This window comes from Kitasatospora sp. NPDC057542 (genome assembly GCF_042801945.1).
Classification (GTDB): domain Bacteria; phylum Actinomycetota; class Actinomycetes; order Streptomycetales; family Streptomycetaceae; genus Kitasatospora.
On record NZ_JBHVFE010000011.1, the window covers coordinates 1 to 50,836 of the forward strand.

Genomic DNA, 50,836 nt, shown 5'->3' on the forward strand with positions numbered 1-50,836 from the left:
GCGAGCCCAGCCGCGGCCCGTCCGCGTGGGCCTCAGGTCCGGATCCGGGCCGGTGGGGCGATGGAGGGCGGGGAGCAGCGCGAGGTGGTGGCGCAGACGGTGAGCGGTCTCGGGTTCGGGCCGTCGAGGATCTGGACGGACCAGAGCAGCGGGTAGCTGCCGCCGCAGATGCCGCAGCTCGGGCGGGGCGGCGCGGCGGGCATCGGGGGCGCGACGGGCGGCGGGGGCGCGACGGGCGGCGGCGGGGTCGGCGGGGCGAGCGGGGGCGGCGGGGTGCCGGCCCAGACGGGTTGGTCCCCGGCGAGGGCCTCGAAGTCGTGGCCGCACTCGGAGCAGGTGTCCAGGACGGACTCGGTGCGCATGTCGCCGCAGCGTGGGCAGAAGGTCACCGGCTGCTCGTCGGCGACGGTGCTCTCGCAGCGTGCGCAGACGAAGTCGGGGTCGATCTTGGACTGCTGGAAGATCGACCCGAAGATCAGGAAGGGGTTGGGTTCGCCGTCGTTCTCGTACGTCGTCTGCACGACGGAGGCGATCGTCCTGAGGCGGTTCTTGCGCTGCCGCAGCCGTTTGAGGTCCAGGTTCACCACCTTGGTCTGGCGGCAGTCCCGGCAGGTGCAGAGGGTCCGGACGGGCAGCCGCGAGCGGATGCCGAACTGGCGGTGCAGGAACTCGAAGGCCGGGCGGTCCTCCTCGGCGACCGCCACCTCCACGGATCCGAGGCCGCCCGCGCCGAGGCGGCCTTCCACCACCGCCGCCAACCGTGCGATGTCGGAGGCCAGTTGGGACGGTACGCCGTCCGGACGGCTGCCGATCATCACCGGGATCGCCAGCAGGGTGCGGGCGGTGACCATGTCCATCGCGAGGAAGCCGGCCGGGGAGCGGAAGACGATGCGGTCGATGCCCTCCCACAAGGACGGGCCGGTGGAGCGGCGCCCGCCGGAGAGCCGCTCGTTGACGCGGGCGGCGACGCCGCCGATCAGCCGCTGGCCGGTCTCGTGGTGCCGGGCCAGGTTGTCGGCCCGGGGTGCGCGGGCCCACCACCGGGGCTGGGGGAAGCCGGCCGCTCCGGCCGCCGGGTCGAGGCCGGTGAGTGCGCGGTCGAGGGCGAGCAGCGCCGTCTGGAAGGCTGCCACATAGGGGTCCTGCACGCCCAGCGCGATCACCGAGACCGCCCGGTCCGTCAGGTGCAGGGAGACCGAGGTGCGGTCGCCGTCGGCGGGCACGAGGTGGAGGCGGGCTGCCAGCGGCACCTGGTCGGGCAGGAGCATCGCCGAGCGGACGGCGGAGCCGCGCCGGGCCTCCACCACGGTGGCCATCTCCGAGGTGATCTGGAAGCCGAGCGAGCGCAGCACGTCCACGGCGGCGACCCGGACGCGTCCGGTGTCGGCGTGGACGCGGCGCTCGGCGTCGAGCGTGATCGAGGCCAAGGTTCCTCCGGAGGAACGACATTGGGGAGCGGGAACGGAAGCGGGACGGTCTCAGCGCGCAACCGTAGCGAATGCGACTCACCGCCGTGGCCGGAACGGACCGCCGAACACGTCGGGCCACGGGTGCTCCGACCGCGCTCGTTCGCCGGGGTGCACGGTTCTCGACCTCCTACGGCCCTCTGCCTGCGACAGAGCAGGGCGCCCCCGGCCGGGCCTCGCGCCTGCCGCCGGCACCGGGCCCGCCCTCGCCCCATCGGCTCGACGGGCGTCGGCACCGACCCGGTGAGGATTCCCGGTCACCCCACCAGTTCGGCGGCGGCGTCGGCGCAGCCCCAGCTGAGGGTGACCCCGGCGCCGCCGTGACCGTAGTTGTGGACGATCCGGACGGCCGGGTCCGCTTCGAGGCGGGGGCCGCCGTGGCGGGCGGGGCGCAGGCCGACGGCGTGGCCGATGACGCGGGCACCGCGGAGTTCGGGTATGCGGGCCGTGCAGCGGGCGAGGATGGCCTCGGCGACGGCAGGGTCGGGTGTGGTGTTCCAGTCGTCCGGTTCGAAGGTGCCGCCGAGGACGACGTCGGCGCTGCGGGGGTGGATGTAGGTGTAGCCGGCCGGGTCGTCCTGGATGCGGGTCGAGCTGGGCAGTCCGGGGTTGCGGACCAGGACGAGCTGGCCGCGCACCGGGTGCACGGCCGGGTCGTCGCAGAGCTGCCGGGCGGCGAGTCCGGTGGCGTTGACCACCACGGGCGCCCAGGCCAGGGCCTGGTCGAGGGCGTCGAGGCGACGGTGGACGATCTCGCCGCCGTTGTCGATGAACCGGCCGAGCAGCCAGGGCAGGTAGAGCGGCATCTCGACGGCGGGGGCCGTGAAGGACCAGCCGTCCGCGCAGTCCGGTCCGCGTTCGGCGGCCGTCAGCCGGCGCAGGTCGGGGACAGCGTCGCCCCACCAGGGCAGGCCCGCCGACTGCTGCTGGTGTTCCAGCATGCGGGTGCTGCGCATCGAGACGCCGGGTACGCCCTGCGCGGCCTGGCGGGCGAACTCGGCGAAGGCGGTCGCGGACCAGTCCGCCACCCGGCCGCTCGTGCCCGTGGCGACGGGGAACCAGACGGCCGCGGCCACGGCGGAGGTCGTCGACAGCAGGCCGTCAGCCGTCACCACGACGACTCGAAGTCCCTTCTCCTGCAGGCGGATCGCCGTGGTGAGCCCGATGATCCCGCTTCCGACCACGACGACGTCCGTCGCCCCACCCACTGCATCACCCATCGCGAACTCCTCCTCCCGAGGGCCGCCCACCGGGTGTCGGCGGCCGTCTCCAGGAAATCCGGCCGCACCGACGGCCGTCCAAGACCAGTTCTGTCCCGCAGCGATAAGCCGCGCTTATCATCGCCGGATGGATCTGCGTCGGATGCGTTACTTCTCGGTGCTGGCCGAGGAGTTGAACTTCACCCGCGCCGCGCGCCGACTGCACGTGGCGCAGCCTGCGCTCAGCCAGCAGGTCAAGGCGCTGGAGCGGCAGCTGGGCGCACAGCTGGTCGAGCGGACCAGCAAGGGCTGCGCGTTGACCCCGGTCGGGCGTGCGGTCGCGGAGGAGGCCCGGCGGGTGTTGCGGGAGGTGGCGGAGGCCGAGGAGCGGGTCGCGGCGGTGGTCCAGGGGCGGGAGGGCCGACTGCGGGTGGCGTACACCCGCTCCGCCCGGGGCGGGGCCTGCGATGTCCTGGTGACGGAGTTCCGCAACCGCTACCCCCGGCTGGACGTCGCCCTGCAGACCGGTTGGACCTCGCACAACGTCGCCGAGCTGCTCGCCGGGCGGCTGGACGCGGCGTTCGTCCGGCCGCCACTGGACGTCCCCGGGCTCGCCTGCCGGATCATCGCCGAGGAGGAGCTGCTGCTGGCCGTGCCGGCCGGCCATCCGCTCGCCCGCGCCCGGGCCCGGATCGGCCGGCACCGGATCACGGACGAGCCGGTGGTGCTGTGGCCGCGGGAGAACGGGCCGGGGATGCACGCGCTGATCACCGGGCAGCTGTGGCCGGGCCGGTCGCCGCGGATCGTGCGGGAGGAGCCGGACGACGAACAGCTCCTGCTGGCCGTGGCGGCGGGCTACGGCATAGCGCCGATACCCGAGGGCCGGGCCCGGGTGTTCCGGATCCCCGGCGTCCGCCTGCGCCGGTTCACCTCCCCGGTGCCGACCGTCACGCTGGGGCTCGCCCACGATCCGCGGACCGCTCCCCCGGCCGTCCAGCTACTGCTCGCGATGGCCCCGCCACTCGTGGAGGCGCAAGCCCCGCCCGGACACGGTCGGCCGTGATCCCGACCTCCGGCCCGCGGCCCGCCCCCGCCGACCGGGCGGGGGCGGACACGGTCGTCAGGGGCGGGCTCAGCCGATGGTGGAGCCGGCGATCGGGGCGGAGAGCTCGACGGTCTTGCCGTTCAGGGCGGTCTTGACGAACTGCCAGGTCAGCCCGGTGATGACGCCCTTGTCCAGCGGGGCGAGCCTGGCGAAGGCGGGCTGGCTGAGGTCGATGTGGGTGGAGTCGCAGGAGGGACACTGGTCCTTCACCGGGACGGTGATGGTTTTGCCCTGGTAGGTGACCTTGACCGAAATGCCCTTGCAGACCGGGTCGTTGTTCGGGTTGGCGGTGGTCCACCAGGTGTGCGAGACGGCGACCAGCATCTGGGTGGCGGCATTGATCTGGGTGCCGCAGGCGCCGTAGCCGGCGTCGTTGTAGTAGGTGGCCTTGCCGGCCATGGGCTGGTTGATCGGTATCGCGGCGCTGGCGGAGCCGGCCGTGAGGGCGATGAGGGCGGCTGCGGCGAGCGGGGCGCCCGCGAGGATCCTGAGGTTCTTGCCGATGGCGCGCATGGTTCGTTCCCTCCCGTTGCGGTGAAGGTCATGAGCATGACAGGCGGAACTCGACACATTCGCACGACAGTTCGCCAACCGAATGTCCGCCCTTGTGGAGAAAACGTATGCGCCCGCCGCAAGGTGGTCCAGACCTCCGCGATGTTGGCATGAACACAGGGCAGGGATCTTTACCCATGCGGCCGAAGGGGCGAAGATGCGTGACAGACCCGCCACGGAGGGTGCTGACCGGCCGTCACCCGAGTCCCGCCGGAGCCCCCGGCCGGGTTACCCTCGACCCGCGCGGCGACCACCCGCGCGGCCGACCGAGGGGGGAACGGATGATCGGGGACCTGCTGCCGGACGTCGTGGTGACCGAGGTGGCCTACGACGACCCGCCGGAGGCCCGGCTGGAGCCCGAGGAGGAGCCGGCCGTCGCCCGGGCCGTCGACAAGCGGCGCCGCGAGTTCACCACCGTCCGGCACTGCGCCCGGGCCGCCCTCGCCCGGCTCGGCGTCCCGTACCGCCCGCTCGTCCCGGGTCTGCGCGGAGCGCCGAGCTGGCCGGACGGCGTGGTCGGCAGCCTCACCCACTGCGACGGCTTCCGCGCGGCGGCCGTGGCCCGGGCCGGCACCCTCGCCTCCGTGGGCATCGACGCCGAGCCCGCGCTGCCGCTGCCGGAGGGCGTCCAGGAGGCCGTCGCACTGCCGGTGGAGCAGCAGCGGCTCGCCAAGCTGACGGCCGAGCACCCGGACGTCCCGTGGGACCGCATCCTGTTCAGCGCCAAGGAGTCGGTGTACAAGGCCTGGTTCCCGCTGACCCTGCTCTTCCTGGACTTCGACGAGGCCGAGCTGGACCTCTCCCCCGACGGCACCTTCACCGCCCGGCTGCTGGTCCCGGGCCCGGTGGTCAACGGCCGCCGGATCGACGGCTTCGACGGCCGCTGGGTGGTACGGGACGGGCTGCTCGCCACCGCGATCGCCGTCTCCCCCTGAACCGTCCGCCCCGGCCGGTTCACCCCGGCCTGTCCACCGCGGGCCGGCCGTCCGGACCGGTTCACCGCCGCGGCATATCCTCGACCCCGTGACGGTGACCTATGTGATCGACGGCAACGAGATCAGGACCCTGGAGGACTTCTGGGACGTGGTCGGGCGGGCCGTCGGGGTGGACGGCTACTTCGGCCGCAACCTCGACGCCTTCGCCGACTGCCTTCGGGGCGGCTACGGCACGCCCGAGGACGGGGACTGGGTCATCGAGTGGCGCCATCACGAGGTCTCCCGCCGCAACCTCGGCCACCCGGAGACGGTCCGTCAGCTGGAACTGCGGCTGGCCCGCGCCCACCCCGCCAACCGCGCGCGCATCACCGCCGAGCTGGACGCCGCCCGGGCGGGTCGGGGGCCTACGGTCTTCGACTGGCTGGTCCGGGTCGTCGAGGAGGAGCACCCGGGCGGCCTGCGCCTGGTCTGAGCCGCCCGGCCACCCGGGCTTCCGCCTGTACCCGAACGGGCCTCAGCGGGCGGCACTGGCACGAGCGTTCGGGTGCGCTCGGGTGGTCTTCAACGACGCCCTTCGGGCTCGTGAGACCGCCCGCGCGGACGGGCTGCCGTTCCCGAGGATCGGCGACCTGTCGAAGCTGCTGATCACCGAAGCGAAGAAGACCCCCGCGCGTGCATGGCTCGGGGAGGTGTCGGCGGTCGTTCAAACGCCGCCGTCGACATCGCCAAGGCCGCCGGGCTGGCGGTGACAGCCTGTCGAGCGCAGGTAGGACCGGGACCTGTCCCGGCACAGCGTGAAGAAGCAGGAACCCACCGAGACGGTCGGACGACCGTGGCAGGAATCCCCCGGCCTCAAGCCGGGGGAGCGGAAGTCAAAGCACGTCCGAGAGCCGGACGAAGCGCCGCCCCGCCGCCAGCAGACCCGGCACCGCCGCCGCCACCCCGGGGGCGGTGCCGCCACCCGGGTGGTTCAGGTGGCCGATCACGATCGCGCCGGGCGGGGCGGAGGCGACCTCCCGCCGCACCTCGGCGGCCGGGAGCGTCGCCCCGCCGTCCCCGTTCACGGTGAAGCCGGCCACCAGCTGGCCCAGGTCGGCGACCACCCGGGTGGCGACGTCGTCGTAGTGCGCGGTGCCGGAGCGGAAGAACCGGGGCGGGTGCCCGAGCAGCTCGGCGAGCTTGTGGGCGTTGCCCACCACCTCGTCGTACACCTCGCCGACGTCGCGCGTGCCGGCGATGCCGTAGGCGGAGCGGCCGGAGACCGAGAGCGGACGGTGGACGGTGCCGTGGTTGCCGATCTCGAACAGCGGGTCGACGGCGAGCCGCTCGAACTCCTCCGGGTTGGCGTCGATCCAACGGGCGTTCAGGAAGAGCGTGGCCGGCACGTCCTGCGCCCGCAGGAAGTCGATCAGGTCGGCGTCGTAGCCGTTGCCTCCGGCGCCGCCGCAGGCGTCGAAGGTGAGCGCCATGGCGCCCTCGCCCTCCGGCAGCGCGGTGATCACCCCCTCGACCTCCAGCCCCCACTGGCTCGGAGCCAGTGCGCCGTACCGCTCGACCACCTCGGCCCGGGTCGGCTCGTGCGGCGGCTGCTCACCGCCGCCCGGCGTCGGCTCCGGCGCGGGCGTCGACGCGGCGGCGGCCTCGGTGGGCGCTCCGGACGGCATCGCGAACGGTGTGTCGGACGGCGCCGCGGACGATGTCACCGAATCCGCCGAGGCAGCGCCCACCGCCGAGGCCGAGCCGGTGCCCGCCGCTCTCGTCCGGCACCCCGCCAGTGCTCCCCCGGCCACCGCCATGAGCAGCGTCCGCCGACTCACCGACACACCCGCCTCCATCCGCGCCATTTCGCATATGAACCGATTCCATGACTATGAACCGACCATTCGTCACTCCCCGCAAATCGACCCCGGCCCCGCCCGCCCCCTCTTCACCGGCCCGCCCCACCGCCGTGGGCCCCGCCTCACCCCCGGTTCACTCGCCCGGGTAGGCACGCGAGCGACCCGCCCTCCCCGATCCGGAGACCTCGATGCCGACCGAGCCCAGCTCCCCACGCTCCGACCAGCCGACCGACCAGCCGGCTCCGCAGCCGGCCGCCCGGCCCGCCCGCCGGGACCTGCTCCGCACCGGCCTCGCCACCGGCGCCACCACCCTCGGCCTCGCCGCCCCCACCGGCCAGGCGACCGCCGCCCCCACCGCCGCCCCCGGCGCCACTCCCGCCGACCGCACCCTCACCCTCACCGGCCACCTGCCCACCGGCGCCCCCGACTTCCTCCACCTCCCGGTGGAAGTGCCCGAGGGCGTCCGCGAGATAGCCGTCTCCTACGGCTACGACAGGCCGCCGGTCCCGGCCGGCACCCCCGGCAACTCCTGTGACATCGGCATCTTCGACGAGCGCGGCACCGACCTCGGCGGCCCCGGCTTCCGCGGCTGGTCCGGCGGCTTCCGCACCGAGTTCAGCCTCTCCCGCGGCGCCGCGACCCCCGGCTACCTCCCCGGCCCGATCAACCCCGGCACCTGGCACGTGGTCCTCGGCCCCTACCAGATCGCCCCGCAGGGCCTGGAGTACCACGTCGAGGTCACCCTCCGGTTCGGTGCGCCCGGGCCGCAGTTCACGCCACACTACCCCGCGGAGCGGGCCCGCGGCCGCGGCCGGGCCTGGTACCGGGGCGACTGCCACCTGCACACCGTCCACTCCGACGGGCGGCGCAGGCCCGAGGAGGTGGCGGCCGGGGCGCGCGCCGCCGGCCTGGACTTCATCGTCTCCACCGACCACAACACCAGCTCCTCGCACGCCGCCTGGGGCCCGCTGGCCGGCCCCGACCTGCTGATCCTGCCGGGCGAGGAGATCACCACCCGCAACGGCCACTGGCTGGCCCTCGGCCTGAAGCCCGGCCAGTTCGTCGACTGGCGCTACCGCTCGCGCGACGAGGAGTACCCGCGCTTCGCCCGCCAGGTCCACCGCTCCGGCGGCCTGGTGGTGCCCGCGCACCCGTACTGCCCGTACGTCGCCTGCCAGTGGAAGTTCGGCTACGAGCAGGCCGACGCCGTCGAGGTGTGGAACGGCCCCTGGACGTACGACGACGAGTCGGCGGTGGACACCTGGGACGGCCGGCTCGCCGTCGCCCTGCGCGAGGGCCGCTCCTGGCTGCCCGCCCTGGGCAACAGCGACGCGCACAGCGAGCCGCAGGTCATCGGTTCCCCGCACACCGTGGTGCTGGCCGAGGACCTCACCCGGGACGCGATCCTTGACGGGCTGCGCACCGGGCGCAGCTGGCTGGCCGAGTCCTCCGCCGTCACGCTGGACCTCACCGTCACCGGGCACGGGCGCCGGGCGGGCATCGGCGAGGAGCTGACCGTCCCGGCCGACGCCCCGCTGGACGTCCGGCTCACCGTCTCCGGGGTGCCCGGCGGGACGGTCCGCCTCCTCACCGACGAGGGGCAGATGCACCAGGAGTCGCTGCCCGCCGACGGCTCCGGCACCGTGATCTGGCGCACCACCGCCTCGCTCGCCGCCTACGTCCGGGCCGAGGTCCGCCACCCGAAGGCGGACGGCACCCCGGGCAGGGGCAACTCGATGGGCCCTGACCTGCCCTGGGGCCCGATGGCGGCGCTCACCAACCCGATCGTGCTGCGCACCGGCGACCGGTAGGGGCCGGCGGCGGCCCCCTGACGGGCCGCCGACCGGTCGCGGGTCTTCCCTCCGACCCGCCCAGGAACCGGGTGGGGGACGACTCGGACCACCCGTTTGGACTAGGTTGATCCCCGAAACGCATCAGTCGTAGGGACGAGGCGGTCGGTTGTCCGGATATGGGCCGACCAGCTCCTTCGCACTCCGACCGCCCCGCCCCGGCTACCCGACCGTCCCCGGCCCGCGAAGGGATCAGCAGCTGTGAACCGTACGACCGTAGGTGGGCCGGAGCTCGGGGGCGGCCGGGGCGCCGGGGGCGTCCTCGTCCTCGTCGACCCGGGCGGGGCCGGGAACAGCCCGGTCGCGGAGCTGCTCGCCCGGGAGCTGAACCCGAGCGTCCACCTGCGGACGGACGACTTCCTGCGGGTCATCCGCAGCGGCCGGCTCCCGCCCCACCTGCCCGAGGCCGGACACCAGAACGCCACCGCCCTGGCCGCCACCGCCCAGGCCGCCTTCGCCTACGCCACCCGCGGCTACCAGGTCGTGGTGGAGGCCCCCGCCGTCCCGGCCGCCCTCGACACCTTCCGCCGCGAGAGCCGCACCACCGGCGCCGCCCTCCACTACGTCGCCCTCCACCCCGGCCCGGCCCCCGACGACGCCACCCACACCCTCGACACCACCGCCCTCACCCCCGAGACCACCGTCGGCGCCGTCCTCACCGCCCTCACCCACCGCACCCACCTCCTCGGCTGGTAGGCCCGCCCGGGACGCCCGGGCCCCACCGCGCCGTCGACCGCCTCCTCACCCTCCTCACCCTCCTCACACCCTCACCCCGCCGGCACCCGGCCCACCCGGCTACGCCCCCACCGCGCCGTCGATCGCCTCCCGCAGGAAGTCCGCGTGCCCGTTGTGCCGGGCGTACTCGTGGATCAGGTGGAGCATCACCAGCCGCAGCGACACCTCGGCGTCCCACCGGGCCTGGTAGCCGGTGACGTCGAGGGAGTCCGCGGCGAGCTCGATGCGGCGGGAGTGCTCGACCTCGGTCCGCCAGGCGGTGAAGGCCTCGGCCCGGGTGGCGCCGGCGGGGTCGTACGCGGCCTGGTAGTCGCCGTCCTCGGACCACACCAGCGGCAGGTCCTCGCCGTTGATGACCCGGCGGAACCAGGTGCGCTCGACCTCCGCCAGGTGCCGGACCAGCCCGAGCAGGCTGAGCGTGGAGGGCGGGCTGGAGCGCCGGCGCAGCTGCTCGTCGGTCAGGCCCTCGCACTTCAGGGCGAGGGTCGCCCGGTGGAAGTCGAGGAAGCCGCGCAGCATCTCGCGCTCGCCGCCGGTCAGCGGCGGGGCGGGGCGGTCGTCGGGGACGTTCACGTGTCGTTCTCCTCGCAGTGGTCGGCAGTCCCCGCGGACTGTAGCGAACCGACCTGCCGGTCCGAAGGTCGTTTTCCCCGGCCGTCATGTCGGGCTGTCACATCCGGGCACCCTCCGGTGTCTTCATGTCCGGCAACCCGCCGAACCACCGAACCGGGAGGACACCATGGCACTGCGACTGCCGAAGGCCCAGCTGCCCGCCGAGCTGAGCGAGAACATGATCAAGGGATTCGGGACCACCCTCGAACCCGTCGAGGCGGTCTGGCACAACCCCGGCGTCGCCACCGCGAACCTGGACTTCTCCCGCCGGATCGCCGAGTGGGACGCGCTCGACGAGAGCCTCAAGTCCTTCGCGCACATGGCGGTGGCCGCACAGGTCGGCTGCAGCTGGTGCCTGGACATCGGCTACTTCCAGGCGCAGAACCAGGGCCTGGACCTGGCCAAGGCGAGCCAGGTGCCGAACTGGCGGGCGTCGGAGGTGTTCACGGCGCTGGAGCGGGAGGTGATGGAGTACGCCGAGGCCATGACCGCGACCCCGCCGGCCGTCACCGACGAGCTCTACGACCACCTGCTGGACGCACTCGGCCCGGCGGCCATGGTCGAACTCACCGCCTACGTCGCCTTCGTCAACATGGCCACCAGGAACAACACCGCGAACGGCGTCCGCTCCCAGGGCTTCTCCGACTCCTGCGAGATCCCGCTGGCCAGGCGCACCACCGCCGCCGACGCCCCGGCCGGAGCGTCGCCGGCATGACCGAGGACCCCTTCGTCACCCACCGCAGCCTGCTCTTCACCGTCGCCTACGAGCTGCTCGGCTCCGCCGCCGACGCCGAGGACGTGCTGCAGGAGTCCTGGCTGCGGTGGGCCGAGGTCGACCGCGGGCAGGTGCACGACCCGCGCTCGTACCTCATCCGGATCGTCACCCGCCAGGGCCTCAACCGGCTGCGGACGCTGTCCCGCCGGCGCGAGCAGTACGTCGGCGAGTGGCTGCCGGAGCCGCTGCTCACCAGCCCCGACGTCGCCGAGGACGTCGAGCTCGCGGAGAGCGTCTCGTTCGCGATGCTGACCGTGCTGGAGACGCTCGGGCCGACCGAGCGGGCGGTGTTCGTCCTGCGCGAGGTCTTCGAGCTGCCGTACGAGGAGATCGCCGAGGCCCTCGGCAAGACCTCGGCCGCCGTGCGGCAGGTCGCCCGGCGGGCCCGCGGGCACGTGGCGGCCCGCCGGCCCCGGGTGCGGGTGAGCCGCTCCGAACAGCAGCAGGTGGTGGAGCGGTTCCTGGAGACCCTGCGCACCGGACGGCTGCAGGACCTGATGGAAGTGCTGGCGCCGGACGTCGTCCTGATCGCCGACGGCGGTGGGATCGCGGCAGCCGTGCCCGCCCCGGTGCACGGGGCCGAGGCGGTGGCGGCGCTGCTCGCGCGTACCGGGCGCCTGCCGGTCGCGTTCGACACCACCACGGTGTGGCTCAACGGCGCACCGGCCGGCCGGATCGACATCGGCGGCGAGCCCTCGGTGGTGAGCCTCGCGGTGGCGGACGGCCGGATCACCCGGATCTACATCGTGCGTAACCCGCAGAAGCTGACCCGGCTCGACGCACCGGCCGACCTCGCCCGGTAGCCGCCCCCGATCGCGTGGTGGTGCTCCCGGCCCCCTCGGAGCACCACCACGCCCCCACTGCTCCCCGGACACTCCACCATCACGTACCGTGTTCGGACCACTACAGGTTTGGGTACGTACCTCGGCGCGCCCGGCGGCCGGGCGCCCACCGAGCAGGAGACCCAGCGGCCCATGGATCACAACCGCATCCCCCCGACCGTGCGCCGGACCTACGGCGCCGACGATCTGGCCAAGACTGCCAGCTTCGCAGGCGGATTCATCAATTTCGGTTACTGGCAGGACATCGATCTGACCGCTCCGACCCCCGAGGACCGGGTGCGCAGCCAGGAGCAGTTGTACCGGCGGGTGTTGCGGGAGCTTCCCGAATCGCGTGAGCGGTTGCGGTTGGCGGAGGTGGGCTGCGGGCGGGGGCTGGGTGCGGCGTTGGCGCTGCGGGAGTTCCGCTTCGCGGCGGTGACGGGGGTGGACATCCACCCCGATCAGATCGAGCGGGCCCGTGCCGTCAACGCGAGAGCCCTGGCGACGTACCCCGATCGGCTGGCGTACACCCTGGGCTCGGCGGACGAACTCCCGTTCTCCGACGGCTACCTGGACGGCGTCTTCTCCGTCGAGGCGGCCCAGCACTTCCGCGAACTGACCGGCTTCGCCCGCGAGAGCGCCCGTGTCCTGCGCGCCGGCGGCCGCCTCGTCGTGACGACCTTCTTCACGGCCCCCGGCTCCGACGCCGCCGAACGCCTCAAGATCCTGCTCGCCAGCTTCGCCGACGGCCTCGACGTCGCCCACCCCCTCGACGGATTCACCGCCGCCCTCGCCCGCTTCGGCTTCACCGACGTCACCACCGACTCCATCGGCGCCGAGGTCTGGCCCGGCTTCGACCGCTACCTCACCGACACCGTCCCCACGCCCCACTGGAGCCGCAACTTCCTCACCGCCTGGCGCGACGGCCTGGTCGACTACCACGTCGTCACCGCCACCCGCATCTGACCCGCACCACACACCCGAGCCTGCCCGCACCAGCGGCGGACAGGCATCCGACTTCGACCGTCCACCGCCGGTCCCCAACCGCCCTGCCGAATGTGATGCGTTATCACATCACGTGAACGTCAAGGGCTTTGAGCAGAATTGCTTGCGATCAGCAGTGCGGGGCGGCCAGACTGCCAGCAGGACTGTCTGTCCGTCTCGGAGGGGGCCGGGTGAAGCAACTGATGCCGACCGATCCGATCGCGGTCGGTCCGTACCGACCGATCGCGGAACTGGGCCGGGGTGGGATGGGCCGGGTGCTCCTGAGTACCGCTCCGGACGGACGGCTGGTCGCACTGAAGCAGGTGCACCAGCGGTTCTTGGAGGACGACGGCTTCCGGGCCCGCTTCCGTCGTGAGGTGGAGGCCGCCCGGAGCGTCACCGGCACCTACACCTCAACGGTCGTCGACGCCGACCCGGACGCACCCGAGCCCTGGCTGACCTCGGACTTCATCCCAGGGCTCTCCCTCCACGAAGCCGTGGAGACGGTCGGCGCCCTGCCCGCGCCATCCGTGCTGTCACTGGCCACCGGACTCGCCACGGCGCTGGCCGACGTCCACCACGCCGGACTGGTGCACCGGGACATCAAACCGTCGAACGTCCTGCTCGCCGAGGACGGTCCCAGGCTCATCGACTTCGGCATCGCCCGCGCGGCCGACAGTGAGGACGGGACCACCCTCACCCACACGGGGCTGCTCGTCGGTTCCCCGGCCTTCATGTCCCCCGAACAAGCCCAGGGGCTTCCGACCGGCCCGCCCAGCGACGTGTTCTCGCTGGGTGCCGTCCTGCTGATGGCCTACACCGGCGCGTGCCCGTTCATCGGGCCGTCCATTCCGCAGACGCTGTACAACATCGTCTACACCGACCCGGATCTCGGGAGGCTTCCCGAGGAGATCCAGCGCATCGCCGCTCCTTGCCTGGCCAAGGATCCCGGGCTACGGCCGAGCGCCGACAGCCTGCTGGACTCCCTCACCCGGCTCGCCGCTCCCGTCCACCGGCCCTGGCCGGTCGCGGTCCACGAGCTGATCGAACACCAGCGGACCGAGGTCGCCCGGTTGCGCGCGGAGGCGCGACGCACAGAGGCGGCGCGCACGGAGCCCAAGCGTCCGGCGCCTGGTGCGCCTGCTGTCCGGAAGCCCGTCCCCCGGAAGCGGTCGGGCACTGCCCGGTGGGAGTTCCTGGTGGCCGGCGCGATCACCGCCGCCCTGGCGGTCACCGCCGGCCTGCTCGTTCCGCAACTGCTGTCCGGCGGTGGCACCCGCGAGGCCGGCAAGCCGGTCCCGGTCGTCACCCAGCCCCCGCTGCAGCTGACGACGCCCAGCCCGACCGTGCCCCTGCCCAGCCCGACGGTGGTGACGCCCAAGTCCACGCCGCCGCCCGTGGTCGTTCCCTCCCCCACGGTGGTCCCCGAGCGCACCCCCACCCCGACGATGGACCCCGAACGCGCCACCAGGACGCCTGCCCCGCCACCCGACACGAAGCCGAGCACGCAGCCCGCCCTGATCGCCAGCTGTTACGAAGGGAACGTCGTCAAGCCGACGAAGCTGCTGCTCGCCTGCGGTGACGGCAAGCTCTCGCTGTTGGACCTGACCTGGTCCGGCTGGGGAACGCCCACCGCCACCGCTACCGGCACCAAGGAGGAGGTGCCGTGCGTCCCCAGCTGCGCCCAGGGCCGGCCGGTCCACGCCCCGGCCAAGGTCACCGTCACCGGTCTGGTGGGCGGCCGGTACACGCGGATGCAGATCGATTCCCCGCGTTCCCCGAACAGCTTCGCAACCTACCGGCTGGGACCGAACGGACCCGTGTCACTGGACTGACCGACGGGGCGGTCAGGCTCCCCAGGCCGTGAACCCGGCCCAGCGCCGCGGCGACGCGAACGGTTGCCCGTCGGCGGCCGGCGCTGCGTACCGGCGGGCCAGGTCGGCCAGCCCAGGGCGGCCCGCCGTGTACTGCGCGAGTCCCGCCCCGGTCAGGCCGCGCAGCCACGACCGCGCTTCGCGCAGCGCCCGCACCGGGTCCCGCCCGTCGGCACCGACACGTGGAAGCAACTCGTGGAAGCGCGTCATCAGCACCGCCGTCGCCAGGTCGTCGACCTGCCACAGGCTGGTCACCGCGCAGGCCGCCCCGGCCTGGAGGAACCCGGCCGGCAGCCCGACGAACTCGTCGGGCATCCGCACGATCTCGAAGTGACCGGACTGGCAGGCACTGGCCACCACGAGCCGGCAGCAGCGCAGTTGCCGGCGGGCCAGGACCTCCACGTCCAGCCGCCCGTCGGCCAGCGCCAGCGAGGCGCCCCGGCTGCCGAGGTCCGCGCTGCCGTGACAGCTCAGGTGCAGCACGGTCGCCTCCGCGACATGGTCGAGCAGCCACGCCACGGTGGCGTCGGCCCCCATCGCCCGGTGGACTTCCCCCAGGGGCTCGAAGACGCCGACGACCGCGTCGAGTTCGACCCGGCTGCCCGGCAGCGAGCCGTCCGGGTCCCCCACCGCCACCAGCAGCTGGGCCGCCTCCGGAGGGCGCGCGGCTCTGGCTCCGCAGGCCGCGTGGACCGCCGCCGACGGGGAGACGTACAGAGTGCCGACGTCGTCCAGCACACCGGCCGGGCCAGAGCCGACCGGCACCGCGTGCAGCGGGACCATACCGAGCAGCCCGGTCGGGATCACCACGGCTTCGTGCCTCGGGTCCTCCGCCAGGAGCCGGGCGACCGGGCGCAGCAGCGGTTCCAGCAGACCGAGGCGCTCCAGGGCGGCCGGCAGGTCCTTGCGCCGTCTGAGGGCTCCGGCGTGCTGGGTCAGGAGCACTCCGGGTGCGTGCTCGTCCTCCGGGTCGAGGATCAGGAGGCTGAGGACGGTGGCGCCGGAGACCTCGGGTACGACGGTGCCCAGCACCCGGGGCCGCGCTTCCACCTGCGGCAGCTTCCCGCCCGCACCCGGTCGGGGTGGGGTGCGGTCCTGCACCCGCGGGATCGTCAGGACGCAGCTGCCCCACGGCGCGTACACCAGGTAGGCCAGCGGCCTGCCGGCCGCGGCGCGGACGATGTCCTCCAGCCCGCTGGTGGACAGGAAGCGTTCCATGCCCGGAATCCGCCGGATCTCCGCGATGACCGTGCGCAGGCCGCGTTCCGCATCGGCCTGTTCGGCCGTTCCCGGGTCGAGCCCGTGCGGTGTCGCGGCGGCCGGTTCGGCAGCGGCGCGCCGGTAGCGGGACTGTGCCTGCCGGTATCGCCCGGCCAGCGCGGGATCGATCCGCTCCAGCGCCGCCAGCTCCACCGCGCCGCGCCCGGTCACGACCGACAGCTCGCGGGCCAGTCCGCGCTCGATCGCTTCGACGGCCTGCTCCGGACGGCCCGCCCGGGTCAGCAGGTATGCCGCGAAACGGGCGAGCAGTGGCCAGCGGGTGAGCACGTCCTGGCGGCCGGGGGCGGTGACCTGGGCGTCGTAGAGCGCGTCGAGCGCGGTGAGCAGGCCGGCCACCAGGTCGGCCGCCTCCGTCCACCGCCCGGCATCGGCGAGGACGGTGAGCACCTCGGTGCCGATGCCGAGGTGCAGGCTCGGCGAGACCGTCGGCGGCGCCGCGAGCAGGGCCTCCCGGCGCAGCCGGAGACCTTCCGCGCTGCCCGGTCCGTCGAGGCGGTCATGCCTGTCGAGCCGGTCATGGCAGCGCGCGAGCAGCCACTTGACGCGCGCGGAATCGACCGGGCCGGGTCGCGCGACCGCCAGGTCGAGTGCCGCGCTCACCGCCGCCCGGGCGCCGAGCGCGTCGGCGGGTTCCCGCGACAGCAGGAGGTCCGCGAGGTTGCACTGCAGCTGCGCCCACAGCCGCGGGTGGTGGTCGGGGGGCAGGTGGGCGAGTGCGCTCCGGTAGCGCTGCTCCGCCTGGAGCAGGTCCTCCGGCCGTCCGCGGCGGAAGAGCAGCATGCCGAGGTTGAGCATGGAGTAGGCCCAGTCGACCGCGTTGCGTTCCGGTGAGCGGGCTCGCAGGCCGAGCAGGAGGCGGTCGATTCCGAGGTCGAGGTCTTCCGGGCCGCCGCCGGGCCGCGAGGCGAGCAGCAAGCCGTAGTTGGTCTGGATCACCGCCCAGGTGTCCGGGTGCAGGTCGTGGTCCAGTTCGGCGGCGCGCGCCAGGAGGTCCCGGGCGGTGAGCCAGTTCTCCACGAGGTCGCCGTCCTGACGCCGATCGTGTCCGGAGGCGAGGTTGCTCGCCACCTGGGCCCAGGCCAGGCTGCCCTCGGGAAGGTGGCTGAGGGCGTGTTCCAGCAGGCCGATCGCCTCGGACGGGTCGGTGTCGAGCCCGTCGTGCACGACGTCCAGCAGCCGGGAGCCGAGCAGCGCGGCGAGTTCGGTCTCCAGTGCGGCATCGCCGGTCTGACGGGCGAGTTCCAGCGCCTCCCGCGCGGCCCTCACGCCCTCGGCCCCTCTGGTCTCCCGCGCCCTGCGGTCCAGCACCGCCAGCCGTTCCCGCAGTCCCTGGCCGAGGCGTTCCAGTTCCCCGAAGTATCGGCGGATCACCTCGTCCTGCGGCGGGTCGCTCCGGCACAGGCCGTCCAGCAGGCGCTGGCGCGCGCCGAGCAGGGTTTCCATGGGTGTACCGGCCGCCGCGCGCAGTTCCTCCCGTGCGGCGTAGCGGACCTGCGTGGAGGTGGTCAACTCGGGGTTGTTCCTGACGAGTTCGGCGAACGCGCCAGGAAGGGTCCCCATCACGGCGCGCAGCAGGTACCGCACCCGCGCCGCCTCGCGCTCCGCCCGGGCGAATTCGAGGAAGATCTCGTAGTTGGCGACCGTCGGCGGGCCCTCCCGGAGAAGTTCACGGCGTGCGGTCTCCGGGTCGTCGAGGTCCCGGTCGACATCGCGGGCCAGCACGACCGGCAGCGCCCTGCGCGGCAGGGGGATCGTCTGCCCGGTGATGGTTCCGCCGTCGAACGCCCCGGCCCGCCCGGCCTCCGCCAGGATGCGGGTGGCGCAGTCCCCGGCGCCGGCCTGGAGGTCCTCGACGGACGACGCGAACAGCACCTGGACGATCGCGTCGGGGCGCAGCACCAGAACCGGCGCGTCGATGTGCGCTCGCGCCCCGCAGCCCGGGCAGGCCACCCAGGACACGCCTGGACCGTCGGCCTCCAGCACGTCCGCCCGCTCGCGGGCGTCGATGATGTGCCAGACCGGCTCCTGACACCCCCGGGCGCACTCCGGGCAGTTCCACGCGTACGGGGCCCTCGTCGATACCGCCACAGCCGAACCTCCGTTTGCTGGCGGCTACTTGCCGCCGGTGATCTGGGACAGCAGCGCCGTCAGGACCTTCCCCAGGGTGGAATCCCGAAGCGCCCGCTTGCGGATGGTGAAGCTCCATCGGCCGCTCGGCTCGCGCTTGACGAGCACATCGGTCTGCAACAGCGTGAGGGCCAGCACGGCGGCCCCGAGCATGACGCCGTCGAAGCGCTCGGCCGGCTCCCGCGCGTACTCGACGGCCTCGCCGACCGTCCCGGCCAGCGCCTCGTCCCGATCCGCCGCGTACGCCAGCACGAGTCGCGCCAGTTCCCCGTCGGACGTGGGTGGCTCCTCCGGCCGCCCGTACACCGCCAGGTCCTCGGCCGCCAGGGCCTCCCGCAGTTCCTCACCGCGAGAGGGAAGCTCGCCGGCCGCGGTGAGAAGCCCGCGATCCTCCACCACAGCAGCCAGTGCCCTGACTGCTTCCTCCTCGGAGAGCAGCCGGATCTGCCATTGAAGGTCACGTTGAGTCGACATGTCCCAAGTCTTGCGCGCTCGCCAGACGTTCGCGGCACAAACAGCCGAAATCGGGTCGCCCGTCATCACGTCATTTCCCTGTCTCAAGGGCGGCAAGGATGGCCGCGGTCAGCGGTTCCACACACTCGTCGGCGCGCAGTTCGACCGCGTCAGCGAGGTCGATCCGGTGGCCGTCCAGGACGATCACAACAGCCTCGGCACCACGGACGACGGCACCTCACACCGGGCCCGTTTCCGAGCACCCTCCCCCTGGGACGAGGCAGCGGAACGGGGCAGCGTTGCTGTCAGTGCAGTTGCCGACCCCCGCCACCAGCCCGTTCGTCCTCGGCGACGGGTTCCACTCGGCGGGAGTGCGATGTCGTGTTTCCGCCAGCGCCGGTGGTCCCGTCGCGAGAAGGTCGGCGACGGCTCGTGTCCCTCACCGCGGGTCCGTCCGTTCGGAACTCTGCGAAAGGCGCAGCGCATGCACATCGTCCCCGGGCTCAAGGTCCTGTACTTCGGAACGCCGGTGGTGCTGATCAGCTCGCTCAACGAAGACGGCACGGCGAATCTCGCGCCGATCTCCTCGGCGTGGTGGCTGGGCCAGTCGTGCATGCTCGGTCTCGGCAACAACGCCCACACCACCGCGAACCTGCTGCGGGAGGGCGAGTGCGTGCTCAACCTGCCCTCGTCGGCGATGGTCGGTGCCGTTGACCGGATCGCGCTCACCACCGGGAAGCCGGCCGTGCCGGACTACAAGGTGGAGCAGGGCTACCGGTACGAGCCGGACAAGTTCTCGACCGCTCAGCTGACCGAGCAGGCATCGGATCTGGTCCGGGCCCCACGGGTCGCGGAATGTCCGGTCCAGCTGGAGTGCCGCGTCGTCTCGGCCCATCCGTTCGGCGGCCCCGCGTCACATGCCACCGCCTTCGAGGTCGAGGTTCTTCGCGCCCATGTCGAGGAGGGGCTGGTCATCCCGGGGACCCACTACGTGGACCCGATCGGCTGGGACCCACTGATCATGAAGTTCTGCGAGTTCTTCGGCGGTGGGCACAACGTTCACCCGTCGAGGCTCGCCGAGGGCTGGAACATGCCGCACCCGCGCCCCTCGGCGGCCGCCTGAGCGGTGTCCGCCCGTAGAATGCGAAGCTTGAACGGCCGTGGGCCCGGCCGGGCACACGCGGCCCGGCGATGATGTGAGGGAGCACCCGTGCCCAGCCAGCGGTCCATCAACGAGGCGGAAAGGCTCGTGCAGGCGAAGCTCGGCGGCATCCCCGTCCGCCGGGAGCGGATGGCCGCGGTGGCCAACATCTACCGGGCCGCCTCCGCCGTACGGCAGCACCTGGAGAACTCCGTACTGCGCGGCTCGGACCTGACCTGGACCGCCTTCGTGGTGCTGTGGGTGGTGTGGGTCTGGGGCGAGTCCGAGACGCGGCACGTCGCCGAGGAGGCGGGGATCTCCAAGGGCACGCTCACCGGGGTGTCCCGCACGCTGGAGTCACGCGGCCTGCTGCGGCGCGCCGATCACCCCACCGACGGGCGGCTGGTGCTGCTCGCACTCACGGAGGACGGCGAGGAATTCATGCGCCGGGTGTTCCCCGCGTTCAACGACGAGGAGTCCTTCGTCACCGCGCAGCTGAGCGACGCGGAGTGCGTCAGCCTCGCCGACGGGCTGCGGCGCGTGGTGCTCCAGGTCGAGGAGGCGGGCGAGGACCGGCGCCGGTCGCTCCTGAACGGCGAGGAGCCCGCCCCGCGCCGCAGCGGCCGGCGCGCCCGCCGCTGAGGCGGCGAGGTCGGGCCGGCCGGCCGGCGCGCGGTACGTCGGCTCAGACCGCGCCGCGGGCGGCCCGCACCAGTGCGTCGAAGAGGCGCTGGTGGGCCGGGTCCTCGTGGGCGGTGTCCTCCGGGTGCCACTGCACGGCCGCGAACCAGCCGTCGTGCCCGGTGAGTTCGACGGCCTCGACCGTCCCGTCGGCGGCCCGGGCGGTGACGGCCAGGCCCTCCCCCAGCCGGTCCACGTGCTGGTGGTGGTAGCAGGACGCCTGGACCTCCTCGGCACCGGTGATCCGGGCCAGGGGGGAGCCCGGCGTGAGCGAGACGAGGTGCCGGCGGTGGCGGTGCTCGTGTCCGGGGCCGCCCATGTCCTGGTGCAGGGTGCCGCCCAGGACGGTGTTGACCACCTGGAGTCCGCGGCAGACGGCCAGCAGCGGCACCCCGCCCGCGAGGGCCTGCCGGGCGAGTTCCAGGTCGAACGCGTCCTGCTCGTCGTCCACGTCGTAGACGGCCTCGTGGGCGTCGGACGCTCCGTAGCGGTGGGGCGCGAGGTCGCCGCCGCCGGGGAGCAGCAGCGCGTCGAACCGGGAGAGCCGGGCGGCGACCTCGGCGGGATCGGCGGCGCCGCCGGGAGCGTGCGGGTGCAGGGTGACGGGCTCGCCGCCGGCCCACCAGACGGCCTCGATGAGGGCCCGGGCGTTGACCTCCGCGGCGTAGCGCAGCGCGGAGGTGGTGGCGGCGAAGCGGGCGGGGATCGCGATGAGCGGCCGGCGGGTCACAGCTGGATCCAGGTGGTCTTCAGTTCGGTGTACTTCTCCAGGGCGTGGGCGGACTTGTCGCGTCCGTTGCCGGACTGCTTCATGCCGCCGAACGGCACGGTGAGGTCGCCCTCCTCGTAGCAGTTGACCCAGACCGTACCGGCCCTGAGGGCGCGGGAGACCTTGTGGGCGGTGGACAGGTCGGACGTCCACAGTCCGGCGGCGAGGCCGTACTCGGTGGCGTTGGCGAGGGCGACGGCCTGGTCGAGGTCGTCGAAGGTGAGGACGGCCAGCACCGGGCCGAAGACCTCCTCGCGGGCCAGCCGGCTGTCCGGGGCGACCTGGTCGAAGACGGTCGGTTCGAGGTAGGCGCCGCCGGTGCCGGTCAGCGTGCGCGCGCCGCCGGTGCGCAGGCGGGCGCCGTCGTCGAGGGCGGTGCGGACGTGGCCGAGGACCCGGTCGAGGTGGTTCTCGCCGACCAGGGCGCCCATCTCGGTGGCGGGGTCGAGGGGATCGCCCACGCGCAGGGCGCGGGCGCGCGCCACGACGGCCTCGGTGACCCGTTCGGCGACGGAGGTGTGGACCAGCAGCCGGGAGGGCGCGGTGCACATCTCGCCCTGGTTGAAGAAGATGCCCCAGGCGGCGGTGGCCGCGGCCTGCTCCAGGTCGGGGGCGTCGGGCAGGATGATGTTGGGCGACTTGCCGCCCAGTTCCAGCCAGACCCGCTTGAGGTTGGAGTCGGCGGAGTAGCGCAGGAAGTGGCGGCCGACGGCGGTGGAGCCGGTGAAGGCGAGGACGTCCACGTCGGGGTGGAGGCCGAGGGCCCGTCCGGCGACCGGTCCGTCGCCGGCCACGACGTTGAGCACGCCCGGCGGCAGTCCGGCCGCCAGACCGATCCGCCCGAGCAGCAGCGCCGACAGCGGTGAGTTCTCCGAGGGCTTGAGCACGACGGTGCAGCCGGCGGCCAGCGCCGGGGCGATCTTCCAGCCGGCCAGGGTGAGGGGGAAGTTCCAGGGGACGACCGCGCCGACGACACCGGCAGGCTCCCGGGTGACGAGGGCGAGGGCGTCGGGCGCGGTGTGCGGGGACTCGTCGGTGAGCTTGTCGGCGAGCCCGCCGTACCAGCGGAACGTCCCGATGACGGCCCGCAGTTCGATGTCGTGGGCGTCGGTGACGGGCTTGCCCGTCTCCAGGCTGACGGTGAGTGCCAGCTCCGCTCGCCGTTCCTCCAGGAGGTCGGCGAACCGCAGCAGGACGCGGCCTCGTTCGGCGGGGGACAGCCGCGGCCAGGGACCGCGGTCGAAGGCGCGGCGGGCGGCGGCGACGGCCGCGTCGACCTCGGCCGCGCCGGCGTCGGCGACCTCGGCCAGCACCCGGCCGTCGCGGGGCGACACCACGGGGAACGCACCACAGCCGGCTTCGTCGGCGCCGTCGATCAGGTGCGTGCGGGTCGGTTCCAGCGTCTCGGCCCGGCGGAGCCAGTCGTCGTGGGTGGCGAGGGTCATGGGGTCCTCCGGACCACGTGGGTGGGACATGGGTGGCGCGCGCGCCCGGCCTGCGGGCGCGCGCTATCGAAGACAGGCCCTGGAGTGGGTCAGCCGGTGCGTCGGCGCCGGATCCGGTGGTTGGCCACGCCGAGCGCCATGACGACGGGCACCGACAGGACGAGCGACAGCGCGGTGCTCGCCTCGCCGCCGATCAGGGTGGTGAAGTTGGCCAGGATGAGCCAGATGGCACCCGCGATGCCGAGCGCGCCCAGCACGGGGGCGATCACGGTGTTCCACACCCTGGTGTCCACCCGCCGCTGACGGAAGAACACCACGACCGACACCGAGGTCAGCAGGTAGAGCAGCATCATCGCCAGGACGGCGAGCCCGCTGAACCAGGAGAAGAGGGTGAGCACCGGGTCCTGGCCGGCCAGGGCGAAGGGCACGACCAGGAGGACGGCGACGACGGTCTGGACCCGGCCCGCGGCCGCCGGGGCGTGCCGGCCGTTCAGCCGGCACAGCCGCGCGGGCAGTTGCCCGTCCCGGCCGAGGCAGAACAGGTAGCGGCCGGCGGAGTTGTGGAAGGTCAGCACGCCGGCGAACAGCGAGGTGGCCAGCAGGACCGGCAGGAAGCCGCCGATCCAGCCGCCGAACAGGTCCGAGACGGGAGCGAAGACGAATCCGGCGGAGTCGCCGGCGGCCAGCGCCCGCTCCGCTGCCGCCGGTGCCTTCGAGGCGCCGTAGGCCGAGATCAGGGTCCACGAGGTGAGGGCGAAGAAGCCGGTGACCACGATCACCGAGAGGTAGGTGGCCCTCGGTACGGTCTTCTTGGGCTCCTTCGCCTCCTCGCCGTAGATGGCGGTGGCCTCGAAGCCGAACATCGACGCCAGGGCGAACATCACGGCGACGCCCGGCGCGCCCTGGAGGGCGGCCGACGGGGAGAAGCTGTCGGCCACCCCGAGCCCTTCCGGCCCGCCGCCCTTGACCAGGGTGACCAGGCCGAAGACCAGCAGGATGCTGAACTCGGCGAGCACGAACGCGGCCAGCACCCGCGCGCCCATCTCGATCCCCAGGGCGCCGAGGGCCTGCACCACGGCCATGGTGACCAGCGTGTAGACCCACCACGGGAGGTGGAGCGGGGTGTGGTCGGCGACGAGTGCGCTGACGATCGAGCCGTACAGGCCGTACATCGCCGCCTGGATGACGCAGTAGGCGAACAGGGCGACGGCCGCGCTGCCCGCACCGGCGGCCCGGCCGAGGCCGGTGCCGATGTAGGTGTAGAAGGCGCCGGCGTCGACGACGTGCCGGCCCATCGCGATGAACCCGACGGAGAAGAGCAGGATCACCGCCCCGGCCACCACGTAGGCCGCGGGGGTGCCGGAGCCGTTGCCGAAGGCGACCGACAGGGGGGCGGCGCCCGCGATGCCCGTCAGCGGGGCCTGACCGGACAGGACGAAGAAGAGGATGCCCAGGACACCCAGGGCGTTGGGTTTGAGCGTGGTCGCGGTGGGGGCGTCCCGCTCGGTCCGCTCTGAGGAAGTCGTCCGACTGTCCACACGGATCACCTGCCAGATTGGAGTGGGGGGAAGTCGTTTCAGGTCAAACGAGTTGCCTCATCGTGGGGTGCGGCCATCCGTTTGACAAGGGGTCGGAAGGCAGAGAACCCCGGCCGTCAGCGCCCGTCCGGCTCCTCGGCCGGCCCGGCCAGCCCGGCCAGGAGGCCCCTGAGCTCCGTCAGGGCAGCCTCGGTGGCCGCACGCTCGCCGAACACCAGCTGGTGCAGCACCAGGCCCTCCAGCGCGGCGAAGACCAGCCGGGACATGCCGGGGCTCACCGGCCCGGGCAGGATGCGGTCCAGCTCGCGTCGGCTGGCCTCGAAGTACTCCTCGTAGAGGCCGCGCAGCTGCGCCAGCAGCTCGGGCCTGCGGCGGGCCTCCAGCAGCAACTCGTACTGGAACGCCTGCAGTTCGGGTCCGGCCTCGACCATCTCCGCGAGACCGGTGGCGAAGTCGGCCGGGCCGCCCGTACCGGCACCGAGGGTGCTGGTGCTCAGGGAGGAGCGGATGGCGTGGGTGACGGCCTCCTCGATCAGCGCGTCGCGCGAACCGAAGTGGTGCACCACGAGCCCGTGGGTGACTCCGGCCTCCTCGGCGACGGCCCGGTAGGTGAGCTTGCGCAGACCACCCCGGGCCACCACGCGTACGGCGGCGTCCAGCAGGGCCGTCCGGCCCGTCCCGTAGTTCGTCACGCGCTTGCGGGGGCGGCGAGCGGGGGCGGGCTTGACGGGGTCGGTCATGTGATCGACCCTACCGGGGCCCACCGGTCAGCGCTTCGGCGGCCTGATGCCGCGGAACTCCCAGTCGCCGCCCAGAGCGGTGGACAGCACCTCCTCCGACTCCGTGGGCTGCGCCCCCACGTCGGTGCGGACCGGGGTCGGCCCGGTGACGACGTGGTTGGTGAGCCGGCCGAGGCCCTCCACCTCCACCTCCACGACGTCCCCGGGCCGGACGGGCCGGGAGTTGGCCGGGGTGCCGGACAGCAGCACGTCGCCGGGGTACAGGGTGATGGTGCGGGCGATGTCCGCGACGAGGTAGTGCATGTCCCAGGTCATCTCGTCGGTGGAGCCGTCCTGGACGACCTCGCCGTTGACGTAGGTCCGCAGCCGCTTGCCGTGGAAGTCCCAGTCGGTGACCAGTCCGGGGCCGAGCGGGCACAGGGTGTCGGAGCCCTTGACCCGGAGCATGGAGCCGGCGTCGGTGTCCCGGAAGTCGTGGAGGCCGTAGTCGTTGGCCACGGTGTAGCCGGCGATGTAGTCCCCCGCCTCGGCCGGGGAGACGTTGCGCGCGGTCCGGCCGATGACGATGGCGACCTCGCCCTCGTAGTTGAGCCACTTGCAGCCCTCGGGGCGGACGATCGCGCCCTTGTGGGAGTTGAGCGCCGAGGTCGGCTTGTGGAAGTACGTGGGGGTGTCGGGCAGAGCGATCCGGAACTCCTCCACCCGGCTGCGGTGGTTGAGGTGGACGGCGATCACCTTCGAGGGGACGACGGGCGGCAGGTGGTGGGCGTCCTCGATCGCGACGCGCCGGCCGTCTCCGGCGACCAGCTCGTCGCCGTCGCGCACGGTCTGGACGGCGGCGCCGTCGAGGAGGATGCGGCGGTACTCGGGCATGGCGGGGCCTTTCTAGACCGGGCTGTGGGGGTTGCGGGGGCCGGCGGGGGCGGGCAGGCCTGCGCCCGTCCAGCCGTTCTCGGGGCGGTCGAACCAGAGGTGGACCTGGCCGGTGCCGATCGAGTTCTCGTACTCGCCGTACTGGCGCGCCTTCGCGGTGCACGCCTGCTCACCGAGGGCGCCGGCCATCATCAGGTAGTGGAAGAACCGGGCTTCGGGCTTGTGGCGCCAGAACTCGTCCATGGTGTCGAGGACCCGGTCGTGGCGGCCCTCCGTGAACCAGGCGATCCGCTCCTCGTCGGCCGCCCGCGCCTCGGGGGTGAAGATGTGCGCCGGGTCGCCGGACTCGTGGTCGCGCAACTCGCGCAGCGGCCAGAAGGTGTGGGACAGGGCTCCGGAGGCGATCAGCAGCACCCGTCGGCCCGGGGTGGCGGCGATGCCGTCGGCCAGGGCGCGGCCCAGGCGCAGGTGGTCCTCCATGTCGCCGGTCTGGCAGACGCCGATGGTCACCCAGCGCTTGTCCGGCAGGCCTTCGCCGAGGAACTTCCACAGGTTGATCGTGGCGTAGTAGATCGGCAGGTACGCGTCGTCGATCGCGGTGATCCAGGTGCCGTGCCGGTCGGCGAACGAGGCGATGTTGCGGGCGAGTTCGGGATCGCCGGGGAAGTCGTAGGGCATCCGGCACATGCCGCGCGGCAGTTCCTCGGAGGTGAACAGGCCGGCCCGGCGCTGCTGGGCGGTGACCACGAACTCGACGGTGGTCGCCCAGTGGGAGTCCAGGACGACGACGGTGTCGTAGTCCTCGCGCCGGAAGACGTCCTCGCGCAGCTGCCGCAGGCCGGTGACGAGGGTGATCTCCCGGCCCTCGTTCAGCTGGAGCCTGGTCTCCTCGGGCAGCACGATGGTGGGGACGTGGGCGAGCAGGCCGGCTCCGACGATCTCACCCATGGTCCTTCCATCCCTTCGGCGAGGTGACGGTGTTCTTGAGGTCGCAGTAGAAGTCGAAGCTCCAGGTGCCGCCCTCGCGGCCGACGCCCGAGTGGCGGGAGCCGCCGAACGGGGCCCGGAGGTCCCGGACGAAGAAGCAGTTGACCCAGACGGTGCCCGCCACCAGATGCCCGGTGACGCGCCGGGCGCGCTCCGGGTCACCGGTGGCCACGGTGGCCGCCAGGCCGAAGCGGGTGTCGTTGGCCAGCCGTACCGCCTCGTCCTCGCCGCCGAAGGTCTGCAGGGTCAGGACGGGGCCGAAGACCTCCTCCTGGACGATCTCCGAGTCCTGGGCGACGTCGGTGAGCAGGGTCGGCGCGTAGTACTGGCCGTCCCGGCGGTGGCCGCCGATCACGGCGCGGGCGCCGGCCGCGACGGCCCGCTGCACGAAACCGTCGATCTTCTCCAGCTGGCGGGGGTGGATGTTCGGGCCGAGGCCGGTCGCCTCGTCGCGCGGGTCGCCCTGCTTCAGGAGCGCGGCCTTCTCGACGAAGCGGCGGGTGAACTCCTCGGCGACGCTCTCCTCGACCAGCAGCCGGGTGGCGGCCAGGCAGACCTGCCCGGCGTTGTCGTACTGCTCCACCGCGAGGTCGACGGCGAGGTCGAGGTCGGCGTCGGCGAACACCAGCAGCGGGGACTTGCCGCCGAGTTCGAGGCTGAGCGGGGTGAGGTTGGCGGCCGCCGACGCGGCGATGTGCCTGGCGGTCGGCACCGACCCGGTGAAGCTGATCCGGCGCACGTCGGGGTGCGAGGTCAGCGCGTCGCCGATCTCCGAGCCGAGGCCCTGCACCACGTTGAGGACGCCGGCGGGCAGCCCGGCCTCGGCGGCGATCTCGGCGAGCAACGAGGCCGTCAGCGGCGACCACTCGGCGGGCTTGAGGACGACGGTGTTGCCGGCCGCCAGCGCCGGGGCGACCTTCCAGGTGGCCAGCATCAGCGGCGCGTTCCACGGGGTGATCAGCACACAGGGGCCGGCCGGGTCCCAGCTGACGTGGTTGCTGTGGCCGCGGGTGTCGAAGTCCGCGTGGTCGAGCTTGAGCAGCCAGTCGGCGAAGAACCGGAAGTTGTGCGCGACCCGGGGCATGACGCCGCGCCGGTGCGAGCGCAGCAGGGCGCCGTTGTCGGCGGTCTCCACGACGGCCAGGTCCTCCAGCCGCCGCTCGACGCCGTCGGCGACGGCGTGCAGCAGGCGGGCGCGCTCCTCGCGGGAGGTGGCGGCCCAGGCGGGGAAGGCGGCCTTGGCGGCGGCGACCGCCGCCCCGGCCTCCGCGGCGGTGCCCCGGGCGATCTCGCCGAGGACGCTGCCGTCGATCGGCGAGTGGTCGGTGAACGTCGCGGCGGAGGCGACGCGCTCGCCGCCGATCCAGTGCCGGGTGTCGACGGCGACGCCGGCGACGGTGGTGAGGTGTTCGCTCATGTCGTCAGATTCCTTGCTCGGCACTGGAGTTCATTCGGCGACGGTGGTGTCGGAAGCCAGCAGCCGGCCGCCGTCCCACACCACGCCGACCTGCCGGTAGTAGGCGGCGATCGGCTCGCGGACCTCCAGCCGGGCCAGCTCCTCGGTGGGCGCCTCGAACAGCTCCAGTTCGGCGTCGCCCACCCACGGCTGTCCGGCCTCGAAGGAGGCGGCACCGGACTCGACCAGCTCGTCCAGGGCGAGGCCCCTGCCCTTCTCGATGGAGGGCAGCCAGCGGTGGTGGGCCATCGGATGGCTGTTGACGAAGCCGTTGGTCTCGGACGGCTCGCGCAGGGTGACGACGGCCTGGGCCAGGCGCCGGTCCGCGGCGGCGAGGGTCGCGCCGAACCGGGCACCGGGCTCGATGCGCGGGGCGGGCCCGTACGGGTGCGGCCGGGTCTGGTGGATGGAGCCGAGCTTCTTCGGGTAGCCCTGGTGCAGTCCCCGGGCGATGGCGAAGTCCTTGTCGACCCAGATGTGGACGCAGCGCGAGTAGTCCTGTCCCCGGTACTTGCAGCGGACGACGGCGAACGCCTCCTTGTACTGGGCGAGCACCGGGTCGAGCAGTTCCCGCCCCGAGGCGGAGCAGGACTGCCAGTCGGCCCAGATCAGCGCGACGGCGCCCGGGTCCTCGTCGGCGGGTTCCAGCGGCTCGGGCAGCAGCTCGCGCACCCGGGCGGGGTCGGTGCGGTACTCGATGGTGAGCAGGTCGCCGGAGTAGCGCCACGGCGGCGAGGGGATCAGCGACGAGGCGCCGGTCGCCGTCTTGGGGTGGAAGTATCCACGGACACTGGCCACTTGGGATTCCTTACGCGGTGGGAGCGGGTTGCTGGAGCAGTTCGGCGCGGTAGCGGGCGGCCGCGGACGCGGCGCTCTGGCCGCCGAGGGCGACGACGCCGACCAGGCGGCCGTCCCGGTGGTAGCCGACCAGGACGTCCCCGTCGAGGCTGCCGTCCAGGACGCGAACGTCGTCCTTGCCGAGGGCGGGGGCGCCGAAGGACTGGAGCCGGAAGTCGTGCTGGTCGCTCCAGAAGGTCGGCAGCGGCGCGAACGGCGCGAGAGCGTGGTCGGCGCCGGTGAGGTGCGCGGTGAGCACCTTGGCGGCGTGCTTGGCCGTGTCGGTGGGGATGGACCAGTGCTCGACGCGGCGCGGGACACCGTCGTACCGGGCGTTGGGGAAGCAGGCGACGTCGCCGACGGCGATCACCTCCGGACGTCCACCGGCCCGCAGGTGCTCGTCCGTGAGCACGCCGTCGGAGAGGTCCAGTCCGTTGCCTTCGAGCCACTCGGTGTTGGCCACGGAGCCGACCGACTCCACCACCACGTCCGCGGCCAGCACCCGGCCGTCGGCCAGGGCCACCCCGGTGACCCGGTCCTCGCCCTGGAAGGCGGTCACCCCGGTGCCGAGAGCGAAGCGGACGCCCCGGTCCCGATGGCGGGCGAGCAGTGCCCCGGCAAGCAGTTCGCCCAGCGGGCCGACCATGGGCAGCGGCAGCGGGTCGACCACGGTGACCTCGGCCGCGCCGAGGGCCACGGCGGTGGCGGCCACCTCGCAGCCGATGAAGCCGGCTCCCACCACGACCACGCGCGCGCCCGGCCGGGTCAGCGCCTCGCGCAGCCCCCGGGCGTCGGCCAGCGTGCGGACGGTGTGCCGTCCGGCGACGGGGCCGGGGCAGCGCAGTCGCCGGGGGCGCATGCCGGTGGCCACCACGAGAGCGCGGTAGGGCAGGGTCTCGCCGTCGCCGAGTTCGACGACCTGCCGGTCGAGAGCGGCACGGACGATCGTGGCGCCCAGGCGCCACCGCACGTCACGGACACTGGCCCGGGGCCGGAAGGCGAGCGAATCGAAGGTCGCCTTGCCCGCCAGGACCTCCTTGGACAGCGGAGGCCGGTTGTAGGGCATGTGGGGCTCGTCCCCGACGAGGGTGATCGGCCCGTCCCAGCCCGCGGCGCGCAGCTGTTCGGCGGCGCGCAGCCCGGCCATGGAGGCGCCGGCCACGACGATGGGTGCGGTCACGGCTCAGTCCTCGATCCGGATGGCCTGGAGCGGGCAGACGTCGGCGGCCTCCTCGACGTCTGCGCGCAGGGCCTCGTCGGGGTGCGCGACGTACGCCAGGCGACCGTCGTCGTCGAAGTGGAAGACGTCGGGGGCGGCGAAGACGCACTGGCCGTGGTCCTGGCACTTGTTCATGTCGACGACGACCTTCATGGCAGGTCCTCCTGATGGTGGGGGAGCGTCAGGGACAGGGAGGCAGAGGGGGCGTGGGCCCGCGGGGGCCGGATCACGGCCGAGGGGGCGGTGGACGCCGCAGAAGGGCGACGGCCTCCGCAGGGGGCGGTGGGCATCGACCGCCAAAACGTTTGATGTCAAATAACATAGGAAGCAGCCCGGCCTCTGGTCAATAGCTATCCGGATGGATAAATTTCTGGGACAGACCCCTTGCGGGAGAGCGACCGGCGTCCCTACCGTTTGCCACCAGCGAGCGAGCGAGCGGTGTCCTGCCCCACCCCGCAGTCCGAAGCCGCCGCGCCCCTCCCCCTCCCCACTCCCCCACTGCCGCGCGCCCTGGCCCCGCTGTGCCGCGAGCACGGGGAGGCGCCCCACTTCCCCCCAGAGGAGACACCGGTGAGCGCATCCGACATCCCGCCCGTCCGCCACCACATGGAGCGACTGGCCGCCCAGGGCATCGACGTGGTCCGGGTGACCTATCCCGACCTCATCGGCACCGAACGGGCCCGGGACGTCCTGCTGGACCACCTGCCCTCGGCCTGCGGCCACGGACTCGCCTTCTGCCGCGCCGTCTACCACACCAGCCCCCAGGGCGACGTGGTCCCCGTCTCCGGGGGCCTGGACGCCGGCCTGCCCGACATCTGCGTGCGCCCCGACCTCGACACCCTGACCGTCCTGCCCTGGGAACCCGGGGTCGCCAGCTGCCTCGGCGACGTCACCGACCCGGCCACCGGACGGCCCGCCCCGGAATCCCCGCGCGACCTGCTGCGCACGGTCGTCGACCGGTGCCGGCAGTACGGCCTGCACCCGGTCGTGGGGCCGGAGTTGGAGTACTTCCTGTGCGACGCGGCCCCCGAGACGCCCCGGGGCTGGCGCCGCTACAGCGAGGCCGCGGGCGTGGTCTACACGGCGGGGCTGCGCGCGGACGGCGACAACCACCTGCTGCGCAGCCTGCGCCTGCTGCGCGACCTCGGCATCGGCGTCACCAACGGCAACCACGAGTTCGACGGCTCCCAGTTCGAGATCAACCTGACCCACTCCGGCGCCATGGAGGCCGCGGACCGCGCCTTCCGCTTCAAGTCCGCGGTGAAGGAACTCGCCCGCAAGGAAGGCCGGTTGGCCACCTTCATGGCCAAGCCCTTCCAAGACGCCGGCGGATCCGGCTTCCACCTCCACCTGTCCTGCGTGGACGACGAGGGCGGCAACGTCTTCGCGGACCCGGCCGCGCCGTACGGGCTGAGCGCCGTCGCGCGCCACGCGGTGGCCGGCGTCCTCGCCCACGCCCCGGCACTCGCGGCGCTGGCCAACCCGACGATCAACTCCTACAAGCGCTTCGGCCCTGACACCCTCGCCCCCTGGCTGATCGACTGGGGGCTGGACAACCGCAGCGCCATGGTCCGCATCCCGCCGGAGCGCGGCTCCGGCAGCCGGTTCGAACTGCGGCTGGGGGACGCGAGCGCCAACCCCTACCTGCTGATCGCGGGAACCGTCGCGGCGGCGCTCCTGGGCGTCATCGCCGGCGAAGAGCCCGCCGCGCCGCTGGAGGGCTACGGCTACGACCGCACCAAGTCCGCGGTCCTGCCGACGTCCCTGCCCGAAGCCCTCGACGCGCTGGAAGCGGACACGGCCCTGACCGACGTCCTCGGCCCGGACTTCACCGCCGCCTACCTCTCGTACAAGCGCGACGAGGTCGACCGCTTCCAACGGCACGTCACCGACTGGGAGTTCACCGAGTACGCGTACCACCTGTAAGACCGAGGAGACCAACCATGACCACCGTGCCGTCCGCGCCGACCGTTTCCGGTGCCATCGACGAACCGATGCCCCTCGACCAGGTGAACCTGGCCGATCTCGACAACTTCACCGACGGCGTCACACCGTGGCGCATGTTCCACACCCTCCGCCACGAGGACCCGGTCCACTGGCAGCCGGAGGAGGCGCCCAACTCCGGCTTCTGGGCGGTCACCCGGCACGCCGACATCGCCCGCGTCGACCGGGACGCCGAAACCTTCACCTCGGCGAGGTTCGTGAACCTGGAGGAGGTCGACGACGACCAGATCAAGAAGCGCGCCTCCATCCTGGAGCTGGACGGAGTCCGCCACCGCGCCCTGCGCAGCCTCCTCCAGCGCCAGTTCGGCGCGAACGTCATCAACAGTTACGCCGACTTCCTGCGGGGCCTGACCGCCACCACACTGGACGCCGCCCTGGCCGAGGGCCGCTTCGACTTCGTCAGCGAGGTCTCCGCCGACTTCCCGATCAACGTGCTCGCCCGCCTCCTGGACGTGCCCCCGGAGGACAACCAGCAGCTCATCGACTGGGGCAACCGGATCATCGGCAACACCGACCCCGACTACGCCGACGTCCTGCTGCACAGCGAGGAAAGCGAGAAGTACCGCGACCTGCCCTTCCGCTCGCCCGCCTCGCTGGAGGTCTTCGCGTACGGCCGCGAGCTCGCCCGGCAGCGGCGCGGCGGCGCCGGCACCGACCTGATCTCCAAGCTGGTCAACGAGACCCCGCGCGACGGGGTGCCGCTCTCGCCGCAGGACTTCGACAACTACTTCCTGCTCCTGGTCGTCGCCGGCAACGAGACCACCCGCCACACCATCAGCCACTCCATGCTGGCGCTCCTCCAGCACCCCGAGCAGCTCGCCCGCCTCCAGGAGGACCCCTCCCTCATCCCCGCCGCGGTGGAGGAGTTCCTGCGCTGGGCGTCTCCCGTCTACCACTTCCGCCGCACGGCCACGCGCGACGTCGAACTCGGCGGAAAGCGGATCAGGGAGGGCGACAAGGTCGTCATGTGGTTCGCCTCCGGAAACCGTGACGAGGAGGTCTTCGGCAATCCCTACGACTTCGACGTGACCCGCCGGGACAACGACCACGTCACCTTCGGCAAGGGCAGCCCCCACCTGTGCCTGGGCAATCTGCTCGCGCGCACCGAGATCCGCATCATGTTCGAGGAGCTCATCCCGCGGCTGGCGGGCATCAGGCTCGTCGGAGACGTCCCGCGAGTGCGCTCCAACTTCGTGAACGGCATCAAGAAGCTCCCCGTCGAGGTCACCCTCGCCTGACGCCCACTCCCCCGGTACGGCCCGGAGCCCGGCCCCGGGCCGTACCCGACCGCGGGCGCCCTCAGGCCCGGAGGAACTCCAGCACCGCCAGCACCCGCCGGTGGGTCTCCTCGGCCGGCGGCAGGTCCAGCTTCATCAGGATGTTGCCGATGTGCTTGCTCACCGCCGCCTCCGACACCACCAGCTCCCGGCAGATCGCCGCGTTCGACCGTCCCTGCGCCATCAGCGCCAGCACCTCCCGCTCGCGCGGGGTGAGCCTGTCCAGCGGGCTGCGGCGGCGGCGCAGCAGTTGCCGCACCACCTCCGGGTCCACCACCGTGCCCCCGGCGGCCACCGTGCCGAGCGCCGCCACGAACTCCTCGATCTGTCCGATCCGGTCCTTCAGCAGGTAACCGACCCCGGAGCCGTCCCCCGCCTCCAGCAGCCGGGCCGCGTACGAGTGCTGCACGTACTGGCTGAGCACCAGGACGGGCAGTGCGGGGAAGCGTTCACGCAGCGCGAGGGCCGCCCGCAGCCCCTCGTCGCTCTGGCCCGGCGGCATCCGGACGTCCGTGACCACGAGGTCCGGCCGGTGTTCCCCGACCGCCGTCCGCAGCGCCTCGGCGTCCCCGACGGCCGCCACCACCTGATGCCCGAACCGGGCCAAGGCCCTCGCGCAGCAGGACACCGTCCTCGGCCACCACCACCCGCAGGCCGTCCGTCGGTCCGGTCGTCGTCACGCTGCTCCTCGGTCGATCGGGGCGCAGGGGATGTCCACCCGCACCAGGGTCGGTCCGCCGGGCGGACTGCTGACGGACAGTGTGCCGTGCACCACCGCGACCCGGTCGGCCAGCCCGGTCAGTCCGGTGCCGCGCGCCGGGTCGGCGCCACCGCTGCCGTCGTCCGTCACCTCGATCGTCAACCGGCCGTCCGCGTACTGCCCTTCGACCGTCGCGCTGCTCGCGCCGCTGTGTTTGGCGAGGTTGGCGAGCGCCTCGGTGACGGCGAAGTAGCCGGCCGACTCGACCGGGGCCGGCAGCCGGCCGGGCAGCTCGAAGCGGGTGGCGACCGGGACCGGCGAGCGGTCGGCGGCGTCCTCGCAGGCCTCCGGCAGACCGTGGCCGGTGAGCACCTGCGGATGGATGCCGTTGATCAACTCCCGGAGTTCGGACAGGACTTCGCCTGCCTCCCGGTGCGCCTCGGCCAGCCGGGCGGCCAGCGGCCCGTGCACCGGGGCGTCCAGCCGGGCCAGCCCGAGCGCCATGGTCAGCGCCACCAGCCGCTGCTGGGCGCCGTCGTGCAGATCGCGCTCGATCCGGCGCCGCTCCGCCTCGAAGGCATCCACCAACCGGGCCCGGGAGCGTACCAGTTCGCCGATCCGCTGCTCCTGCCCGCCGGGCGCCAGCACCAGCCGGACCAGCGCCGCCCGGGCGGCGGCCAGGAGGGCCAGCGGGTAGGCCAGCAGCGGGAGGAGCAGCAGTCCGACCAACCCGAGCAGGGCGGCCAGCGGCGGCGAGTGCACCACGAGCACCTTGAGCACGTTCACCTGCTCGCCGTCCCGCAGCAGCAGCGGCAGCGCCGCGATCAGGTAGCCGGGCACGGCGAGGGCGCAGCCCGCCACCGCCAGGTCGATCGGCCAGAGCACGAAGGCGGCCAGCAGCGCGAAGCCCAGCTCCCGCCAGGTCGCCTGCTCGCGGTAGCGCAGCCGCAACCAGGCGGCCAGACCCGGGTTCGGGGGGACGAGGTGCGGGTCCGGCACCCGTCCGCCGTCCAGGAAGCGGACCAGCCGCCGCTCCCAGGCCGCGACCGGCACCCCGGCCAGGGCCAGCGCGGCCGCCAGTGGCAGCCCGACCAGCACCACCGCCAGGACCCCGGCGACCAGCCCCGACAGCAGCAGCCCGAAACAGAGCAGCAGCCCGCTCAGGCCGGTGGCCAGCAGGTACCCGGCCGCCCGCCAGGGGGCGTCCGAGCGCAGGAACCCGGCCCGGGCCGGCGGGGCCCAGAGGCTCCTCGCGCCCGGCCCGTCCGCTCCGGCCGTCCCTGCCGTGCCGCCCCCGCTCACCGCGCCCCCTCCGTCACAGCCGTGCGCCCTCCGTCAGAGGAATCCCGTCCGCACACCCTAGGCACCGGGCGGACGCCCCGGCGGTAGGGCCTGGCCTACCTTTGCCCCGCCCCTCCCCCGGCCCCGGGGAGCCCGCGCCGGGGAGCCCGCGCCGGGGAGCCCGCGCCGGGGATCTCCCCTACGGGTAGGGCCGCCCCTACCCACCGGAGTAGGCCCCGGTCTGCTGACCGTCCCCGCCCCCGGCCGGTTCGCTGGGCGTCATGAGAATGCTGCGGATCGCCCTCACCTCGCTGACCACGCGCTGGCCCTCGCTGCTCGGCGCCTTCCTCGCCCTCGCGCTCGGCGTCGCGATGACCGCCGTGATGCTGCTCGGCCTGGCCGCCGCGCTCGACGCACCGCCCGGCGGAGGGGAGTTGGTCTCGCTGGTCGCCGCGCTCGGCACCGCCGGCGGGGTGAGCGCGTTCGTGTCGGCGTTCGTCGTGGCCTCCACGTACTCCTACGCCGTCGTCCGGCGCCGCCGCGAGTTCGGCCTGCTCAGGTCGGCCGGGGCGACCCGGGCGCAGGTCCGGCGCACGGTGCTCGCCGAGGCGCTGCTGCTCGGCGCGGTCGCCTCCGCCACGGGCTGTCTGCTCGGCCGGCTCGGGGCGCCCGCGCTCGTCCGATGGCTGTCCGGGGTCGGCATGGCCCCGCCCGGCTTCGCACCGAGCGGCTCGGCCTGGCCGCTGCACGCCGCGTTCTGGACCGGTCTGCTGGTCGCCCTGGGCGGGGTCGCGGTGGCCGCCCGCCGGGCGGGCAGGGTCGGCCCGCTGGACGCCCTGCGCGCGGCCGACCTCGACACCGGGGTGCTGACCCGCGGCCGGCTGCTGCTGGGGCTCGGCCTGTTCCTCACCGCCGTCGCGCTGGCCGGCGCCGCGCTCGTCACGGGCCCCGCCGACCTGCTGCACCGCAAGACCTACACCACCCAGCCGATGTGGCTGATCAGCGCGGCCGGCCTGCTCTCCCCGCTCCTCGCGCCGCCGCTGGTCCGGGTGCTCGGCCTGCTGTTGCCCGCCCGGCTCACCGGGTACGCGGGCCGGCTGGTGCCCGCCGGCGCCGCCGCCGCGCTGCGCCGTACGGGCGCGGTGGCCGCGCCGGTGCTGGTGGCGGTGGCGCTGACCGGCTCCCTGGCCGGCGCACTGGACACGGTGAGCGCCGCCCGGGCCGCCGAGGCCCGCACCCGGACCGCCGCCGACCTGGTCGTCCGCCCCGCCGGACCGGCGGAGCCGTTGGTCACCGCCCTGCGGACCGTCCCCGGCGTGACCGCCGTCTCGGCGACCGCGCCCACGCCGCTGGCCCTCGTCGAGCCGGACGGCGTCACCGTCCGGTCCGAGGCGCGCGCCGCCGACCCGGCCGGCCTGGCCGCGCTCGCCCGGCTCCCCCTGCTCGCCGGCTCCCCGGCCGACCTCGACGACAACTCCCTGGTCCTGCCCGCCGAGTGGGGACGCACGGTCGGCGAGCTCGTCCCGGTGGTCCGGGCCGACGGCAGCCGGACCGTCCTGCGGACCGTCGCCGTGCTGCGCGACGGCCTCGGCGACAACGGGCTGTACGTCACCGCCGCCAACGCCCCGGGCGCCCGGGTGGACCGGATCGAGGTCCGGCTCGCCCCGGGCACCGACGGCACGGCCGCCCTCGACCGCGCCCGCGCCGCCCTCCGCCCGTACGGCGCGACGGTGCTCGACCGGGCCGGCTGGCTCGCCGCCGTCTCCCCCTCGACCGGCCGGATCGCCTGGCTTCGGACCGCCCTGGTGCTCGCCCTGGCACTCGTCTACACCGCGATCGCGCTCGCCAACACACTGCTCACCACCACCGGGGACCGCCGCCGCGAACTCGCCCTGCTCCGGCTGGCCGGCGCCACCCGGGGCCAGGTGGTCCGTCTGGTGACGGCCGAGGCGGTGCTGGTGGCGGCGGTCGGCGTGGTGCTCGGCTGCGCCGTGTCCGCCGTTCAACTCGGCGCCATGCACGCCGCGTTGGGTGTCATCGGCGCGCCCGGTCCGTGGGCGCTGCCATGGCGCCCGGTCGGGCTGGTGGCGGCCGGGGCGCTGGTCCTGGCGGCCCTGTGCGCCGCCCCGGCCGCCGCCTGGGTGCTCCGCCACCGCCCGGTGACGGCCGCCGCCCGCTGAGCGGGCCGGCTCTCCGGCCGGTTCAACCGGCCGAGGCCTCGACCGATCGCACCGGCTCGGCCCCCGTGCCACCGGCCGCCCCGGCCAGCGCCTCCAACCGCCGCAGGCTGGCCCGGCGCTGGAGCGCGCCGAGGCCGACCGTCGCCGCTCCGAGCCCCAGCCAGCCGAGCGGGCCGGCCGCCATCACCACCCCCGTGAGCAGCAGCGGGCCCACCGACTTCTGCACCGACTGGGACATCCCGGCGACCCCCAGGTACGAGGCCCGGGCGCCCGGCGGGGCCAGCACGACCGCCAGCTCCCAGGAGCTCACCGAGCGCAGCAGCTCCGCCAGGGTGACCAGCATGGCCGCGGCCAGCAGTGCGACCGAGGCCACGACCGGCCCGGCGCCGGTGGCGAGCGCGATCAGCAGGCAGCCGCCCAGCACCGTCACCCCGTACCAGCGCACCGCTGCGGCCGCCCCGAGCGCCCCCTCCGCCCGGGCCGAGACCCGCAGTTGCAGCAGCACCACGAGCACCGTGTTGAGCACCAGGAAGACCGGGACGACCGCGTGCGGCGCGCCGGTGTGGTGGACCAGCCAGAGCGGCAGCCCGACGTTGAGGATCGAGTCGTCCAGGTTCAGCGGCATGTCCAGCAGGACGAACCGCAGGTAGCCGCGGTCCCGCCAGGGACTCGGCACGGCGGACGGCACCGCGGTGGGCTCCTCCCCGGCCTTCGCCGCGACCAGGCCGCGCCCGGACGGCTCCCGGGTGCGCCAGACCAGCACGGCGGCGAGCACGTAGGACAGCCCGTTGGCGAGGATCAGCGCCCGGTAGGCGGCCGTGGTCCCCACCGCGAGCCCGATCGCCGCGATGCCCGCACCGAGCGCGTACCCGGCGTTGGCCACACTGCGGAACAGCGCCTGGTAGGTCGCCCGCCGCTCGCCCGCCACCCGGGTCGCGAACAGCATCTCCAGCGTCTTGGCGGCCCGCTCGGCCAGGCAGATCAGGGCCACCACGGGCAGCAGCGCGGCGAAGTCGTCGACCACCAGCAGCAGCACCATCGCGCCCAGCCGCAGCAGGTGGCAGCCGATCAGCAGCCACCGCACCGGCACCCGCTCGGCCGCCCGCCCGGCCAGCGGGGACCCGGCGATCCCCGCCACCGCCCCCACCCCGAGCAGCAGCCCAAGCCGGCGCGCGTCCATCCCGCACACGTAGGTGAAGTAGAGCACCGAGGCCGCCGCCCACACCCCGGTGCCGGTCCGGTCGACGCACTGAGCCAGCAGCATGATCCGCGCGTCCCGCCCGCCCGGCGGCCGCCGCAGCTGCGTCATCAGTCCGTTCCCCCGCATGGCAGGCCCCCGTCGCATGAGTGGTGTGAGTCGGTCGAGTCGCGTGATCGCAATCAATCTCGACATCAAGATACTTCACATCAAGAGACTCACGGAACCCCTGAAACGCCGGTAGCGCCCGACCCCACGAAGGGCCGGGCGCCACCGGGGCGACGACGGGCGGGAGTCCCCGCCCGGCTCACCTCGGCGGAACGACGGACTCGATCAGCGCCACCGTCGCCTGCGGGTCCGCCACCTGGACCACCAGCCGGGCGTACTTCTCGTCGGCGAGCTCGATCACCACGATCCGGCTCGCGTCATGCACGTCCCAGAACACCCGCTCGCCGTCGCGGCGGAAGGTCCCGGCCGTGATGACGTCCGGGAAGTGGGTCCCGGGGGCCCGGAACCCCTTGGGCTCCTTGGCGATCCCCGGATCCGCCGTCGCGCCGCGCACGTTGGCCAGTGGGATCACCAACCGGCTCTTCAGCGCCCAGAGCTTGTCCAGGCCCTCGATCTCCACGACCAGGCTGTCGCCGTCTATCCCGACCTGCGCCATCTGCCGACTCCTTCTCCTCGGTGGAAGCACTTCCGTGGTCAACCGGGCGTCCGGGACGCCCGACAGGGCCGCTCAGCGGCGGTCCAGCCCCCGCAGCAGCGCCGCGCCGGCCGCCGGGGCGTCGACGCCCGGATCGACCGCCCGGTCCAGCGCCCGCAGGCCGAGCAGCGCGGCCGCGACGCCCGTCGCCACCTGCCCCTGCCCGGGCCCCGGCCCGTCCCCCAGCACCCGGACGATCGCCTCGTCCAGCACCGCGAACGACTCCGCCACGATGCGGGCCACGTCCCGGTCCCGCGGCGCCCGTTCGACCAGCGCGAGCAGCAGCAGGTCCAGCGCCGGCCCGTGGACCTCGTCCCGCAGCGGCCCGCTCAGCAGCTCGTACCGGTCCTCGGCCTCGGCCTCGGCCATCCGGGCGGCCAGCGCGGCGATCCGGTGCTCCAGCGACCAGCCGAGCGCGGCCAGGTAGAGCCCGCGCTTGCTGCCGAAGGTGCGGTAGAGGCTGTTCCGGTGCACCCCGAGGCCGTTGACCAGGTCGTCGACCGAGATGCCGTCATAGGCCCGCGCGGCGAACAGGTCGGCGGCCCGGCGGACCACCTCGGCCTCGTCGAAGTTCCTCGGACGTCCCATGCCCCGGACGGTACGCCTTTGGGGAACGGTCAGTCAAGAACAATCATTCCCAAATTCCAAGCGGCCCGCGGCAGGGGCGGCGGCGCAGCCCTCGACGCACGGCGGGCGGTGCGCCACACTCTCCCCAGCAGCACCCGCGCTCCCAACGCACCGGCACGACACAACGACCACCGCACTACGGAGAGCCGATCGGTGACCACTCACCAACTGCTGGAGATCGCCTTCTCGTCCGGACGGGCCGGGTCCGGACCGGCCACCTGGGGCCAGCGGGCCATCTGGGACGCCGTACGACAGCTGCCGCCGGCCGACGCGCCGCGCTACAACATCGCCACCGCGGCGCCGCTGGACCCGGGGCTGCCACTGCCCGTCCTGCTCACCGCAGTCGAGCAGCTGCTGCACCTGCACGACTCGCTGCACACCCGGCTGCTGCCGGACGGCACCGGCGGCCTCCGCCAAGTCGTCGACGGCGAAGGCACCTTGGGAGTCCACCTCCGGCCCACGGGGGAGCACGAGGACCCGGCCGTGCTCGGCGCCCGGCAGCACGAGGAGCTGGCGGCGCAGGCCTTCGACACCGCCACCCAGTGGCCGGTCCGGATCGGCGCCGTGACGGCGGGCGGTCTGGTCCGGCACATCAGCCTGGTGCTCTCGCACACCGCGGTGGACGGCTCCGGGATGAGCCGGCTGGTCGCCGACCTGTCCGCGCTGTGCCTCGGCAGCTCCCCCGAGGAGTCGGCCGAGCTGCACGGGCCCGCCCGTCAACCCCTGGAGGAAGCGGAGTTCCAGACCTCCGAACGGGGTCTGCGGCGCGACGAGGGGGCCCGCAAGCAGTTCGTGCGCAAGCTCCGGCTGGGCCCGCCCCGGCTCTTCCCGCCGGCCGCCGGGCAGCCCGCCGCCCGGTTCCCGAACGCGGTGCTCCGCTCCCCCGCCCTGCCCCGGGCCGTCGAACGGGTGGCGGCCAGGCACCGGGTCAGCACCGGCTCGGTGCTGCTCGCCGCGACGGCCGCGATGACCGCCCGGCTCGCCGGCTCGACCGAGGCCGTGCTGAACGTCGTGGTCAACAACCGCTTCCTGCCCGAACTGGCCAACGTGGTGAGCGTGGTCGCGGGCGACGGACTGTTCCATCTCCCGGACGCCACCGCCGAGTTCGGCGAGGTCGTGCGCCGCACCCACGCCGCGGCGATCGGCACCTACCGCCACGCCTACTACGACAAGGTCGCCCTGGCCGCCGAGATCCTCCGGCTGACCGCCGAGGGGGTCCGACTCGCCGACCGCTCCTGCGTGTTCAACGACACCCGGGAGCTGCTCCCGGCCACGGCCGACCCCGGCGTCGACCGGACCATCCTCAGCTGGCCGGTGGAGTTCGAGCCGCGCCCCGGCCTGACCTACGCCCTGGACGTCCTGCGGTCCGCCGAGGCACTGAGCCTGGCCATGACGGCGGACCCGGCCGTGCTTCCGCGCTCCGCGATGGAGCGGTTCCTCTACGGCATCGAGGAGTTGATCCTCACCGAGGCCGACACGGACGCCGACGCGAACACCGAAACGACCACCGACACGACCACCGACGCGAAGGCGGACACCGCGACCGCCGCCGAGACCGGGCCCGGGACCGCCGAGCACGCTTGAACCTGACACTGGTGTCAAGTTCTACCGTACCGGCATGACCACGACCACCACCGCATCCCTGCTCACCCCGTACCGCCTCGGCCGGCTCGACCTGCCGAACCGCGTCGTCATGGCCCCGATGACGCGGTACCGGGCCGCCGAGGACGGTACGCCACTGCCCGTCGTCTCCGAGTACTACGCCCAGCGCGCGAGTGCCGGCCTGATCGTCACCGAGGGCATCTGGCCCAGCCGCCAGGGCCAGTCCGGCTGGCGCCTGCCCGGCCTGGAGACGCCCGCGCACGTGGCCGGCTGGCGCGCGGTGACCGAGGCCGTGCACGCCGCCGGCGGGCGGATCGCCGCCCAGCTGATGCACGGCGGGCGCCAGGGCCACCCGCTCAACCGGCTGCTCGGCGACGTCCCGGCCGGCCCGTCCGCCGTCCCGGCCCCGGGCCCGGTGCACGTCAAGGACGGCGGCAAGGCGGAGGCCGTCACCCCGCGCGCCATGACCCGCGAGGAGATCCGCCGCACCATCGCCGACCACGTCGACTCCGCCCGCCTGGCCCTCGCCGCCGGCTTCGACGCCGTCGAACTGCACGGCGCCAACTCCTACCTGATCCACCAGTTCCTGGCCGACAACACCAACCTGCGCACCGACGAGTACGGCCCCCGCACCCTCGTCGACCGCCTGCGCTTCCCGATCGAACTGGTCACCGCCGTCGCCGAGGCCATCGGCCCCGATCGCCTCGGCCTGCGTCTGTCCCCCGGCAACCCGCAGTTCGGGATGTACGAGGCCGACCCCGCCCCGGTCTACCGCGCGCTGCTCGCCGAACTCGACGGCCTCGGCCTGGCCTATCTCCACCTCACCGACAACGACGACTACCCGGCCCTGGCCGACCTGCGCCCGCGCTGGTCCGGGCCGCTCATCGGCAACGTCGGCGAGAACCGCGCCGCCACCGACCGCGAGCGCGGCGAGGCGGTGCTGACCGCCGGCCTGGCCGACCTGGTCTCCTACGGCCGCGCCTTCATCGCCAACCCCGACCTGCCCGAGCGGCTCGCCGTGAACGCCCCGCTCACCCCCGTCGACCCCACCCACCTCTACGGCCAGGAGGCCACCGGCTACACCGACTACCCGCGGCTGCGGCCGGCCGCCCGGCTGTGAACCGGCCGGCGAGTCGGCGCAGGAGGCCCCCGTCCTGACCGACTGTCAGTGACACCCGCTATGGTCGGCCCCGAACGATCCCAGCACGAACAGCACCGCCGTCACCAGGGGGCACCATGACCACACCGGGCACCGGCCCGCTCACCACCGCCGACCTCGTGGAGGGCTGGCGCCGGGTGGGCGTCCGGGAGGACATGGCGCTGATCGTGCACTCCTCGCTCTCCAGCCTCGGCCGGGTCGAGGGCGGCGCGGCGGCCGTGGTGGCCAGCCTGCGCGAGGCGGTCGGGCCCGACGGCACCGTCGCCGCTCCCACCTTCACCTCCGACACGGTCCGCGACCCGGCCCCCGGGCACAGCGGCCCGCCCGGCCCCGAGGTCGCCGAACTCCGGGCCGCCGTACCGCTGTTCCACCCCGGGCTCCCCTGCGCCACGGGCGCGGTGGCGGAGGCGCTGCGCACCCTGCCGGAGAGCCTGCGCAGCGCCCACCCGCAGGTCTCGGTCGCCGCCGTCGGTGCGCACGCCCGGGAGGTCACCGCCCGGCGCTCGCTCGGCTTCGCCGTCGGCCGGGAGTCGCCGTTCGGCGCGCTGCACGACCTCGGCGGGCACGTGCTGCTGGTCGGCGTCGGCCACAACCGCAACACCTTCCTGCACTACGCCGAGACCTTCGCTCCCAACCGCCGGCTCAAGCTCCGCCGTTTCCCGATGGCGATCCAGGGCGAGCGGGTCTGGATCGAGGCGCCGGACGTGGGGGACGACAACGACACCCACTTCCCGGTCGTGGGGCGGGAGTTCGAGGAGCGGGCAAGCATCCGCGAGGTCCTGGTCGGCGACGCTCCCTGCCGGCTGATCCCGGTCCGCGAGCTCATACCCTTCGCCGTCCGCCGCCTCACCGAGCTGCTGGCGGCCGGCGGCCCCACAGCGGCATAGGCCGGGCCGACGGTCCCCGCAGTGCGCGCGGAACCGCCGGCCCGTCCCCGCATGCCGTCAGTTACGGGCTTCGTGCACCGAGGTGGTCTCCTGGATCTTCTTCCAGGACTTCGGCTCGGCCGGCAGCCGCCCCTCGGCCCGGTCCGCGCCCGGCGCGAGCGAGGCCGCGGCCGCGGTACCGGCCGGCACCGGTCCGACGGCGGGCTTGCTCGGGGTGAACAGCCAGGTGTTCAGCAGGTCGCCGAGCTTCTGGCCGGAGACCTCCTCCGCGTACGCCTGGAACTCCGGGATGGTGGCGTTGCCGTAGCGGCGCTCGGTGGGCCAGCCCTTGAGGATCCGGAAGAACTTCTCGTCCCCGACGGCGTTGCGCAACGCCTGGATGGCCACCGCTCCGCGGTAGTACACCGCACCGGAGAACTGGTTCTCCTCTCCCGGATCGCCCGGCTTGACGGTCCAGAACGGGGCGTCGGCCGGGTACAAGGCGTAGATGTAGTCGGCCAGCTCCTGCGCGGTGCCCTCGTTCTCGTGCTCGGACCAGAGGAACTGGGAGTACTCGGCGAAGCCCTCGTTCAGCCAGATGTCGCTCCAGCGGGAGAGGGAGACGCTGTCCCCGTACCACTGGTGGGCCAGCTCGTGCACGACCACCTGGGTGTTGGAGCCCCGGGCGAACAGCCCTGGGCCGTAGGAGACCCGGGTCTGGGTCTCCAGGGCGCCACTGGACTGGGTGTTGGCGATGTAGCCGCCGACGGAGCTGAACGGGTACTCGCCGAAGTAGCCGCTCAGCCAGTCCACCAGCTCGCCGGTGCGCTCGATGCTCGCCCGGGCCGCGTCGGCGTTGTCGCCGAGGTCCTTGCTGTACGCGTTGTAGACCGGCAGCCCGCTCGCCGTGGTGTCCTGGGTCACGTCGAACTTGCCGATCGCCAGCGTCGCCAGGTACGTCGCCTGCGGCTTGTTCTCGCGCCAGCTGTAGCGGGTCCAGCCCGCCTGCGAGCTGGTGCCGGTCAGTACGCCGTTGCTGATCACCTGGTTGCCGTCCGGCACCATGACCGAGACGTCGAACGTCGCCTTGTTGCTCGGGTGGTCGTTGCTCGGGAACCACCACCCGGCCGACACGGGCTCGCCGGCCACCACCGCACCGTCCGGGGTGCGGCGCCAGGCGGTGTAGCCGCCGTACTTCTGCACGGTGGACGGCACGTCCTTGTACCGCACCACCACGGTGGCCTGGCTGCCCTTGGCCAGCGGCCGGGCGGGGGTGATCTCCAGCTCCTGGTCGCCACTGGTGGCGAAGGTCGCGATCCGGCCGTTGACCCGGACCTCGGAGACGTTCAGTGCGAAGTCGAGGTTGAACCGGGAGAGGTCCTGGGTCGCCGTGGCGAGAATGGTCGTGGTGCCCTCCAGCTCGTCGGTGGCGGGCTGGTACTTCAGCCGGATGTCGTAGTGCGAGACGCGGTACCCGCCGTTGCCGAGGGTCGGGTAGTACGGGTCCCCGAGCCCGTCCGCGCCGGGTTGGAAGCCGGAAGCCGAGGCGGGGACGGCCAGGAACAGGCTCAGGGCACTGGCAGCAGAGACGATCAGTCTCTTGCGCACGTGGTCCTCCAGGGATCACAGGAACGATTGGGTTGAACCGATCCTTGTCCCGGCAACCCCTCGCCCACTCCCCGATCCTGAGTTCTTCGTGAAACGAAACGCGCCGGAATGACGGCTCCGCAGCGGTGCCGCGGAGCCGTCACGCCGGACAGTCCGACATGTCGTCAGTTGTGGGCCTCGTGCACCGAGTTGGTCTCCTGGATCTTCTTCCAGGACTTCGGCTCGGCCGGCAGCTTCCCCTCGGCCCGGTCCGCGCCCGGCGCGAGCGCGGCCGCGGCCGCGGCCGCGCTGCCCGGCGGTACCGGCCCGACGGCGGGCTTGCCGGCGGTGAACAGCCAGGTGTTCAGCACGTCGCCGAGCTTCTTCCCGGAGACCTTCTCCGCGTACGCCTGGAACTCCGGAATGGTGGCGTTGCCGTATCGGCGCTCGGTGGGCCAGCCCTTCAGGATCCGGAAGAACTTCTCGTCCCCGACGGCGTTGCGCAGCGCCTGGACGGCCACCGCGCCGCGCTCGTACACGGGGCTGGAGAACTGGTCGTCCGGCCCCGGGTCGCCCGGCTTGATGGTCCAGAACGGGTCGTCGGCCGGGTGCGAGGCGTACACGTAGTCGGCCAGCTCCTGCGCGGTGCCCTCGTTCTCGTGCTCGGACCAGAGGAACTGCGCGTACCGGGCGAAGCCCTCGTTCAGCCAGATGTCGCTCCAGCGGGAGAGCGAGACGCTGTCGCCGTACCACTGGTGGGCCAGCTCGTGCACGACCACGGAGGTGTTGGAACCCTTGGCGAACTGCCGGGGGCTGTAGAAGATCCGGGTCTGGGTCTCCAGGGCGTAGCCGGTCGGGACGTTGGGGACGTAGCCGCCGACGGAGCTGAACGGGTACTCGCCGAAGTAGCCGCTCAGCCAGTCCACCAGCTCGCCGGTGCGCTCGACGCTCGCCCGGGCCGCGTCGGCGTTGTCGCCGAGGTCCTTGCTGTACGCGTTGTAGACCGGCAGCCCGCTCGCCGTGGTGTCCCGGGTGACGTCGAACTTGCCGATCGCCAGCGTGGCCAGGTATGTCGCCTGCGGCTTGTTCTCGCGCCAGCTGTAGCGGGTCCAGCCCGCCTGGGAGGTCGTGCCGGTCAGTACGCCGTTGCTGATCGCCTGGGTGCCGTCCGGCACGAGGACCGAGACGTCGTAGGTGGCCTTGTCGCTCGGATGGTCGTTGCTGGGGAACCACCACCAGGCCGCCTCGGGCTCGTTCGCGGCGATCCCGCCGTCCGGCGTGCGGTGCCAGCTGGTGAAGCCGTACTTCTTCACGGTGGACGGCACGCCCTTGTAGCGCACCACCACCGTGGCCTGGGCGCCCTTGGCCAGCGGCCGGGCGGGGGTGATCTCCAGCTCCTGCTCCCCGCTGGTGGCGAACTTCGCGACCCGGCCGTTGACCCGGACCTCCGAGACGTTCAGCGCGAAGTCGAGGTTGAACCGGGAGAGGTCCTGGGTCGCCGTGGCGAGGATGGTCGTGGTGCCCTCCAGCTCGTCGGTGGCGGGCTGGTACTTCAGCCGGATGTCGTAGTGCGAGACGCGGTACCCGCCGTTGCCGTAGGTCGGGTAGTACGGGTCCCCGACCCCGGCCGCGCCGGGTTGGAAGCCGGAAGCCGAGGCGGGGACGGCCAGGAACAGGCTCAGGGCACTGGCAGCAGAGACGATCAGTCTCTTGCGCACGTGGTCCTCCAGGGATCACAGGAACGATTGGGTCGAACCGATCCCTGTCCCGGCAACCCCTCATCCACTCCCCGATCGTGAGATGTTCATGAGAAGAAACGCGCCGAAATGGCGGCTTCGCAGCGATGCCGCGGAGCCGCCACACCACCTCATCCGTCACTCACGTCCCGAGCGCCACAGGCGCCCGCACCAGCGAGCCGTACTCCGTCCACGAGCCGTCGTAGTTCTTCACGTGCGGGTAGCCGAGCAGCTCGGTGAGCGCGAACCAGGTGTGCGCGGACCGCTCGCCGATCCGGCAGTACGCGATCACCTCACGCTCCGGCTCCACGCCCCGCCCCCCGTACAGCGCCCGCAGCTCCTCCGCCGAGCGGAACGACCCGTCGTCGTTGGCGGTCTGCGACCAGGGGATGTTGACCGCGCCCGGAATGTGCCCGGGCACCTGCGCCTGCTCCTGCGGCAGGTGCGGGGGTGCGATCAGCTCGCCCCGGAACTCGGCGGGCGAGCGGACGTCCACCAGCACCGCGTCCACCCCGGGCTTGGCGAACACCTCGGCCTTGGCCAGGACCTCGTCCCGCAGCGCCCGCAGCTCCGGCCGCTCGGGCCCGCGGAGCCGGTAGCCGGTGTGCTGGTAGTCCATCACCTCGTGGGTGAGCTCCCGCTCCTCCAGCTCCCACTTCTTGCGCCCGCCGTCCAGCAGCCGCACCGGCCCGAAGCCGCGCAGCCGCAACAGCCAGTAGGCGTAGGCGGCGAACCAGTTGTTGTTGCCGCCGTAGAGGACGACGGTGGTGTCGTCCTCGACCCCGGCCGCCCGCAGCAGGTGCTGGACGCCGTCGCGGTCGATGTAGTCCCGGCCGACCTGGCTGTGCAGATCGGTGGTCCAGTTCCAGCCGACCGCGCCGGGGATGTGGTTCCGGTCGTAGGCCTGTGTGTCCTCGTCCACCTCGACGACCCGGATCGTCCCGTCGTCCAGGTGGTGGGCCAGCCATTCGGTGCGGACCAACGCCTCGGGGTGCGCGTAGCCGTTGCCGGTCATCCCACGCCCTCCTTCGCTCTGCCAGGCTGCGGCGCCCGACCACGGACACAGCGGGCCGCACGACGGGGCAGGGCGTACGGACACGGCGAGGAGCCGGCGACCGGGCCGGACAGTTCGAACCTACGCCGCCCGTCCGGCCCGGGCCACCCCGGGCAGCCCCCGCCCCCCCGGATCCGCGGTGACCGTCCGCTCAGGAGAAGACGACGGAGCGCAGCTTCAGCCGGTCGCCGAGCCTCTTGCCGGGGTTCATGACGTAGAACACGTCGCCCGAGCAGCCGAAGTCCAGGAAGACCGTGGCCGTGGACCGGGTGAGGTTCTCCGGCGCGAAGCCCGGCGCGTCCTCGGTCGTCCACGGCAGGTCGATGCACTTGCCGCTCTGCGGGTCGGCCAGGCCGGTGAGGACGCCGGGGCCGACCTTGTAGAGGAAGTCGCCCTCCGCGGCGTTGGCCGAGAACGGAACGGCGAGGACGAGGGCGATGGCGCTGGCGGCAGCGAGCACGGCGTTGCGGAGACGCATGAGTGAGGGCCTTTCAGGTGGTACTCGGTGGTACCGGGTTCATTGGTGCGAGATCACCCTAGAGGCCCAAAATCCGCAGAAACGGTACTTCCAATCCACCCTTTTGGGTGGTTTAAGCGCTAAAACTGCGACCTGCCACCCAGTGGAAAACCCCTCAGTTCGGCGGAGCCGTGAAGAAGTACCCCGAGTCGACGAGCACCGGCAGGTACGCCTTCAGCGCCGCCACCGTCTGCGACCGGTCCCCGCCGCCGTCGTGATTGAGCACGATCGACCCGGGCCGGACGTTCCTGAGGACCCGGTCGATGATCGCCGGGGTCCCCGGCCTGGCCCAGTCCCGTGGGTCCACCGACCAGGCCATGTTCCGCATCCCGAGGTCGGCGGCCACCTTGAGCGAGGTCTCGGACCAGTCCCCGCCCGGCGCGCGGAACCAGGTGGGCTGCCGGCCGGTGGTCCGCTGCAGCAGGTCGGAGGTCCGCTCCAGTTCGTCCCGCACCTTGCCCTCGGACAGGTGCCGCAGGTCCGGGTGGGTCCAGGTGTGGTTGGCGACGTGATGGCCGCGGTCCGCGATCTCCCGCGCCAGGGCGGGGTGCTCGGCCACGTTCTCGCCGATCAGGAAGAACGTCGCCCTGATCCCGTACGTTTCGAACAGCGCCAGCACGGTCGGTGTGTGACGGGGGTGCGGGCCGTCGTCGATGGTGAGCGCCACCACCCGCCGCCCCGAGCCCAGGTCGTACACCGGCTTGCTCTCCGCCTTGGTGAGCACCCGGTGCACGGGCTCCCCGCTCGGCACGACGGCCGACGGGGTGGCGGCCGTCGAGGTGTCGGACGGGGAGACGGCGGACGGGGAGACGGCGTCGGTCGCCCCCGCCACGGCGCTGCGCTCCTCACCGCTCCAGGGGCTCCGGCATCCGGCAGTCATTCCCAGAAGGGACATTCCGGCCGCAACCAGCAACAATCTGCGTGAAGTAATCTGATGATCTGACAGCATTATGGATGCATCCCCTGCCCGTCACTGCCGCTCCCGGGGGCAACTCCGACGGACCCGATCACCACTCCGACGGCCCAAGAGCCATCGGTCGCACGCCCCGCTCCGGAGCTCTTCCACGGATCTTCCCCGACCGGACGCTCCACCTCCCCTCCGGACCGCTACGCTGTGCCTTCCCCAGTGTGATGATCTGCCATCAGAGGACGTGGCCATGACGACAAGTCAGGACTCCCCCGACCAGGGCCAGCAGGGCGACGGCTCCACCGAGCTCAGCCAGTGGGAACGCTTCGGCGTCGACACCACCGCCCCGCACTCTGCGCGCGTGTACGACTACTGGCTGGGAGGGAAGACCAACTTCCCGCCGGACCGCGCCATGGGGCAGGCCATCGAGCAGGCCGTGCCGAGCGTCAAGGAGATGGCCAGGGCCAACCGCGCCTTCCAGGGCCGGGCCGTGCGCTACCTGGCCCAGGAGCACGGCATCCGCCAGTTCCTCGACCTCGGCACCGGCATCCCGACCTCGCCGAACACCCACGAGATCGCCGAGGCCGTCAGCCCCGGCACCCGGGTGGTCTACGTCGACAACGACCCGATCGTGCTCACCCACGCCCGCGCGCTGATGGTCTCCAGCCCGGCCAGCCGCACCACCTACATCCACGCCGACCTGCGCAAGCCCGAGGAGCTGTTCGCCGACCCGGCGCTCACCTCCACCCTCGACCTCACCCAGCCGGTCGGTCTGCTGATGATCGCCGTGCTGATGCTGATCGCCGACGCGGACGACCCGTGGGGCCGGGTCGCCGCGCTGCGCGACGCCCTGCCGGCCGGCAGCTGCATCGCGCTGACCACCCCCACCCCGGACTTCGACCCGGAGGCCGTCGGCAAGGTCGCCGAGGCCGCCCGGGCCGGCGGGATGACCCTGGTGCCGCGCAGCTACGACGACGTGGTCCGTTTCTTCGACGGCTGGGAGCTGGTCGAGCCGGGCGTCGCCCCGGTGCTGGCCTGGCGCCCGGACGGCGAGCCGCCGGCCGACCCGAAGGCCGCGTACTACTGGGGCGGCGTCGCGATCAAGCGCTGACACCGTCGAGCGCCGGGTGGGGCGGCCGCGGGCC

The 50,836-nt window shown here is 73.2% G+C and carries 44 protein-coding genes and 2 pseudogenes; 19 read left to right on the forward strand and 27 right to left on the reverse strand.

Annotated elements, in window-relative coordinates:
- Positions 1-32: 32 nt before the first annotated feature.
- Both ACFU7Y_RS03105 and ACFU7Y_RS03110 read right to left on the reverse strand, forming a co-directional pair.
- Entirely contained in the window at positions 33-1,427 is a 1,395-nt protein-coding gene (locus ACFU7Y_RS03105; RefSeq protein ID WP_380766308.1) for a hypothetical protein, read from the reverse strand.
- A 296-nt stretch (positions 1,428-1,723) separates the two neighbouring features.
- A complete protein-coding gene (locus tag ACFU7Y_RS03110; protein WP_224279490.1) occupies positions 1,724-2,686 on the reverse strand; it encodes an FAD-dependent oxidoreductase in 963 nt (320 codons plus the stop codon).
- 127 nt (positions 2,687-2,813) lie between these two features.
- Here ACFU7Y_RS03110 and ACFU7Y_RS03115 point away from each other — a divergent pair, with 127 nt between their 5' ends.
- Positions 2,814-3,728, forward strand: a complete 915-nt coding sequence (locus tag ACFU7Y_RS03115) for a LysR family transcriptional regulator (RefSeq protein ID WP_380766309.1) — start codon at positions 2,814-2,816, stop codon at positions 3,726-3,728.
- A gap of 69 nt (positions 3,729-3,797) precedes the next feature.
- Here ACFU7Y_RS03115 and ACFU7Y_RS03120 read toward each other — a convergent pair whose 3' ends face one another.
- Entirely contained in the window at positions 3,798-4,283 is a 486-nt protein-coding gene (locus ACFU7Y_RS03120; RefSeq protein WP_224279501.1) for a cysteine/serine endopeptidase inhibitor, read from the reverse strand.
- Positions 4,284-4,603: 320 nt separating this feature from the next.
- Between ACFU7Y_RS03120 and ACFU7Y_RS03125 the strand changes: the two genes are divergently transcribed.
- The 3 genes and pseudogenes from ACFU7Y_RS03125 to ACFU7Y_RS03135 all read left to right on the forward strand — a co-directional run.
- Positions 4,604-5,257: a 4'-phosphopantetheinyl transferase gene (locus ACFU7Y_RS03125; RefSeq protein ID WP_224279504.1), complete on the forward strand. Its 654-nt coding sequence runs from the start codon at positions 4,604-4,606 to the stop codon at positions 5,255-5,257.
- An 88-nt stretch (positions 5,258-5,345) separates the two neighbouring features.
- Positions 5,346-5,729 carry a barstar family protein gene (locus ACFU7Y_RS03130; protein ID WP_224279506.1) on the forward strand — a complete coding sequence of 128 codons (384 nt, stop codon included), beginning with the start codon at positions 5,346-5,348 and terminating at the stop codon, positions 5,727-5,729.
- 25 nt (positions 5,730-5,754) lie between these two features.
- Positions 5,755-5,961: pseudogene (locus tag ACFU7Y_RS03135) on the forward strand (helix-turn-helix domain-containing protein); the annotation flags it as partial.
- Between the two features lie 168 nt (positions 5,962-6,129).
- Here the strand turns inward: ACFU7Y_RS03135 and ACFU7Y_RS03140 are convergent.
- Complete coding sequence (locus ACFU7Y_RS03140) at positions 6,130-6,921, reverse strand: polysaccharide deacetylase family protein (protein ID WP_224279508.1); 792 nt, start codon at positions 6,919-6,921, stop codon at positions 6,130-6,132.
- A gap of 362 nt (positions 6,922-7,283) precedes the next feature.
- Between ACFU7Y_RS03140 and ACFU7Y_RS03145 the strand changes: the two genes are divergently transcribed.
- Complete coding sequence (locus tag ACFU7Y_RS03145) at positions 7,284-8,906, forward strand: CehA/McbA family metallohydrolase (RefSeq protein ID WP_380766310.1); 1,623 nt, start codon at positions 7,284-7,286, stop codon at positions 8,904-8,906.
- 240 nt (positions 8,907-9,146) lie between these two features.
- The gene (locus ACFU7Y_RS03150) at positions 9,147-9,641 is read left to right on the forward strand and encodes a hypothetical protein (RefSeq protein WP_224279512.1); all 495 of its coding nucleotides are present in this window, start codon (positions 9,147-9,149) and stop codon (positions 9,639-9,641) included.
- Between the two features lie 99 nt (positions 9,642-9,740).
- Here ACFU7Y_RS03150 and ACFU7Y_RS03155 read toward each other — a convergent pair whose 3' ends face one another.
- Positions 9,741-10,199 carry a DinB family protein gene (locus ACFU7Y_RS03155; RefSeq protein WP_224279528.1) on the reverse strand — a complete coding sequence of 153 codons (459 nt, stop codon included), beginning with the start codon at positions 10,197-10,199 and terminating at the stop codon, positions 9,741-9,743.
- A gap of 220 nt (positions 10,200-10,419) precedes the next feature.
- Between ACFU7Y_RS03155 and ACFU7Y_RS03160 the strand changes: the two genes are divergently transcribed.
- The 4 genes from ACFU7Y_RS03160 to ACFU7Y_RS03175 all read left to right on the forward strand — a co-directional run bounded on the left by ACFU7Y_RS03160 (position 10,420) and on the right by ACFU7Y_RS03175 (position 14,707).
- A complete protein-coding gene (locus ACFU7Y_RS03160; RefSeq protein ID WP_380766311.1) occupies positions 10,420-11,007 on the forward strand; it encodes a carboxymuconolactone decarboxylase family protein in 588 nt (195 codons plus the stop codon).
- The gene (locus ACFU7Y_RS03165) at positions 11,004-11,870 is read left to right on the forward strand and encodes an RNA polymerase sigma-70 factor (RefSeq protein ID WP_224279516.1); all 867 of its coding nucleotides are present in this window, start codon (positions 11,004-11,006) and stop codon (positions 11,868-11,870) included. Before ACFU7Y_RS03160 ends, ACFU7Y_RS03165 begins: the two co-directional genes overlap by 4 nt.
- Positions 11,871-12,041: 171 nt before the next feature.
- Positions 12,042-12,854 carry a class I SAM-dependent methyltransferase gene (locus ACFU7Y_RS03170; RefSeq protein ID WP_224279518.1) on the forward strand — a complete coding sequence of 271 codons (813 nt, stop codon included), beginning with the start codon at positions 12,042-12,044 and terminating at the stop codon, positions 12,852-12,854.
- Between the two features lie 221 nt (positions 12,855-13,075).
- Complete coding sequence (locus ACFU7Y_RS03175; RefSeq protein ID WP_380766331.1) at positions 13,076-14,707, forward strand: protein kinase; 1,632 nt, start codon at positions 13,076-13,078, stop codon at positions 14,705-14,707.
- Positions 14,708-14,719: 12 nt separating this feature from the next.
- Here ACFU7Y_RS03175 and ACFU7Y_RS03180 read toward each other — a convergent pair whose 3' ends face one another.
- Together ACFU7Y_RS03180 and ACFU7Y_RS03185 are read right to left on the reverse strand one after the other, a co-directional pair.
- Positions 14,720-18,115 (reverse strand): CHAT domain-containing protein, encoded by a 3,396-nt coding sequence (locus tag ACFU7Y_RS03180; RefSeq protein WP_380766312.1) that lies wholly within the window; start codon positions 18,113-18,115, stop codon positions 14,720-14,722.
- Positions 18,116-18,139: 24 nt separating this feature from the next.
- A complete protein-coding gene (locus ACFU7Y_RS03185; protein ID WP_380766313.1) occupies positions 18,140-18,628 on the reverse strand; it encodes a hypothetical protein in 489 nt (162 codons plus the stop codon).
- A gap of 463 nt (positions 18,629-19,091) precedes the next feature.
- On the opposite strand from ACFU7Y_RS03185, the gene ACFU7Y_RS03190 reads away from it, so the two are divergent.
- Both ACFU7Y_RS03190 and ACFU7Y_RS03195 read left to right on the forward strand, forming a co-directional pair.
- Positions 19,092-19,730, forward strand: a complete 639-nt coding sequence (locus tag ACFU7Y_RS03190) for a flavin reductase family protein (RefSeq protein WP_224279524.1) — start codon at positions 19,092-19,094, stop codon at positions 19,728-19,730.
- 87 nt (positions 19,731-19,817) lie between these two features.
- A complete protein-coding gene (locus ACFU7Y_RS03195) occupies positions 19,818-20,390 on the forward strand; it encodes a MarR family transcriptional regulator (protein ID WP_224279526.1) in 573 nt (190 codons plus the stop codon).
- Between the two features lie 43 nt (positions 20,391-20,433).
- Here the strand turns inward: ACFU7Y_RS03195 and ACFU7Y_RS03200 are convergent, their stop codons facing one another.
- From ACFU7Y_RS03200 to ACFU7Y_RS03245, 10 genes are all read right to left on the reverse strand, one after another.
- The gene (locus tag ACFU7Y_RS03200; protein ID WP_224280669.1) at positions 20,434-21,159 is read right to left on the reverse strand and encodes a gamma-glutamyl-gamma-aminobutyrate hydrolase family protein; all 726 of its coding nucleotides are present in this window, start codon (positions 21,157-21,159) and stop codon (positions 20,434-20,436) included.
- Positions 21,156-22,643 (reverse strand): aldehyde dehydrogenase, encoded by a 1,488-nt coding sequence (locus ACFU7Y_RS03205; RefSeq protein WP_224280668.1) that lies wholly within the window; start codon positions 22,641-22,643, stop codon positions 21,156-21,158. The genes ACFU7Y_RS03200 and ACFU7Y_RS03205 overlap by 4 nt, the downstream gene beginning before the upstream one ends.
- Before the next feature lie 89 nt (positions 22,644-22,732).
- Complete coding sequence (locus ACFU7Y_RS03210; protein WP_380766315.1) at positions 22,733-24,181, reverse strand: APC family permease; 1,449 nt, start codon at positions 24,179-24,181, stop codon at positions 22,733-22,735.
- Between the two features lie 116 nt (positions 24,182-24,297).
- Complete coding sequence (locus tag ACFU7Y_RS03215; RefSeq protein WP_224280666.1) at positions 24,298-24,921, reverse strand: TetR/AcrR family transcriptional regulator; 624 nt, start codon at positions 24,919-24,921, stop codon at positions 24,298-24,300.
- Between the two features lie 27 nt (positions 24,922-24,948).
- Entirely contained in the window at positions 24,949-25,794 is an 846-nt protein-coding gene (locus ACFU7Y_RS03220) for a fumarylacetoacetate hydrolase family protein (RefSeq protein ID WP_224280665.1), read from the reverse strand.
- Positions 25,795-25,806: 12 nt separating this feature from the next.
- Positions 25,807-26,742 carry a 3,4-dihydroxyphenylacetate 2,3-dioxygenase gene (locus ACFU7Y_RS03225; RefSeq protein ID WP_224280664.1) on the reverse strand — a complete coding sequence of 312 codons (936 nt, stop codon included), beginning with the start codon at positions 26,740-26,742 and terminating at the stop codon, positions 25,807-25,809.
- The gene (locus ACFU7Y_RS03230) at positions 26,735-28,198 is read right to left on the reverse strand and encodes an aldehyde dehydrogenase (RefSeq protein WP_380766317.1); all 1,464 of its coding nucleotides are present in this window, start codon (positions 28,196-28,198) and stop codon (positions 26,735-26,737) included. The genes ACFU7Y_RS03225 and ACFU7Y_RS03230 overlap by 8 nt, the downstream gene beginning before the upstream one ends.
- Before the next feature lie 30 nt (positions 28,199-28,228).
- Positions 28,229-29,035: an acetoacetate decarboxylase family protein gene (locus ACFU7Y_RS03235; RefSeq protein WP_224280662.1), complete on the reverse strand. Its 807-nt coding sequence runs from the start codon at positions 29,033-29,035 to the stop codon at positions 28,229-28,231.
- 10 nt (positions 29,036-29,045) lie between these two features.
- Positions 29,046-30,254, reverse strand: coding sequence for an NAD(P)/FAD-dependent oxidoreductase (locus tag ACFU7Y_RS03240; protein ID WP_380766318.1), 1,209 nt, complete (start codon positions 30,252-30,254; stop codon positions 29,046-29,048).
- Positions 30,255-30,257: 3 nt separating this feature from the next.
- Positions 30,258-30,446, reverse strand: coding sequence for a ferredoxin (locus tag ACFU7Y_RS03245; protein WP_224280660.1), 189 nt, complete (start codon positions 30,444-30,446; stop codon positions 30,258-30,260).
- A gap of 417 nt (positions 30,447-30,863) precedes the next feature.
- On the opposite strand from ACFU7Y_RS03245, the gene ACFU7Y_RS03250 reads away from it, so the two are divergent.
- Together ACFU7Y_RS03250 and ACFU7Y_RS03255 are read left to right on the forward strand one after the other, a co-directional pair.
- Positions 30,864-32,219, forward strand: a complete 1,356-nt coding sequence (locus ACFU7Y_RS03250; RefSeq protein WP_224280659.1) for a glutamine synthetase family protein — start codon at positions 30,864-30,866, stop codon at positions 32,217-32,219.
- A gap of 17 nt (positions 32,220-32,236) precedes the next feature.
- Positions 32,237-33,535: a cytochrome P450 gene (locus ACFU7Y_RS03255; RefSeq protein ID WP_380766319.1), complete on the forward strand. Its 1,299-nt coding sequence runs from the start codon at positions 32,237-32,239 to the stop codon at positions 33,533-33,535.
- Between the two features lie 61 nt (positions 33,536-33,596).
- Here ACFU7Y_RS03255 and ACFU7Y_RS03260 read toward each other — a convergent pair.
- Together ACFU7Y_RS03260 and ACFU7Y_RS03265 are read right to left on the reverse strand one after the other, a co-directional pair.
- Positions 33,597-34,218, reverse strand: a pseudogene (locus ACFU7Y_RS03260) (LuxR C-terminal-related transcriptional regulator).
- A gap of 32 nt (positions 34,219-34,250) precedes the next feature.
- Positions 34,251-35,576: a sensor domain-containing protein gene (locus ACFU7Y_RS03265; RefSeq protein WP_380766320.1), complete on the reverse strand. Its 1,326-nt coding sequence runs from the start codon at positions 35,574-35,576 to the stop codon at positions 34,251-34,253.
- A gap of 260 nt (positions 35,577-35,836) precedes the next feature.
- Between ACFU7Y_RS03265 and ACFU7Y_RS03270 the strand changes: the two genes are divergently transcribed.
- Positions 35,837-37,735 carry an FtsX-like permease family protein gene (locus ACFU7Y_RS03270; protein ID WP_380766321.1) on the forward strand — a complete coding sequence of 633 codons (1,899 nt, stop codon included), beginning with the start codon at positions 35,837-35,839 and terminating at the stop codon, positions 37,733-37,735.
- A gap of 22 nt (positions 37,736-37,757) precedes the next feature.
- Here ACFU7Y_RS03270 and ACFU7Y_RS03275 read toward each other — a convergent pair whose 3' ends face one another.
- From ACFU7Y_RS03275 to ACFU7Y_RS03285, 3 genes are all read right to left on the reverse strand, one after another.
- Positions 37,758-39,044 (reverse strand): MFS transporter, encoded by a 1,287-nt coding sequence (locus ACFU7Y_RS03275; protein WP_380766322.1) that lies wholly within the window; start codon positions 39,042-39,044, stop codon positions 37,758-37,760.
- A gap of 196 nt (positions 39,045-39,240) precedes the next feature.
- The gene (locus ACFU7Y_RS03280; protein ID WP_224285354.1) at positions 39,241-39,597 is read right to left on the reverse strand and encodes a hypothetical protein; all 357 of its coding nucleotides are present in this window, start codon (positions 39,595-39,597) and stop codon (positions 39,241-39,243) included.
- 72 nt (positions 39,598-39,669) lie between these two features.
- Positions 39,670-40,224 carry a TetR/AcrR family transcriptional regulator gene (locus ACFU7Y_RS03285; RefSeq protein ID WP_380766323.1) on the reverse strand — a complete coding sequence of 185 codons (555 nt, stop codon included), beginning with the start codon at positions 40,222-40,224 and terminating at the stop codon, positions 39,670-39,672.
- Between the two features lie 192 nt (positions 40,225-40,416).
- On the opposite strand from ACFU7Y_RS03285, the gene ACFU7Y_RS03290 reads away from it, so the two are divergent.
- The 3 genes from ACFU7Y_RS03290 (at position 40,417) to ACFU7Y_RS03300 (ending at position 43,911) form a co-directional block, all read left to right on the forward strand.
- Positions 40,417-41,847, forward strand: a complete 1,431-nt coding sequence (locus ACFU7Y_RS03290) for a condensation domain-containing protein (RefSeq protein WP_380766325.1) — start codon at positions 40,417-40,419, stop codon at positions 41,845-41,847.
- Positions 41,848-41,881: 34 nt separating this feature from the next.
- Complete coding sequence (locus ACFU7Y_RS03295; protein ID WP_380766326.1) at positions 41,882-42,985, forward strand: alkene reductase; 1,104 nt, start codon at positions 41,882-41,884, stop codon at positions 42,983-42,985.
- Between the two features lie 116 nt (positions 42,986-43,101).
- On the forward strand, positions 43,102-43,911 hold the full coding sequence (locus tag ACFU7Y_RS03300; protein WP_380766327.1) for an aminoglycoside N(3)-acetyltransferase: 810 nt from the start codon (positions 43,102-43,104) through the stop codon (positions 43,909-43,911).
- A gap of 57 nt (positions 43,912-43,968) precedes the next feature.
- On the opposite strand, the gene ACFU7Y_RS03305 is transcribed toward ACFU7Y_RS03300, so the two are convergent.
- From ACFU7Y_RS03305 to ACFU7Y_RS03325, 5 genes are all read right to left on the reverse strand, one after another.
- The gene (locus ACFU7Y_RS03305) at positions 43,969-45,498 is read right to left on the reverse strand and encodes a M1 family metallopeptidase (RefSeq protein ID WP_380766328.1); all 1,530 of its coding nucleotides are present in this window, start codon (positions 45,496-45,498) and stop codon (positions 43,969-43,971) included.
- Positions 45,499-45,662: 164 nt separating this feature from the next.
- On the reverse strand, positions 45,663-47,195 hold the full coding sequence (locus ACFU7Y_RS03310) for a M1 family metallopeptidase (protein WP_380766329.1): 1,533 nt from the start codon (positions 47,193-47,195) through the stop codon (positions 45,663-45,665).
- 160 nt (positions 47,196-47,355) lie between these two features.
- Positions 47,356-48,228 carry a sulfurtransferase gene (locus ACFU7Y_RS03315; protein ID WP_224283563.1) on the reverse strand — a complete coding sequence of 291 codons (873 nt, stop codon included), beginning with the start codon at positions 48,226-48,228 and terminating at the stop codon, positions 47,356-47,358.
- A gap of 190 nt (positions 48,229-48,418) precedes the next feature.
- The gene (locus ACFU7Y_RS03320) at positions 48,419-48,745 is read right to left on the reverse strand and encodes a hypothetical protein (protein WP_224283562.1); all 327 of its coding nucleotides are present in this window, start codon (positions 48,743-48,745) and stop codon (positions 48,419-48,421) included.
- Between the two features lie 154 nt (positions 48,746-48,899).
- Entirely contained in the window at positions 48,900-49,616 is a 717-nt protein-coding gene (locus ACFU7Y_RS03325) for a polysaccharide deacetylase family protein (RefSeq protein WP_380766330.1), read from the reverse strand.
- A gap of 325 nt (positions 49,617-49,941) precedes the next feature.
- On the opposite strand from ACFU7Y_RS03325, the gene ACFU7Y_RS03330 reads away from it, so the two are divergent.
- Entirely contained in the window at positions 49,942-50,802 is an 861-nt protein-coding gene (locus ACFU7Y_RS03330) for an SAM-dependent methyltransferase (protein WP_224283560.1), read from the forward strand.
- Positions 50,803-50,836 lie beyond the last annotated feature (34 nt).

Bases quoted from the DNA above. Each gene is read 5' to 3' on its own strand.
- ACFU7Y_RS03275 (WP_380766322.1), bottom strand. From the start codon at position 39,044: ATGACGCAGCTGCGGCGGCCGCCGGGCGGGCGGGACGCGCGGATCATG.
- ACFU7Y_RS03205 (WP_224280668.1), bottom strand. From the start codon at position 22,643: ATGACCCTCGCCACCCACGACGACTGGCTCCGCCGGGCCGAGACGCTG.
- ACFU7Y_RS03330 (WP_224283560.1), top strand. From the start codon at position 49,942: ATGACGACAAGTCAGGACTCCCCCGACCAGGGCCAGCAGGGCGACGGC.
- ACFU7Y_RS03190 (WP_224279524.1), top strand. From the start codon at position 19,092: ATGCACATCGTCCCCGGGCTCAAGGTCCTGTACTTCGGAACGCCGGTG.
- ACFU7Y_RS03120 (WP_224279501.1), bottom strand. From the start codon at position 4,283: ATGCGCGCCATCGGCAAGAACCTCAGGATCCTCGCGGGCGCCCCGCTC.
- ACFU7Y_RS03145 (WP_380766310.1), top strand. From the start codon at position 7,284: ATGCCGACCGAGCCCAGCTCCCCACGCTCCGACCAGCCGACCGACCAG.
- ACFU7Y_RS03185 (WP_380766313.1), bottom strand. From the start codon at position 18,628: ATGTCGACTCAACGTGACCTTCAATGGCAGATCCGGCTGCTCTCCGAG.
- ACFU7Y_RS03320 (WP_224283562.1), bottom strand. From the start codon at position 48,745: ATGCGTCTCCGCAACGCCGTGCTCGCTGCCGCCAGCGCCATCGCCCTC.
- ACFU7Y_RS03315 (WP_224283563.1), bottom strand. From the start codon at position 48,228: ATGACCGGCAACGGCTACGCGCACCCCGAGGCGTTGGTCCGCACCGAA.
- ACFU7Y_RS03155 (WP_224279528.1), bottom strand. From the start codon at position 10,199: ATGCTGCGCGGCTTCCTCGACTTCCACCGGGCGACCCTCGCCCTGAAG.
- ACFU7Y_RS03220 (WP_224280665.1), bottom strand. From the start codon at position 25,794: ATGCCCGAGTACCGCCGCATCCTCCTCGACGGCGCCGCCGTCCAGACC.
- ACFU7Y_RS03125 (WP_224279504.1), top strand. From the start codon at position 4,604: ATGATCGGGGACCTGCTGCCGGACGTCGTGGTGACCGAGGTGGCCTAC.
- ACFU7Y_RS03270 (WP_380766321.1), top strand. From the start codon at position 35,837: ATGAGAATGCTGCGGATCGCCCTCACCTCGCTGACCACGCGCTGGCCC.
- ACFU7Y_RS03110 (WP_224279490.1), bottom strand. From the start codon at position 2,686: ATGGGTGATGCAGTGGGTGGGGCGACGGACGTCGTCGTGGTCGGAAGC.
- ACFU7Y_RS03115 (WP_380766309.1), top strand. From the start codon at position 2,814: ATGGATCTGCGTCGGATGCGTTACTTCTCGGTGCTGGCCGAGGAGTTG.
- ACFU7Y_RS03165 (WP_224279516.1), top strand. From the start codon at position 11,004: ATGACCGAGGACCCCTTCGTCACCCACCGCAGCCTGCTCTTCACCGTC.
- ACFU7Y_RS03300 (WP_380766327.1), top strand. From the start codon at position 43,102: ATGACCACACCGGGCACCGGCCCGCTCACCACCGCCGACCTCGTGGAG.
- ACFU7Y_RS03285 (WP_380766323.1), bottom strand. From the start codon at position 40,224: ATGGGACGTCCGAGGAACTTCGACGAGGCCGAGGTGGTCCGCCGGGCC.
- ACFU7Y_RS03225 (WP_224280664.1), bottom strand. From the start codon at position 26,742: ATGGGTGAGATCGTCGGAGCCGGCCTGCTCGCCCACGTCCCCACCATC.
- ACFU7Y_RS03245 (WP_224280660.1), bottom strand. From the start codon at position 30,446: ATGAAGGTCGTCGTCGACATGAACAAGTGCCAGGACCACGGCCAGTGC.
- ACFU7Y_RS03230 (WP_380766317.1), bottom strand. From the start codon at position 28,198: ATGAGCGAACACCTCACCACCGTCGCCGGCGTCGCCGTCGACACCCGG.
- ACFU7Y_RS03140 (WP_224279508.1), bottom strand. From the start codon at position 6,921: ATGCCGTCCGGAGCGCCCACCGAGGCCGCCGCCGCGTCGACGCCCGCG.
- ACFU7Y_RS03255 (WP_380766319.1), top strand. From the start codon at position 32,237: ATGACCACCGTGCCGTCCGCGCCGACCGTTTCCGGTGCCATCGACGAA.
- ACFU7Y_RS03280 (WP_224285354.1), bottom strand. From the start codon at position 39,597: ATGGCGCAGGTCGGGATAGACGGCGACAGCCTGGTCGTGGAGATCGAG.
- ACFU7Y_RS03175 (WP_380766331.1), top strand. From the start codon at position 13,076: ATGCCGACCGATCCGATCGCGGTCGGTCCGTACCGACCGATCGCGGAA.
- ACFU7Y_RS03295 (WP_380766326.1), top strand. From the start codon at position 41,882: ATGACCACGACCACCACCGCATCCCTGCTCACCCCGTACCGCCTCGGC.
- ACFU7Y_RS03170 (WP_224279518.1), top strand. From the start codon at position 12,042: ATGGATCACAACCGCATCCCCCCGACCGTGCGCCGGACCTACGGCGCC.
- ACFU7Y_RS03215 (WP_224280666.1), bottom strand. From the start codon at position 24,921: ATGACCGACCCCGTCAAGCCCGCCCCCGCTCGCCGCCCCCGCAAGCGC.
- ACFU7Y_RS03160 (WP_380766311.1), top strand. From the start codon at position 10,420: ATGGCACTGCGACTGCCGAAGGCCCAGCTGCCCGCCGAGCTGAGCGAG.